Raw genomic sequence first — 57671 nt, 5'->3', positions numbered from 1 at the left:
GAATTTCCGTAATAACTGATATGGGCAATGAAGAAAGTATTGGAACAATCTCGCATGACGAAGTTTTAGAAGCTGCTAAAGAAGCGGAACCAAAGGTGAGAAGCCTTATAAAGGAACTGATTCTGAATTATTAAATCTAAATATATTCAGCAATAACGGTGTAAAATTCTTCTGGTATGAACGGTTTAGTAATTACATCGTTCATGCCAAATGATAAAAGCATCTCGCGATTTTCATGTAGTGATATTGCGGTAAGTGCAATTATTGGTGTGCTTGTATCAAATGTTCGAATCAGTTCTGTAGCGATAGTTCCGTTGATGCCTGGTAAATGCACGTCCATAAGAACCAAATCGAATTTGTTTTTGCGAACTAAATCTATCGCATCTTCACCATTATCAATTACTTCGCAGATTATACGTTTGTTGTGAAGCATTTTTTTGGTAACCATTTGATTGATTTTGTTATCCTCAACCAATAATATTTTTTTGTTCAATAACTTAGAATCGTAGTTTATTTTTGGAGTTGGTTCTATCGCTAGTTGTTCTTCGCTAATTTTAAACGCCAATGCAAATGAAAAGGTAGAACCTTGGCCCACGACACTTGAAAGTTCGATTTGTCCGCCAAGAATTTGAGTTAATTTTTTTACAATCGTTAATCCCAGACCCGTACCGCCGTATTTTCTATTGACTTCAATTGAACCTTGAGAAAAACTGTCAAAAACGCTGACCAACTTATCTTCGGGAATTCCGATTCCGGTATCTGTTATTTCAAAATATAAGGTCGCCGTTGGATGCTCTAAAGTTTCCAGTTTTGCAATGATACTAACGTCACCATTTTTAGTAAACTTCAACGCGTTGTTAATCAAATTTAGTATAATCTGTGATAATTTGGTTGGATCTCCAATCAAGTAATCAGGGATCGCAGGATCAATTTCCAGTGTAAAGTTATTGTTGTTGACAAAAGCCAGTTCTTTTAGTGAATTTTGAATGTCAGTCAAAAGCTGTTTTACGTTAAAACTGGTATATTCTATTTCAATATTATGGGACTCAATCTTATTTATTTCTAAAATTTCGTTGATAAATTTCGTCAAATAATCTCCGGAAAATTTTAACGAAGACAAATAATCCATTTGGGTTTTCTTAGGTTTTTCTTCTAATAGTAAATGGGTAATTCCGTTGATGGCATTCAGTGGAGTTCGAAGTTCATGGCTAACTGTCGAAAGAAATTCGGATCTTGCTCTGGATGCTTTTTCGGCTTTATCTTTTGCAATTTCTAATTCTTTATTTTTTTCTCTCAGTAATAAATTAGACTGATTTCGGATAATATTATTTTTGTACAAAGACAGGCTTAGTAACGATAAAATAGAAATTAAAGCAATGGCCAGAATACTGATTAGTTTAGAAAATTTGCTTGCTTTTTGTTGCTCTTTGTTTTGATTATCGGTTTGTATAATTTCTTTTAAGCGTTCGGATTCTTTGAATTTTGTGTAATCATCAATACCTAGTCTCTCGTTGTTTAAAATTGCAATTCGCTCTTTTAAATTGAGATGTTGTTTTAAATAGGAATAGGCATTATTTTTATCTAACATTTTTTCATAAACATTGCTTAAGGCAAGTAAAATATTAGATTTTTGTTCCAGATTATCGGCTTTACTGTTTAGGTCTAATGCTTTATTAAGATAGTTCAACGCTAAATTATTTCTGCTTTTTAGAGCTTCAATAGTTCCTGTTTGATACAAAGCTTCTGCTTTAGTATTTGACAAATTAGGGTTGTCAGGTTTTGCAATTATTGTTTTAAAAACAGCTAATGCTAAATCTAATTTATTTTTAGATTTATAAATTATTCCTCTTTGCAGGGTAAGTAATTCAGCAGTATCTGGAAATTTTAATAAAGTTTGAATGGTTTTGGCCTCTTGAAAGTACATTGCGGCTCTGTCAAAATTTTGCTTTGCCATGTAACTTAAACCCAAGTAATAGTATGTGTCCGCTTGATTGTGGCTTGGGTTTAAATCTGTATATAAATCGGAACTTTTTTGTAATGATTTAATGGCATCATCATATTTTTTTAAATCGTAATATAGTTTTCCAAGAGTAAAGTGCTGAGCTGCCTGATCTTGAATGTTTTTATTTTTTTCTGCGAAAAGTATCGCTTTTTGGGTATATAATAATGCGTCTTTATAATTGTTATTCTGGATATTAGAGTTGCTCAAACTGCTGTAATAAGCAGTACTGTCTGTTTTCTCATTTGGTTGAGAATACAAGATTACAGTAAAAAAAAGTACATAAACGAAAAAATATTTCATTTGTAACTGATTTTTTATTTGTTGTTTTTCATATTGGTCAAAAGAATTAAATCAATTATTCTTGAGGAATATCCTATTTCATTATCATACCAGCCCACCACTTTAACCATTTTATCGATAACTGAAGTAAGTTGTGCATCAAATATACATGAATTTTTATTGCCAATTACATCAACTGAAACAATAGGGTCCTCTGTATAATCTAAAATGCCTTTTAAAGTAGTTTCTGCTGCAATTTTAAAAGCCGTATTTATTTCATTTATAGTGACTGCATGTTTCACATTGAAAGTGATGTCAGTCAAAGAACCATCAGGAACTGGGACACGGATGCCGCAACCGCCAATTTTACCTTCAAACTCAGGAAATATTTTTGTCAATGCTTTGGCTGCGCCGGTTGTAGTAGGAACAATAGATTGACTTGCCCCGCGAGCTCTGCGCAAATCTTTATGTGGTTGATCATGCAAACTTTGGTCAGTGGTGTAGGAGTGAATAGTAGTAATATAGGCTTGTTCTATTCCACAAAGTTCATTGATTACTTTTATCATTGGAGCTGCATTATTAGTGGTGCAGCTTGCATTCGAAATAATGGTCTCCGAGCCATCCAATATAAAATCATTTACACCAAGCACTACCGTTTTTATTGAGTCGACTTCTGATGGTGCAGAAAGAATCACTTTTTTGGCGCCAGCAATAATATGGGAATTCAATTCTTCAAAAGTCTTGTATTTCCCTGTAGATTCTACCACATAATCAATGTCGAGACTTTTCCAATCTAGATTTGAAATGCTTTTTTCATGAAAAAACAAAAAATGTTTTCCATCTACTAAAATTCCTTTTTCATCATCGCTGACTGCAAATGGCAAAACACCATGAATACTATCGTATTTCACTAAATGTGCCATTGTTTTTTTATCAGCAATATCATTTATGGCAACCACTTGTATGGAGGGATGGTTTAAAAGTAATCGGAATAAATTTCGTCCGATTCTTCCAAAACCATTTATAGCAATTCTTGTTTTCAATATTTTTTTGTTTAAAGTTTCAGGTTTAAAGTTGCTTAACTTGAAACTTTAAACCTGAAACAATTTTTTAAAGAATATGTTTTTGTGCTTTGTAAGAAGAACGAACTAATGGTCCACTCTCTACGTGGCGGAAACCTAATTCCAAACCAAATTGCTCATATTTCGCAAATTGTTCCGGCGTTATAAATTCCTTTACTGGCAAATGTTTTTTGCTAGGTTGTAAGTATTGGCCTATCGTAACAATATCAACATTTGCTTCACGTAAATCACGCATCGTTTGATACACTTCCTCTTCTTGTTCGCCAAGGCCGAGCATAATTCCCGACTTAGTTCTATTGATTCCTTTTTCTTTCAAGTAGCGCAATACTTCCAGACTTCGGTCGTATTTTGCCTGAATTCGTACTTCGCGGGTCAATCTTCTAACGGTTTCTACATTATGCGAAACCACTTCCGGATTCGCTTCTACAATACGGTCGATGTTTCTTTCAATTCCTTGAAAATCTGGAATCAAAGTTTCAAGAGTCGTGTTTGGGTTCATTCTACGAATGGCTTTCACGGTTTCAATCCAAATAATAGAACCACCATCTTTCAAATCATCTCTGTCAACGCTTGTAATTACGGCATGTTTGATGTTCATGATTTTTATAGAACGCGCCACTTTTTCAGGCTCATCCCAATCTACCGTTTCTGGTCTACCGGTTTTTACACCACAAAAACCGCAAGAACGTGTACATACATTTCCTAAAATCATGAATGTAGCCGTTCCTTCGCCCCAGCATTCACCCATATTTGGGCAGCTTCCGGATGTACAAATCGTGTTCAAACTATATTTATCAACTAAGCCGCGTAGCTCGGTGTATTTTTGGCCTATTGGGAGTTTTACCTTCAGCCATTTCGGTTTTCCTACAGGTAAAGTATTTTCTAAAACAGTTTCCATATATCAATTTTTCGAAGTGCAAAGATAATGAAAGTTGCTTGAAGATTTCGCCTGTATTAGTTTTGTTTGATTATTTTATGATTTGGTTAAACCAAAAAAATAATTCGAACAAAAAATTACCTCCTTTCAAAAAGTATATGTTGAGAAATAAAGTCGGATTGCTGTTTTTTGGAAGACAAATATTTTCTTTTTTCAAATATTCATACAAACTAATCAATTGAAAATGAGTGGTTTAATTCAAAAATGTATTAAATTTGATAGGAATCTTAAATTATAAAATCATGGAAACAAATTTAGTAGATATCCTGAAAGGATATGTTACCCCGGATGTTATTTCGAAAGCCAGTACAATGTTAAACGAATCAGAAAGTGGTGTATATAAAGGTGTTTCAGCTGTTATACCAACATTGTTGAGTGGATTAGTCCATAAATCAAATGATTCCAGTATAATGCAAAGCGTTATGAATTTGATAAATGATACGAGTGTACATTCTGGCGATGTTTTGTCAAATCTTCCTTCTTTATTGACAGGGTATGGACATACGGATGCGTTAAATTCAGGTTCTAAATTAATGGCTTTGTTGTTCAAGAATAAGCAGTCAGATACAACGGAGGTCATTGCGCGGACTTCATCCATAAAAGAGTCTTCCGCAGCTTCTTTACTAGGGATGGCAGCCCCTTTAGTATTGAGTTATTTTGCAAAATCAGGAATGACATTATCCAGTTTGAAGAGTTTATTGTCTTCGCAAAAAGAGAATATTCTTTCTGCAGCTCCGTCAGGTTTAAATTTAGGTGTTGGAAGCACCAGTGACAATGATATCAGAGCAAAAATCCATGACGTGAGAAAAGCAGAAACTTCCTCTGCAAAATGGTTAATTCCACTGCTGCTGGTTGGAGCAGGGCTTTTTGCATTATTTTTTTTCAGTAAAGGTTGTAATAGGAAAGAAGTAACACCAGTTGTCCCTACAGAAACAGTAGACACAGGTACCACGAAAATGGATGCAGTAGTAGATGAAACTCAAAATGCGCTCGGGAATTTTTTTAAGTTTAAATTGCCAAACGGAATTGAATTAAATGCGCCTGAATTTGGAATCGAAAACAAATTAAATAATTGGTTATCGGACAAAACGAAAGTCGTGGACAAAACAACTTGGTTCAATTTTGACCGTTTGTTGTTTGATACCGGAAAAGCAACTTTGCGACCGGAATCACAAGAACAACTGAAAAATATGGCCGAAATTCTAAAAGCCTATCCAGCGGTTGAACTCAAAATAGGAGGTTATACCGATAATGTTGGAGATCCAACTTTCAATTTGAAGCTTTCTGGCGATCGAGCAAAATCAGTTAAAGATGAGATGATAAAAATGGGTATTGCCAAAGAGCGTTTGGAATCAGAAGGATATGGAGAACAATTTCCGGTTGCTTCAAATGATACCGAAGAAGGAAAAGCTAAGAATAGAAGAATTGCGGTGAGGGTTACCAAAAAATGAAGTACATGTTGTTCCGTATAATTTTGGAACGAATTATATCTAATCTAATGGAATAAAACAAAAGCAGAATCGTTTGATTCTGCTTTTGTTTTGAGATTAATTCATCTGTACATTAATGGGAAGGTTATATGCAGTTCGCACTGGTTTTCCGGCAATCATTCCCGGCGACCATTTTGTTTTCAAGGATTTCAATACGCGAACAGCTTCTTTCCCCAAACCATAACCAGGATCTTTTTTTACCTGAATGTCAGTCATGCTGCCGTCCCTTTCAATTACGAAAGAAACATACACTCGAATCGAACCGCTACCATCAATTTCTTGTTTTTCAAAATTGTTACCAACATAACTATAGAATTTATTAATTCCGCCAGGAAATTCAGGTAGTTTATCTAATGATAAGCTATTGACAATAGTATTTCCTGAATCCACAATTGGTATTGCAGTCTCCGTTCCAACTCCCGATGTAGAGGTTGGATTGATTCCTACGGTTCCTGTTCCCTCTGTAATTGTGTTTGTCACACTGGTATTATCGGTGTTTTTAGCAATGTCTTGATCAGCTTGTGACGCTTGTGTAATTATAGGGTTAATAAGTTGGGCACTTTCAACAGCTGTTTCTGGATTTTGTTTTTTGATTTCGGGCAAAACTTGTTTTTGGGTTTCCAAAATCTGGTTTGGTACAACATCCGATAATTGAACTACTGTATTAGAAAAATCAGGTATTATGGCTGTAACATCATTGTTCGGACTAAAATGACTAATTAATGTTGGTAGACTAAAAAGCGAGGCTAATAGAAGTATTCCCATAAACAGTGCTCTTAAAGAAGTTTTAGTGGCTTCTTGGCGCAACTGATACGCTCCATATTCTTTGTTTCTGTCTTGAAAAACTAGGTTGATCCAACCGGTTTCGTAAATGCTTAATTTTGACATAATTTATGGATTTAAAGGTTAAGTAGTAATTAAATCATAAGCAAAAGATGTTTTTATTTCACAACGTATAAAATAGGAATTGTAGTATATAAACTTACTGTTTATTTTTCATTAAATTGATTTTATGTTTATTTATTTAACTAAAAGAGTAAATAATTATTAGCTATGTTGATTTTAGGTAATATTATCAATAAAAAAAGCGCATCCAAGTTAATGAATGCGCTTTGCAATTGTGTAAATGTTTTATAAATTGGATTTAGAAAGCATATTTAAATCCAATTTGTATTTGAAATGGATTTCCTGAAAGCGAAGGAAGTCCTGCATTGTTTACTCTGTAATTAAATTGTTGTCTGGTGCTGTCAAATCCAGGAACTGCAGCTGTTGTTCCTGATGCGGGTGTTCCTAAAGCATATAAAGACTGACTTCCCAACGATTTATTTACACCCCATTCTTTGTTTAATAAATTGGCAACATTAAATACATCTGCTGTAAATTCCAAGAATTGTTTTTTGTCCAGCGCAATCTTTTTGCTGATTCTGACATCAACAAGACCATAAAAATCATTTATTCCGCCGTTTCTCTCGGCAATTTTACCAGAGTATTTAGTGATATAGTCTTTCAAACTTTGGCTGGCAGCCGGATTATCAAGTATGGTTTGTAATCCTGTTTTTATATTTTGGGGAACTGCAGGATTATTAATGTCAAATATATACGCTAAATCATTGGATGAAGTGACAAAATCGGCATTTGTATTTCCTCCTGACAATAAACTGTAGCGTGTACCGCCAATACCAGAATAACGAACACCAACACTGAAACCATAAAAAGTTGGCAACGTTCCATAAAACACGACTTTATGACGGAAATGATTATCAGAATAACTCATTTTGCTCAAGTCTCTTGGATCATCTTCTACCGGTAAAACTAAAGTTGCCGTGTTGGCTACGTTTCCGTTAAATGAAGTATTGTCTTTGGTATCATTCAAGGTATAACTGGCAGATATTTCACCATCTTTAAAATAGCGATAGGTAGCATCTACCACCATTGCAAATTGATTGACTTTACCTTCGCTGTTTAATTCTAAAACACGTCCTAATTTATTGCTGATACGCCCTTGCATCCAGTCTCCAGCACCATTTGTAGGCATTGAACTTGCTGGAACGTAAACGCCACGATTGCCCTCATTTGCCAAAGTAAAAAATGGATTTGCAACCATATTGCGGTCTACATAAACATAGTTATTGCGTCCTAAAGTGGCATAACCCGCAATTCCTGCTTTCAATCTATCAGTGAAAAAATGCGAGTAAGATGCATTTGCTTTATAGACAACCGGCACTTTTGCATCTGTTCCCGTGAAATTAATAGTAGGTAATTGGAACGCATCCAAAGTTGGAATACTAGCATAGTTATTTCGATAATCTATGAAATTTGGCAAAGGAACATTTGGAGATCTCACATCAACAGTCGCAGTGTGATTTCCATCAAAATATAAGTTGTTGATGACAGCATAATTATTTAAATCAGAAGCAAAAATTCCAGCTCCAAAACGAATATAATCTTTGTGGTTCTCATTTACATCCCAAGACAATTGCACTCTTGGTTGAAGAATTGCTGACTGAAGTTTATTATCCGTACGAATAGCCAATTCATCAAAAACTAATTGATTGAAGGTCGCTGTTGGATATTTAGCATAATCAAATCGCAAACCTAAAGTCAGGTCTAATCCCACGCCAATTTTAGTTTGCAACTGACCATAAATTCCAGCGTTTAATATATTAGAAATCACGGTAGGATCAGCTACCAAAGGTACTTCTCTGTAATATCGATAAGGCGTCAGGTTGTCAAAATTTGCAACACTGTTAAAATGAAAACGACCGTTTACTTCGCTTCCATACAAAGATTTTGAATTGGTTTGCATTAAATCAACACCAAAAGTATATTTTACTTTGTCCGTGTTATAGTAAATGTTATCTACAATTTGAAAAACATTATTGGTGAATTTTTCCTGCGCAAATCGATGGCCTCCAATTTGGATATTAGTAGTTCTTACTGCTCCATTAATTGTTGAAGCAACATTTTCTACAACAGCGCGTGGAATATTGTAAGAAGGCAATTGGTCTCCCGGATAACTGTCCTGAAACGTATATAAATGCTGTACTTTCAACTCATTCGTAACTCTTGCGTTTACTTTTGTTCGTAAAGAAGCTAAAATACTATTGTCAATATTTAAATCGTTACCAAATGACTCGTATAAATTGATGGTTGTATTGTCTTGTAATCCCAATTTATTATTATCATAGGTGAAATTATTTCGTACCGTCAATAAATTATTGCTGTTAATTTGCCAGTCAATACGAGCGAAAGCAGCATCAGAATTCCTTTTTTTATCAAATGTTCCGTATTGTGGAGAGTTTGAAACGCCATATTTATTGCGGGCAATAGTCACAAAATTATCTAATGTCGCTCTTGTAACATTGAAACGTAATTCATCCTCTGGAGATTGAACATCAGCGATGATCAAGGGACGCGAATCTTGTTGGTGGTCCCAAGCTAAGAAAAAATGTAATTTATCTTTAATGATTGGTCCGCCAAAAGTGAATCCATATTGCGACGTAGAAAAATCATTTTGGCGTCTGTTTCCTCTAATATCGTACGGACTTGACAACCAATCTGCACGATTATAAGCGAACATGCTTCCTGTAAATTCATTTGTTCCTGATTTAGTCACCGCACTTACTGTTCCGCCGCCACTTCGACCGTAACTTACGTCATATTGATTGGTAACCACTTTAAATTCTCTCACGGCTTCAATGGAAATCGAGTACGGTGCGCCGCTTCGACTGGTTGTAGATCCTGCCGAAGTTGGGTTTTTGGCATTCATTCCATCCAATGTGTAATTTGTAGAAGAAGCTAATTGTCCAGAAATATTCCCGCCTCTGGTTAAAGGTGATAAATCCATTAAGCTGGTGAAATTTCTTCCGTTGACCGGCAACGCATTAATCAGTTTTGCTGTGACAGCTGTTGCTGCTCCTAAATTTCCGGTTTTGTTTTTCAACCCTCGTCCTACAACTTCAACGACTTCCAGATTTTGAATGTTATCCTGCATCAGAATTTCGATATTTATTAAATCTCCTTGATTTAATGTGTAACCGGAACGCTGTTGTTCTCCAAAGCCTAAAGCTGTAACGCTAATAGTGTAAGGTCCGCCTAAAGGAAGTTCTTTGAATGTAAAAACACCTTTGAAATTAGACAATGAATTAGTTTTGAATCCTGTTGATTCATTCCGGATTTGGACTGTTGCATCTTTAAGAGGTTCTGAATTATTGCCTAAAACGACACCTGAAATAGAGGCTTGAGTAGTTTGAGCAAAATTTGTAGCGCCAACAAAAACGGTCAGCACCATCGTAAATAAAAATAATTGAAGTTGTTTCATGAATACTATTTTTTTGTTTTTTAGTGCCGACAAAGGAATTGACTAATTGAAAAAAGACTGTTATTTTAACAATAACTGTAAAATACTTTTGTGTTAATGAAACCTTAAAAATCGAATGTTTTAAGAGCTTTTTTTAAGATATTGTTAACCAAAGCAGACCAAGAAAGATCGAATTTGTTTATGTAAAATAGTCTTAATTTAATCCTTTCTTAATGTTTGGTTCCGACCGTTCATCTATTTTTACGTCAAAACTTAAATGAAAATTATGAAATTCACTACACTATTATTGGCTTCAACAGCGGCCTTATTATTATCGAATTGTACTTCTAATAAATTTGTGGTTTGTGGGCACAGAGGTGCGATGGGACACGAAACCGAAAACACTTTGGCATCCATAAAAAAGGGAATGGAATTAAAAGCTGATATGTTAGAAATAGATGTTTTCAAAATTAAAACGGGTGAAATGGTTGTTTTTCACGATGATGATTTGGATCGTATTACAAACGCAAAAGGAAAAATTGAAGAATATACTTTTGAAGATTTGCGAAAAGTTTTGGTTGCCGGAAAACATCAAATCCCAACTTTACAAGAAGTGATTGAGACTATCGATAAAAAAGCGGTGCTGAATATTGAATTAAAAGGAACGAATACCGCAACGGATACGTACAGAATTATAGAAGAATACAAGAAAAAAGGATGGAGAAATAAAGATTTTTTTATATCCAGTTTTCGAATAGGAGAATTGCAAAAAATGAGATCTTTGAGTTCTGAAATTGCGATTGGTTTACTAACTTATAAAGATCCTATCGAGACAATTATTAAGACAGGAAAAGAACTAAAAGCACAGGCAATAAATCCCTATTTTAAAACTTTAACGGCCGAGAATGTTGCGATAATGAAAGCCAATAATTTTAAAATTTATCCTTGGACAGTTAACGAACCTGCGGATATTAAGAATTTACAACAACTTAAGGTAAGCGGAATTATAACGGATTATCCAGAAAGAATTATAAGATAATTTTCAATAATCTATAATTGCTTTTGATTTAATGAAGTGGTCTAAAATTAATTTAGATCACTTTTTTGCTTTTAGATAATTAAGAATCGATGCTGATTTTTTAAAATAATATTACCTTTTATTCTGAATGATTTCTGCCAGAAGTTTTTTGGCGCGAAGCAATTTAATCTTAACATTACTCAAAGGTTCATCAATTTTATTGGCAATTTCCTGGTAACTCATTTCCTGAAAATAGCGCAACTGAATCACTTCCTGATAATGTGGTTTCAATTCTTTGATGAATTGCAGTAATTGAGATAGATTTTGTTCCGTAATCAATTCGTCTTCCGCGGATGGAGTGGTGTCGGCAATATTGTAGGCTTGTTGGTCCTGATCATCGGTAATTTCGATAAAAAGACTGGATTTCTTTTTTCGCAATAAATCGATGTGTACGTTTTTTGCAATAGCAATCAGCCAAGTGTTGAATTGAAATTCCGAGTTGTATGTGGCGATTTTATCAAATGCTTTCGAGAACGTTTCAATGGTAATATCCTCCGCATTGGTTTCGTTTTCGGTACGTTTCAGCATAAAACCGTACACTTCATTCCAGTAATGATTCAATAGAAAAGTAAAGGCAACCTGATCGCCTTGTTTCGCTTTTTCTATTTGTTTATTTATTTCCAATGTACCGGTTTTGAGAATGTATTTGTTATAAAGATATTGATTTGTGTAAATAGCACGACTAATTCAAGTATCGGATACCAATATACAACATCTTTTTCTTTTAATTTACCTGCCGAAAATCCAATGATGATCCAAGTTATAATATATCGGAGCGCTATCAAACAGAGCACTAAAATCCATTGGAATTGAAAAGAAAGCAATACAATAGGCAATAAAATAAAAAACAATTGTGAGCAATAGAATGCTCCTAACTGCAATTTGTCAAAAGGTTTGTAATAATTTGCCGTTGCAACATGTCTTCTTTTTTGAATCCACCAGTCTTTGAAAGTCGTTTTTGGTTTAGAAACCGTAAAACTTTCCGGGCTGTAAGCAATGGTTGTATTTTTAGCTTTTGCGGCTTGGTTTACAAATAAATCATCATCTCCGGAACGAATTTGCATGTGTTCGATAAATCCATTTACATTAAAAAACTCTTCTTTTTTGTACGCTAAATTCCTTCCTACACCCATGTAAGGATGCCCTATTTTTGCCCAAGAAAAATATTGAATTGCAGTCAATAAAGTTTCAAAACGAATTATTTTATTCAGGAACGAATTAGGGATTTTTTCATATTTACCATAACCCAAAACTATTGTTTTTTGCATTGTAAACTGAGAACTCATGGCCGTTATCCATTCAGTTGAAGTTGGGTAACAATCAGCATCCGTGAATAATAGATACTCTTTTTTGGCTGCTTTTATTCCTAAAGTTAAGGCATATTTTTTGTTTCCCCAAAAGGCTTCGTTGTTCTCCACTTTTACCAGACGAACATTTGGATATTGCTTTTCAAAACCTTCAAAAAGATCCAAAGTAGCATCACTTGAAGCATCATCAATCAAAACGATTTCAAAATCCGGGTAGTTTTGTTCCGCTAGTAACGGAATAAAATTGGTCACGTTTTCTTCCTCATTTTTGGCACAAACAATCACCGAAATGGGAATTCTTTTTGGTGTTACCTTTTGCGTTTTGGCGAAAGCGAATTTACCAAAAACACCTAGATAATACAAAATTTGAACCGCGACAATAAAAATAAAAAAGTAAAGAATTAGTATAAGCATTTGAGTTTAATGAGTGTTTAAATCCCCAATCCCGAAGCTTCGAGACGGCAGAGTGCAAAGGTATGAATAGAATTGTGAATTGTTAAATACAATCTGTGAATTTCAAAATAATTTATCGAGGGCATTTCCTCATTTCATTTGCAACAGCAATGGATTGAAAATCTTCTGTTTTTTCTAACTCAGAAATGATGTTTTTAAGGTTTTTTTCATCCCTATTTTGAGACATCTTTTTGGTAGCTTGAATTTCAGTAATTTCAATTTCAAATGCTACTATCCCACGTGCTTGTAACATTGTTTTTTTAGAGAGATCTTCTATTCGAACCGGATTTTCAGAATATTGTTCGTATTTGTCAACTAATTTTTTTAAGGATTCAATGACAGCTTCTCCTTCAATAATTTTGATTTTTCCATACACATGCACGGCAATGTAGTTCCATGTTGGTACATTTTCATGATCGTACCAGGAAGAAGAAATATAGGAATGTGATCCTGAAAATACAGCTAAAATTTCGTCATTGTCTATAAAACCATTCCATTGTGGGTTTTCTTTAGAAATATGTCCGTATAAAATTTCGTTACCTTCTTCATTGGTTTCCAGCTCCAACGGAATATGCGTGGCGCACAATTTTCCGTTGGTTTGATTGATTAAAATACCAAAACTATTTTCTTGCAGAAATTTTTTGATTTCTTCTTGATTCTCGTTTTTATAGATTTCTGGAGTGTACATGGTTTGATAACTTAGGTTTTTTGATATTAGAATTAAAATAAAATAAATCAATTTGTTATCTAATAATGTAAGGAGTTTAACAATCTGTTTTTTTGTTAAATCACATTTACTTCGGCTTCAATATGGATGCCAAATGTCTTAAAAATAGTTTCTTGGATCTCTTTTGAAATATTCAAAATTTCCTGACCAGTCGCATTGCCATAATTCACTAAAACGAGAGCTTGATTCTTGTGAATTCCCGCATCACCAAAACGTTTTCCTTTGAAACCGGCTTGTTCAATAAGCCAACCAGCTGGAACTTTTACTTCAGTTTCAGAAACATCATAGTATTTCATCTCGGGAAATTGCTGATGAATTTTTTCGAAATCCGATTTCAATAAAATTGGATTTTTAAAGAAGCTACCGCTGTTTCCTAATTCTTTCGGGTCTGGTAATTTGCTTTGTCGGATAGCAATTACAGCATTACTGATATCTTTTAAAGTAGGATTTGTGATGTTATTGTTTTCTAATTCAGCCGTAATATCTCCGTAAGAAGTGTTGATTTTATGATTCGTTTTTGTCAATTTAAAAACAACCGAAGTAATAATATATTGATCTTTTGCTTCATTTTTAAAAATGCTTTCTCGGTATCCAAAATGGCATTCTTCTTTTGTAAATGTTTTTATTTCCTGATTGTCTATCGTCATTGCTTGGCAGGAAACAAAAGTATCTTTGATTTCGGTTCCGTACGCTCCTATGTTTTGGACCGGCGTAGTTCCTACATTTCCCGGAATGAGCGACATATTTTCTAAACCACCAAAATTTTGATCGATGGTCCAAAGCACAAATTCATGCCAGCTTTCGCCAGCCTGACTTTCGACCCAGACAAAATCCTCATTTTCTTCAAGTATTTTTTTGCCTTTTAAATCAATATGAATCACAAGCGCATCAATGTCTTTTGTCAAAAGCATGTTGCTGCCTCCGCCCAAAATAAATTTTTGTTGCGTTTTATTTTCTTGTAAAATAGTTTTCAATTCTTGCGCAGAATGAACGGCGACAAACTGTTTTGCTTTGGCTTCAATGCCAAATGTATTGTATTTTTTTAAAGAGAAATCAGATACTATTTCCATAAAAGAAAGTGCGTTTTGTGTTGTTGAATGCTGCACCAAAAGTAAGAATTAAAATTTAGTTGCATACGTTTTCGTCCAGATATGCATCATAAACAACGGCATTATATACGGCGTCATTCTGGCATCTCCTTTTTGTAAATTCAGTATCAGTTTCTGTATGTTGATGTTCTCAAAATAAGGCATTTGAAAAATATCACTTTTTGAAAAAGACTCTAATTCCTCTTTAAAAGCATGACTTTTTGTAATGTAATCGCCCCAAGGCGCACTCAAACCCACTTTTCTGAAATTTAGAATTTCGTCTGGCAAACGTTCTTCCATTGCTTTTTTTAGAATAAATTTCCATTTTTTACCGCTAAAAAGCCATTTGTCATCCAATGATCCTAATCCTACCACTAATCTTGGGTCAAGAAAAGGTTCCCTACATTCAATGGAAGCGCCCATAGTACAACGGTCGTTCCTGTCCAAAAGCGAACATAAATAGGTGTGTTGATCAAAATAAAGGGCTTGCCGGCGTAGGTTTTGAGGATATAATGATTTCGCTTCTTTGTAGATTTTTTTCCTGTATTCATTTGTTGGAGCGTTATTAATTCCAAAAGTTTCCGCAATATCATTTGGATAAATATTGGAACCATTGTAAATAACCAATTCCGATTTTTTACTGATTTGCGCATAGCGGCTAAGCTTTTCATAGCGCGGTTTTTTAGCGAATAAATCAATATTGCCAAAAGTGGCAATAGAATTCAACAAGGAAGGATATTTCAAGGCTTTGTAGCGCACATAACCGCCCATTAATTCGTCAGCACCTTCACCAGAAAGTAATACTTTTACTGACGGTTTTGCCATTTGAGATACTGCAAAAAGATGCGGTTCACTCAAGTGCATGATAGGTTCATCCTGAAAATAAGTCGAGCTGATTAGCTTATCATAAAGATTTTCGTCCTCCAATTGCATCGTGTGAAATCCATAATTGAACTTCTCAGCCATCATTTTTGCCAAATGCGATTCGTTGTGTTCCTTTTCCTTGAAACCCATATTGAAGGTCTGAATGTCCTTATATTTTTGTTGGTGCAATGAAGCTAAAACCGAGGAAGAATCCAGTCCGCCGCTTAATAAAACTCCAACAGGAACGTCGCTTATCATCCTCATTTTTACCGAATCATCAAACGTTTCCCGAAACCATTCGACCGGATTTTTTATTTCAGGCTGGTTTTGTATTTCCTTTTTTAGATTCCACCATTTCTCGGTAGTGGTTTTTCCGCTTTCCTGAATGGTCATTATATGCCCGGGCAATACTTTTTTTATGTTTTGGTACAGCGTATTTTCTCCTGCTACAAATCGGTTAAAAATGTATTCTTCCAGTCCGTCTTGTGCCATTTTTAGTGGAACTCCAGCGGTAAAAAGTGCTTTTTGTTCCGATGCAAAATAAAAACTCTCGTTGTAAAAAGAGTAATACAATGGTTTAACGCCCATTCTGTCGCGAACAAGAGTTAGTTTTTTTTCTAATTTATCCCAAATAGCAAAAGCAAACATTCCGTTGAGGCGGTTGAGCATTTTTAAGCCGTGTATTTGAAATAATTTCATCAAAACTTCCGTGTCAGAGGTTGTTCTGATATCAAATCCATTGCTTTTTAGCTCCGGATAAAATTCTTTATAATTATAGATTTCGCCATTGTAAACCATACTATATCTTCCGTTTTCGGAAAGAAAAGGTTGGTGTCCGGCTGCAGAAACATCCAGAATTGAAAGTCTTCGGTGTCCAAAACCTATGTTGTTGTCAAGGAATACCCCTTGATAATCAGGTCCGCGATGTTCCAGTGAATCCCGCATTTTTACAAGAATGCGTTCATCTACTTTTCTCTGGGATTGTAAATGCAAAATTCCATTAATTCCACACATAATTAATTGGAGTGATTTGTGTTAATTAATTCGTGGTATTTATGGGCAATAATTTTCATATTAGTAGTGTAATCTGCATTTTTTACAACAAATTTTCTGTTTTCAGAAACTGCTTTTTCTCTATGTTCTTTATTCTCAAATGCCCAGATTAATTCCTCGGCAAGTGTTTTATAATTATCAACAGGAATTAATAGACCGTTTTTGCGGTGCTCAATCCAGCTTTTATTTCCAGCGATATCACTAACAATCGGATAACAATTTGTAGCCATTGCTTCAAACAATGAGGCCGAAACGCCTTCTGTTATTGGCATACTGATATATATGTTAGATTCTTGTAATAGCTTTGGTAAAGCAGTGTTTAGAATTCGTCCGGTAAAATTGACTTTATTTTCGATTTTTAATTTTTTTGCTAATTCTTTTAATGCAGCAAGTTGTGTTCCGTCACCAATAATTGTAAGTACGAAATCTATCCCTTTTTGGTTTAAAATGGCAAATGATTTTAGAATAATATCATGTCTGTATTCCGGTAGTAAAGAACGCGTCACGATGGCGGAAATTTTTTTAGGATTTGAAATGTTTTGATTGCCAAATTTCACCAAATCAATTCCCTTTGGTAATACCAAAACTTTACTCATGTCAACTTTGGCTTCCATCATAGAAATAGTCATCACGGGTCCCCAAGCATGAATTAAATCTGCTTTTTTGAAAGCATAATGCTGAATTATTTTTTTTAACGGGAGTGAAATAGATTTTTCAGGCCACAAATCCGTTCTACCTTGTTGTGCTATTGCAACTGGTTTTACGCCGGATAATGCAGCGAGAAAGCCGTAACTGGTGGTTCGTTCTGCAATAACCATATTAGGTTTTTGCAATTGGATTAGTTTTCTGATTTTAAAAATGGCTAATTCAAATTCAAAAACCCTTAAAATTCGGTTTTTAAAACTAGTATTCGGTGTTTTTAATTCCCAAGTAATGATTTCGAAATCACCAAATTCCTTCAGTCCGTTCATCCAAGTGATGGCATCAGCTCTGTAGGATTCGCCAAGAAAAAGTATTTTCTTTTTTTTCATTAGAATTACTCCGAAGTTAATGCACGATTGATGAAATCGTTCAGCGGTTTTAGCGCAATTAGTTTTTGGCTCATAACGGCAACAAAATCTTTTTTGGATGCTGCGCTGAAATCAATTTTTTGAGAGGCTTCAAAGCTTTTTAATTTTAATAATTCAATCGCTGGATGTTTTTTGTCATAGCCTCGTGGTGGATTTTTTAAAGTGTCTTTTTCATTGCGGTCAAAATCGCCAAATTCACTTTTGAAATCATTTTCCGCAAGGATCGCTTCTAAATCATCATAAAAAAACGCTATTTCTTTACGCATTTTTTTTAAATCTTCAGACTCCGGACAATACAATCCGCCAGCAATAAAACTAGCTCCTTTTTCTAAGTGAATATAATAACCGGAACGATTCAGCCCTTTGGCGCCAGACGAAAGCCAGATTCCCAAGTGTGATTTGTAAGGCGTTTTATCTTTAGAAAACCTAATGTCACGATTGATTCTGAAGGTGCAATTTTTAACTTCAAGCATTTCCAGCGATGGATCCATCGGTTTCATGGCGTCCAGTAAATCAGCAACTAATTGTTGGTAATCTTTCTTGAAAGCTTCGTGTCTTTTTTTGTTTTCCAGAAACCAATCCCGATTATTATTGGCTTTTAAATCATCCAGAAATTGCAATGTGTCTTTTGAAAGCATCTTGAGTTATTGTATTTGTTTTCTTAATTCCTCTTCGCTTATAAAACCGGAATGTTTCCATTGTACTGCTGCATTTTCATAAAGCAATAAAGTAGGAAGTTCGCTGATTTTCATTTCGGTCATCAAGGTTTTATTTTTGTCAGCATCAAGGCGAATAATAGTTACTTTATCTGCTAATTCTTTCTCCATTTTCAAAAGATACGGTTTCATTTTTTTGCAGGGCGCACACCATTCCGCATAAAAATCAATCAATACTTTTTTATCTGAGTTGACTAATTTGTTGTATTCCTGCATGGTCATTCCTGTGATTTTGTTATCGGGTTTAGACAAACCTGCAGCATCCCATTTTAATATTCCGCCTTGCAATTGATAAATATTTGTAAACCCAAGTTCTTCCAGTTTTTCAACGGCACTCTGGCTTCGTCCGCCGCTTTTACAATACACGAAAACAGGTTTTGTTTTGTCCATTTTTTCGGCACCGGCAACAAAATTGTCTCCTAACCAATTTACATTTACAGCCCTGTCAAGATGATTGGCGGAAAATTCTTCCGATGTTCGGACATCCAGGATTTGTGGATTTGGAGTTGCAGCGATCTTTTCGCTAAAAGCTTTTGCATCGATTGTTTGGCTTTCTTTTGAAGTTTGTCCGTTACAGGAAAAGATCACAAATGATATGATTATGAGGAATATTGGATGTAATTTCATTGTTCTTTGATTTAAATTTGAATACGCTAAATTAGGTAAATTTTCAATTTTCATACCTTATAAAGTACTAAATTAAAGTTATAAGTTGAAAATTTTATAGCTTTGATGCGTCGATTTTACAATCACTTCGGTACGCTCCGGATGGGTATCTGAAATGAAAAGCTGTCCAAAAGTATCGCTGTTGACCATTTCAATTATTTTTGACACACGACTTTCGTCCAATTTGTCAAAAATATCATCAAATAACAGAATTGGTTTGACACCACTTTGCTTTTTTAGAAACTCAAACTGCGCAAGTTTTAAAGCTATCAAATACGATTTTTGTTGGCCTTGCGAGCCAAATTTCTTTATTGGATGTTGGTCAATTTCAAAGGCCAAATCGTCTTTGTGAATTCCCACGCTAGTATAGTGCAAAGCACGATCTTTGTTGATGTTTTCCTGCAAAAGGATCAATAAATCTTTTTCGAATAAATGACTTTGATATACGAGTTGAACCGTTTCTTGTGAACCCGTTATGGCTTGATGATGAATATTGAAAATAGGAATGAATTGTTCTATAAACTCTTTCCTTTTTTCGAAAATATATTGCCCAAAACCGGTCAGTTGCTCATTATATATAGACAGCGTGTCAGTATCAAAAACATGATTTAATGCAAAATATTTTAGTAAAGCATTGCGCTGGCTCATTACTTTTTGGTATTGAATGAGTTGCTGCAAATAATGGGAATCCAGTTGTGAGATTACGCTGTCCATGAATTTTCGTCTGGTTTCGCTTCCTTCCACAATCAAATCTCTGTCGGCGGGAGAAATAATCACCAGTGGAATAAACCCAATATGATCTGAAAATTTATCGTACGCTTTGCCGTTGCGTTTCAATATTTTTTTCTGGCCTTTTTTAAGACTGCAAACAATTTGTTCTGTTCTTTCGTTCTTTTCAAATTCAGCATCAATTACAAAAAACTCTTCGCCATGTTTGATATTTTGAACTGCTAATGGATTGAAATAGCTTTTTCCGTATGATAAATGATAAATAGCATCCAGCACATTTGTTTTACCAATTCCGTTTTTGCCTACAAAACAATTTATTTTAGTGTCAAAATCGAAGTTGGCTTCGGAGAAATTCTTATAATTGAACAGTGAAATTTTTTTTAAATACATGTGTAAGGCTTGCTGGTATTGAGAACTTTGCTGTTTTTGAACAGGTTTTTCAAAGTGGGTGCAAATTATTGAAAAATATCGATAAAACCCTCTTTTCTGTTTTTTCTATCAGAATAATTTTCTCTTTGGAAACCAAGAATCTGGTAGGATATTTTTTTTAAATATAAAAGCATATTTTTTGTGTGGGTTTGAATAAAAATTTTATTTTTGCGACTCACTAAATTAAATTTAAATGGCTACTTACAATAAAAGAGGATATAAAGCACCAAAAGAAAAAGAAGTAAAAGAAGAAGGAGTTGAAGCAGTAATCATTGATGAAAAAGACAGCACAACAGCTGAGGTTTTTTCAAAATTAGACGAAACGGCTACAATAACTGAGGATTTTGTTGCTAAAAATCAAAAAGTTATTATTGGATTAGTTGCCGTTGCCGCTTTAGTTACTATTGGTTATTTAGCGTATCAGCGATTTATTGCTGCTCCAAAAGAAGATGAAGCTGCTAATGAAATGTTCGTTGCACAACAAAATTTTCAAAAAGCTACTGATGGAGTTGCGAGTGACTCATTATATAAGTTATCTTTGAATGGTTCAGAAGGAAAATTTGGATTCTTGAAAATTGCTGATGAATATTCGGGTACTGATGCTGGAAATTTAGCAAACTATTATGCTGGAATTGCGTATTTGAACACAGGGAAATATACAGAAGCGATTGATTATTTAAACAAGTTCAAATCAGATGATATTGTTTTAAGTGCTTTGGCAAAAGGAGCAATAGGCGATGCTTATTCTCAAAAAAACCAACCAAAAGAGGCTTTAGAGAATTATGTAAAAGCTGCTGGTAGTAATAAAAATGATTTCACTACGCCACGTTTCTTATTGAAAGCAGGAAAAACGGCTCTAGCTTTAGGTAATAAAGCGGATGCATTGAAATACTTCACAGATATTAAGGAAAATTATGAAGCTACTCCAGAAGCTGCTTCAGTTGACGTTTTGATAGGATTAGCACAATAGTAAAAAATGATATAAGATTGCTGATTTAAGATTATAGAATTTTGATTTCAAAATACTATCTTTAATATCTGAAATCAAAATTTTAAAATCAAAATTCTAAAATCAAATGGCTACCGAAAATAAAAATTTATCCGAATACGACAAAAACACGGTTCCTAATGCGAAGAAATTTCGTTTCGGAATTGTAGTTGCAGAGTGGAACGAAACCATTACCGAAGGTCTTTTTGATGGTGCGTTCAAAACACTGTTAGAAAACGAAGTTCCGGCTGGGCAAATTATTCGTTGGAATGTTCCAGGAAGTTTTGAGCTTGTTTATGGTGCTAAAAAGATGTTGCAAACTCAAAATGTTGATGCCGTAATCGTTATAGGTTGTGTCATTCAGGGTCAAACGAAACATTTTGATTTTGTATGCGAGGGAGTAACACAAGGAATAAAAGATTTGAATGTTCAAACGGATGTTCCGGTTATTTTTTGTGTTCTTACAGACAACACAATGCAGCAATCAATAGATAGAAGTGGAGGAATTCATGGAAACAAAGGAACAGAAGCTGCTATTGCGGCGATAAAAATGGCTTATATTCGTCAACAATCCTCATTGTCACATCAAATAGATAATCAACATTTATTGTCTGCAGGTGCAATTCAACTTGAAGAGGGTACGCCTTTAGAATTGAAAGAATAAATATATAGTTAATTGTTATTTTTTTAAATTATAAACGAAAACCTATTCCATTTGAGTAGGTTTTTTTTTATGCAGTTTCGTTCTTTACTCGAAAGAGGTACTATTTTAAATATACACATAAAAAAACCTGAATAAACAGGTTTTTATAAACTACAAATCAGTTATTGATAAGACTATTTTTCATCTGCATGTGCAGCTTCAACATTAATGTCAGCCATAGCAATTTCTGTTAAAGTAACATCTGCCTTCTTTTCTTCTTCAAGGGTTTTAGCAAGCAGTGTAGCCGCTTTGCTTTCGCCTAAAGTTGTTGCATAAGTTCTTAAAGTACCGTAAGTTGCTATTTCGTAATGTTCAACTTTTTGCGCAGCTGCAATCATAGCTGCATCTCGCACAACTCCTAATTCAGTTTCTGCCATAATTCCATCGGCTTCCTTTAATAAACCATCCATTGCATCACATTTTTTTCCTACTGCTTTTAATCCTAAAGAGTCAAACACTTTTTCTAAACGAGTAATATGTTCTTCAGTTTCTTTAAGATGATGTTCAAAAGCATGTATTAGTTTTGAAGAAGTTGCATTTTTTGCCATTTTAGGTAAGGCTTTTATCAGCGCATGTTCTGCCCAAAAGATATCTTTCAATCCGTCCTCAAAAAAATCTCTTAAGCCTTGTGCCGCATCTGGTTTTGCTTTTACAGCTCCTTTTTTAGAGGCTCCTTCTTCTTTTACTTTTTTTTCGTTGGTCGCTTTCATAATAAATTTTTTTAATTGTTAACTTGTTTGTTTTAACAAATTTAAGTTTTAAACAAGCACAGCGATTATAGAATTTTGTTAAAACATTTCATAATTAACACTTTATAGTGCTGTATTTCAGTGATTTAGATTTTTTATTACTTAAGTTTATTTTTTTAATCTAGAACTGAGTACAATTTATTAATGAGGAGTTAATAGTTTGAATTACAGTGTGCACGAGATAACGCTGGCTGAAAACGGTTTTTAAAAAGTCCCCATTCACAGGTTTTTTAGGCAGGGATTTTTTGTTTTTTATCAGCACATTAACAATAAAACCCAATAGAAATTCCTTAAATTTGTACCTCTTGGTTTAAAAAAAACTGTAAACCTTAAACTTTAAATCTGAATTTTTTAATGTCGAGTATAATTCAATTACTTCCTGATCATGTTGCCAATCAAATTGCTGCTGGAGAAGTCGTTCAAAGACCGGCTTCGGTAGTCAAAGAGTTGCTTGAAAACGCTGTAGATGCAAGGGCAACAGATATCAAATTAATTATTAAAGATGCCGGAAAAGCCTTGGTACAAGTAATTGACAATGGGTTAGGAATGAGCGTTACGGATGCACGTTTGTGTTTTGAACGTCACGCTACTTCTAAAATCCGTCAAGCTGAAGATTTATTTTCGTTGCACACGAAAGGCTTTCGTGGTGAGGCATTAGCTTCTATAGCTGCGATTGCGCATGTAGAAATGAAAACCAAGCAAGACCAAGAAGAGTTAGGGACACATATCATTGTTGAAGGGAGTAAATTTGTGTCGCAAGAGGTGGCTGTTTTACCAAAAGGTACTTCATTTGCAGTCAAAAATTTATTTTTCAATATTCCGGCGCGACGCAATTTCTTGAAGTCGGATACCGTGGAATACCGTCATGTGATTGATGAGTTTCATCGTGTGGCTTTGGCTCACTCCAATATTCATTTTACGTTTTACCACAATGGTAGTGAAATGTTCAATTTGCCTCCATCAACTTTACGCCAGCGAATTGTAAATATTTTTTCGGGTAAAACCAATGAAAAATTAGTACCAGTTCAGGAAGAAACAGAAATAGTGAGCATTCAAGGATTTGTTAGCAAACCTGAATTTGCCAAAAAGAATCGTGGTGAACAATTTTTCTTTGTAAATGATCGATTTATAAAAAGTGGTTACTTACATCATGCTGTTATGGCTGCCTATGATGGAATCTTAAAAGATGGCGCTCAGCCGAGTTATTTTTTATATTTAACGGTGCCGCCAAATACCATTGATATCAACATTCATCCCACTAAAACGGAAATTAAGTTTGATGACGAGCATGCATTGTATGCTATTTTAAGAGCTTCTATAAAACATAGTTTGGGTCAGTTTAATGTAGCGCCAGTTTTGGATTTTGATCGCGATTCTAATTTAGATACGCCGTATCATTACAAAGATTTAACTGGAGAAACGCCTACAATTCAAGTTGATGGAAACTTCAATCCATTTTCTGAAGAAAAACCCAGCAAGCAATTTTCCAGTTACAGAAAACCGGAACCAACTGCTAATTGGGAAAGTCTCTATGTTGGTTTAAAACAAGATACGGATGAAATAGGACAGATGACTTTTGAGAATGAAGAAGTAACTTCGTCTTTGTTTAATGATGAAGAAGTAGAGCATTCTGTTCATAAAACGTATCAAATTCATAAGAAATACATTGTTTCTTCGATAAAATCAGGAATGGTAATTGTGGATCAGCAGCGGGCGCATCAACGTGTTTTGTACGAACAGTTTTTGGTTAATATGACTGTTCATCAAGCCTCAAGTCAGCAATTGTTATTTCCTTTGAACTTGTTTTATTCGTCAAGCGAAATGGAACTTATTGCTGAATTGCAATTGTCATTACGAAATACCGGATTTATTTTTGAAGAAAATAATACGGATCATATTGTTATTTCCGGAATACCGGTTAACGTAACTGAGAGCGAAGTTTCACTGGTTTTAGAACAATTATTAAGCGATTTGCAGGACGGAATTCCAGAAAGTAGTTTCAGTCAGAACGATACGATTGCCAAATCAATGGCCAAAAGTTTAGCCGTGAAAACTGGAACACACCTCACAGAAAAAGAACAGGAGAACTTGGTCAACGGGCTTTTTGCCTGTAAAGATCCCAATGTATCTCCATTTCATAAACCCACTTTCATCACCATGCGTGTAGAAGATTTAGATAAAAAATTTGCAATATGAGAAACGTAACTGAAACCGTAAAACAATTAATTATAATCAACGTATTGTTTTTTGTAGGAACTTTAATAATTGGTGATGCTGCCTATAAAATATTGGCGTTATATTTTCCTGAAAATCCTAGTTTTCAATTGTGGCAACCGGTGACGCACATGTTCATGCACGGAGGTTTTATGCATATTTTTTTCAATATGTTTGCGTTATATTCTTTTGGATCTGCTTTGGAGCAAATTTGGGGAAGCAAAAAGTTTTTGTTTTTCTATATTTCCTGTGGATTAGGTGCTGCGTTGTTGCACACAGGTGTTAATTATTTCTACTTTCAAGAAAGTTTAAATACACTTATTGCAAACGGGTTTTCTAAACAAGAGGTTTTACAGTTATTGAATGAAGGGAAAATCAATACAGGATGGCAGGAAATCTTGTCCGTTTCTGATTTTCAAAATTTCACTAGTGCTTATATGGGAACAGCTGTCGGTGCATCTGGAGCTATTTACGGAACAATCGTGGCGTTTGCTTTTATGTTTCCTAATGCTGAATTGGCTTTGATGTTTATTCCCGTGCCTATAAAAGCAAAATATTTTGTACCAGGTTTAGTGTTGGTCGATTTGTATTTAGGTATTTCCGGAAAATCAATCTTTGGTGGCGGTGGAATTGCTCATTTTGCTCACGTTGGTGGAGCATTGTTCGGTTTTATTATTATGTGGTATTGGAAGAAAAATCAGTTTAATAAAAACCGTTGGAATTAAAATTGTAATTTCATTTAAACAATACGAATTCACTATCAGTTTTTAAATCCCAATTACCTTATGAATATTATTGACGACTTGAAATTACAATATAAGATAGGAGGAATAGTGACTCAGCTAATCTTTTGGAATGCTGCTTTGTTTATTTTTCCGTGGTTATTTTTTGCGCTTTTATCTTTTTTAGGCGTCAATATTGATTATCTTCATTATGTGAGTTTATCTTCTAATCCGGCGCTTTTGCTTTGGAAACCGTGGTCATTGCTTTCGTATGCTTTTTTTCACAGCGGTATCATGCACATCGTTTTTAATATGATTGTTTTAAATTTTTCAGGCAGATTATTTATGACCTTTTTTACATCGAAGCAATTATTAGGGCTATATGTGTTGAGTGCTATTTTTGCTGGACTATGTTATATTTTGGTTTTTTATATTTTAAATATTAATGCGCCTATTGTTGGAGCCTCTGCGGCAATTATGGCTATTTTAGTCGCTACTACAACATATTATCCTTTGATGGAGCTTCGTTTATTAATTATCGGGAATGTCAAGTTATGGCATGTAACTGCTGTGATAATTATTATTGATTTGATGCAGCTGCGTTCCGAAAACATGGGTGGACATATTTCTCATCTTTCAGGTGCTTTATTTGGTTTTATTTTTATTAAATTGCTACAAAATGGAACTGATCTAAGTGGTAGTGTTTCTCGTGTAATCACTTTTTTTTCCAATTTGTTCAAGAAAAATACTTCGACACCGTTCAAAAAAGTACACAAAAATTACAGCAAGCCAGTAGAGAAAACCGTTTCGAAAATAGTCACAAAAGATAAATCACAACAACAAATTGATCAAATTTTAGATAAAATTAGTCAGTCTGGTTACGATAGTTTGACAAAAGAAGAAAAGGAATTTTTGTTTAAAGTGGGAAAATAATTTTCAAATCGGTTGTCAGCTATTTGTAATAATAAAAAATTGAGAAAATGAAAAATTTGTCATGGTTTAATAAAGGGATGTTTTTTTTGAATATTATTTTAACCCTTGTCACTTTCATTGCTTATGTTTTGCCTTTTTTGGCGCCAAAATCATTTCCGCTTTTGTCTGTTTTGACACTTTTTATGCCACTTTTTTTTGTTTTCAATGCGTTGTTTTTTATTTACTGGGCATTTCAATTCAAAAAGCAATTGATTGTATCAGGTTTGGTTTTATTGATAGGAATCACTTTTATAAATAAATTTTACAAGTTTTCGTCTCCTAAATTTTCTAAAGAAGAAAAAGATTTTACCGTCATGAGTTATAATGTTCGGTTATTGAATGTATTCAGGTGGATCGACAGAGATGATGTTCCTTCGGATATTCTAGCTTTCATCAATGACAAAAACCCCGATATTTTGTGCATGCAAGAGTATTCTCCTTCTGCTGATATTGATTTGAAAGTGTATCCACACCGTTATATTTTTACCGATGGAAACCAAATTAAAACCGGTCAGGCCATTTTTTCTAAATTTCCAATTATCAATCAGGGAAATATAATTTTTCCTAATTCTAGCAATAACGTCGTATTTGCAGACATCAAAAAAGGGAAAGATATCATCAGAGTTTACAATATGCATTTGCAGTCTATCAAGATTTCTCCTGATGTGAACGAGATTGATGAGAATATTGATGCTATCAATCAGCAAAAATCACAGATGCTTTTCATCAGAATAAGCAAGGCGTTCAAGCAGCAACAGCAACAAGCAGAATTGTTCAAAGAGCACAAAATGAAATGTATTTACCCAACTATTATTTGCGGGGACATGAATAACAGTGCTTTTTCTTATGTATATCGAAGTATAAAAGGTAAGATGAAAGATAGTTTCGAGGAAGCGGGAACTGGTTTTGGAGAAACTTATAAGTTCAGGTATTATCCAGCGCGTATTGATTACATTTTTGCCGATGAAAAAATGAAGGTTAAGAGTTTTGAGCATTTTCCAAGTTTTGTAAACTCAGATCATTTCCCTATTATGGCAAGATTGTCGTTAGAGTAATAACCGACTTTAAAAAGCTATTTGATAATCAGTTTTTGGGTTTTTAAATATTTAGCAGCATATTTCCCCTCATTGAAAAGTAAATCCAATACACTAAGGTTGTTGATAAATCCATATTTGTCATCAAAAACCTGTGTGTAGTTTTCAAATAACGAAAGGTCTTTTTTTCCGTTTACCAAAGCTCGGAAATCTGTAAATATAGCTGTGTCTACATCATGAAAATACTCAGTTGTTGTTTCATAGGCAATTTTCATTCGAAGACATTTGGACAGAATAGCCAAAGTTTCAAAATTTAGATCCAACAAAAAGTCATATTTTTTTTCAAAAAGAGGTCGGATATCATCTTCGAAAAATTCGAAAAAAGGAGAATTTCTATAAGCTGCTTCAAGAGATTTGAAATGTTGTTTCTGCCAGTCAAAATCACTTTCTATTCTAATATCTTTCGTTTTTTGATGGCTTTCTTTCGAATGCTTTACCGGAATATTTAATAACTGAATGCCGTTTGGACTGTATATATAAGTGCGATTGCGGTTCGTCTGTTTCTGGAAATTATCTTCTATTTCAAACGTAATATTTTCTGATTGAGCCATAGCCACAAAATGGCTGATTGAGGGGAAATAGGTGGGATGGAGGAGAATTTCCATTTGATGATTTGTTATATTAAAGTTTAAAGTTTAAGGCAGTCGTCTGACTTTAAACCTTAAACTTTAAACTTTTTTTATTTAAACTTTACTCGCTTTTCTTTTTTTCCAAAAATATTCTCCTACGAAGAAAATTACCAATCCAAGCAGAAATAATTTGAAATAAGATTGTGGTTGACCTTCACCACTAACGGTTGTGAAAACTCTGTCCCAACGAATTTTATTTATTCCTTTACCGTTTGGATCGATACTCAACCAGATAAAAATAGGTTTTCCTACGATATGATTTTCAGGAACAAATCCCCAATAGCGGCTGTCTTCTGAGTTGTGACGGTTGTCACCCATCATAAAGTAATAGTTTTGCTTGAACGTATAATTAGTAGCAATTTCGCCGTTTATCCTAATTTCGGAACCGTTTACTTTTAAATCATTATTCTCATAATCGGTAATAATGGCTTTATAAAATGGCAATGTTTCGGCGGTTAATGCTACTGTTTTTCCTTCTTCCGGAATGTAAACGGGACCATAATTATCACGATTCCATTTGTTGATATGTGGGAAAACTCCATTGTCATCTTCTCGAGAAATTTGTCTTATTACAGCCGTAATTCCGGGTGTGTTTTTTAATCGTTCCGCTCCGGATTCAGTTAGTGCGCTCATAATAACAGTATCTCTTTTTGTCTGGTCTATAAAACCAGCAGGATCTGTTACGTCTAAGTCTTTAAATAAAGATTCAAAATCGATTGGTGTTTTACCGTCTAATGCTATTTTATAAGAGAATTGTGGTTTAGCTCGTTCAGGTAATTGCAATATTTTACCATCAATGTAAACCATACCGTCTTTTATCGATAAATTATCGCCCGGAATTCCGACGCATCTTTTTACATAATTTGATTTTTTGTCTACGGGTTTATAAGCACGTCTTTTTGAAGTGTCAAAAAATCTAAAAACGGTGTCTACCGGCCAGTTAAAAACGACGATATCTGTGCGATCAATATTTTGAATTCCCGGCAATCTCATATAAGGCAATTGAGGCCAAGTTAGGTATGATTTGCTTTTTGTCAAAGGAATAGAATCGTGAACCATTGGTAAAGCTACTGTTGTCATGGGAACTCTTGCGCCATAATTCATTTTGCTTACAAATAAAAAGTCACCTACTAATAATGATTTTTCCAATGATGAAGTTGGAATCGTGTACGGTTGAATAAAATAAGTGTGCACGATTGTAGCTACAACAATGGCAAAAAGTAAAGAACTAACAGTGTCAGCAGCTTTATTTTGCGGGCTTAAACTTCTATCCGAAATGTAATTTAATTTTTGTGTGTAATTGATATAATATAGGTAGAATCCCAATGTTATCAATACTAAAAAAGTATCTAATCCGGATCGTTTTCCAAAGCTTCTTAGTGTTTCTACCCAAACGACCGGAAAAATAATCAAATTGATAATTGGTATAAATAATAAGATAGTCCACCAACTAGGACGACCTATAATCTTCATTAAAACAATTGCATTGTAAACGGGTACTGCAGCTTCCCATTTTTTTCTTCCGGCAGCTTCATATAATTTCCAGGTTCCTAAAAAGTGAACTATTTGTACAAGCAGAAAAAATACAAACCATTGATATACTGACATAGTTTTTTTGTTTAAAGTTTAAAGTTTAAGGCTGTTTCGTTGGAAATTTTCTTAAACAGGCGAATAATTTTATTTTAATTCTAAAACATCTTTCATGGTAAAAATACCTTGTTTTCCAACAATCCATTCTGCAGCAATTACAGCGCCAAGTGCAAATCCTTCGCGATTGTGTGCGGTATGTTTAATTTCTATTGCGTCTACTGAGGAATTATACGTTACGGTGTGCGTTCCCGGCACAGTACCAATTCGCTTTGCTTCAATATGAATTTGCTTCGCTAGTTCGCTATCGCTCGGGTCGTCAGCTACAGGTTTTTCTAAGGTCCAATTGTTATACGAGCTATTTTCAATTACACCTTTTGCCAGAGAAATTGCTGTACCGCTTGGTGCATCCAATTTCTGTGTGTGATGGATTTCTTCCATTGAAACTTTATAGCTATCGAATTTTGACATGATTTTAGCCAAATATTCGTTGACTTCAAAAAATATATTTACTCCTAAACTAAAGTTAGAACTCGAGATAAATGCTCCGTTTTTTTCATTACAAAGTGCCGCTACTTCATCATAGTTTTCCAGCCATCCTGTTGTTCCGGAAATTACGGGAACATTTGCTTGAAAACAATTTGAAATATTACTGACAGCTGCTGTTGGAACACTAAAATCAATTGCCACATCAGCATTTGAAAGGCCATCAAAAGTGTTGTTTTCATCTTTTTTCAAAACGATTTCATGGCCTCTTTCCAGTGCAATTCTTTCAATTACCTGGCCCATTTTTCCGTATCCTAAAAGCGCAATTTTCATTTGTTTATTTTTTAAATTTTGAATATTTTAATCGACCTGCAGCTAATAATGCTAGTAAAACCCCAGCAATAAATCCTGAAAAGAAGGTATTCATTCGGATGGGATCGAATGTTTTATTTTCGGAATAGTTTATTAAAGTGATTAGTAATAAAATTGTAGTTCCAATAAAAAAATATTTCTTCCCGATTTTATTAAGTAATGACATGACGAGCTGTTCTTTTTATTTAATTCCGTTTTTAAACTATTATTTGGGTTCTAAAAACTGTAATTAAATGTTAGTCCCACATTTGTCTTTAATGTTACATCATTAGGATAAAGAACCGGTCGTACGGACAAGTTTTCATCTACATTAAATTGGATTAAAGCGGCATCCACATTAGCATCAAGAATATTCAATGCGTAAAATGCAATCGTAACCAAAGCAGATAAATCGCGGTTGCGTTGATAAAATTTCTGTCCGGCAATTAATCGATTGTTGTCCAGAAAAGCTAAATCGTCTGTAACATAACCTTCTAGTCTGCTTTTGTAAGCATCTCTGTATTGATGGTATTTTTTATTATTGTCAACATAAAAATAAATACTAGTTCCTAAAGCCCCGTATACGAGCGGTATTTTCCAGTATTTTTTATTGTAAGCCTGCCCCAAACCCGGTAAAACAGCTGAAAAAAAAGCAGCTTTTGCAGGAGTCAACGGATCAATGTCATTTGATTTCAAAGTATCTTTGGCGACCAACATCGCTTCTGTTTCCGTTTGTGCAAAAACAGCGGTGTTTCCTACTATAAAAAGGAATAGAGCGATGATAATGATTTTATTCACTATTCGTTTATTAGTTTGATGATTCTGTTGAAGTCTTCTTCAGAGTGAAATGGAATTGTGATTTTCCCTTTACCGTTTCCGGCTACTTTCACATCTACTTTGGTACCAAAATAATTCGTAAAAGTGCTTTTTTGAGCGTCAGCGATTTCAAACGAAGCCGCTTTTGGTTTTCCGGCAGGTTTAGGTTTTAAACTTTCCTGGTAGTTTTTTACCAAAGCTTCTGTGTCACGAACAGACAGATTTTGGCTGACAATTTTTTGGTAAATATCAGTTTGAATGTCTTGATCTTCGATATTGATTATTGCACGACCATGACCCATACTGATGAAACCATCGCGAATTCCAGTTTGGATTATCGGATCCAATTTCAAAAGTCTTAAATAATTAGCAATAGTAGAGCGTTTTTTTCCTACGCGCTCACTCATTTGTTCCTGAGTCAGTTGAATTTCGTCAATCAAACGCTGATAGGAAAGCGCAATTTCAATTGGATCTAAATCATGGCGCTGGATGTTTTCCACCAAAGCCATAACTAGTGATTCATTGTCATTTGCAATCCTAATGTAAGCAGGAACCGTTTTCAATCCTACAAGAGTGGATGCGCGAAGACGACGTTCCCCTGAAATCAATTGGTATTTATTGAAGTCTAGTTTACGTACGGTTATGGGCTGAATAACGCCTAATTCTTTGATAGAAGTCGCTAATTCTCGCAATGATTCCTCATTAAAATTGCTTCTTGGCTGAAACGGATTTATTTCAATCGCCTCAATTTCAAGCTCAATAATATTTCCTACAACCTTATCGGCATTTTTATCGTCAACAGATTTTATATCGTTTTCCGGATCTTTCAATAATGCGGATAATCCTCTTCCTAAGGCTTGTTTTTTAAGTGCTTTTGCCATAAACCTATTTACTGTTTTTCTTTATAACTTCTTGAGCCAGGTGCAGGTAATTAGTTGCGCCTTTGCTTGTTGCGTCGTAGTTTATAATGCTTTCGCCAAAACTAGGTGCTTCACTCAATTTTACATTTCTCTGAATAATAGTCTCAAAAACCATGTCGTTAAAATGTTTCTGAACTTCTTCAACCACTTGATTTGACAAACGTAAACGGGAGTCAAACATGGTCAATAATAATCCTTCGATATCTAAATCCGGATTATGAATTTTTTGTATACTTTTTATGGTGTTCAGTAATTTCCCTAAACCTTCTAATGCAAAATACTCACACTGAATAGGAATAATAACTGAGTCAGCAGCGGTCAAAGCATTCAAGGTAAGTAATCCCAGCGATGGCGCACAATCAATAATGATGAAATCGTAATCATCTTTGACACTTTCTAATGCTTTTTTAAGCATATATTCCCTGTTTTCTTTGTCGACTAATTCGATTTCAATGGCAACAAGATCAATATGCGATGGAATCACATCCACATTTATAGCAGAACATTTTATGATGGCCTCTTTTGGGGTATGACTATGTTCTAGAATTTGGTACGTTCCTATTTCAACAGATTCAACGTCAATTCCTAATCCTGATGACGCATTTGCCTGTGGATCAGCATCTATAAGTAATACTTTCTTTTCTAAAACTCCTAATGAAGCAGCAAGATTAACTGATGTTGTAGTCTTTCCAACTCCTCCTTTTTGATTAGCAATCGCGATGATTTTGCCCATTTATTTTTCTAAATTTTGAACCGTAAAAATACAATTATTTATGGTTTCTAAAAATCTATTTTGTTAACATTCGTTAAAGCTTGATTCCTTGCCTTTTGACAGATTCCTATTTTTTAAAATGGATTTTATTTAATAGGAGCTATTCCAGCTGTACGCTTCAAGTTCTTGAGCTGCTCCCGGTTTTTTCTAATGCCATAAAAGGAGCTTCCTTTGGTCGCTATTTTCTGTCAAGAAAAAATGGGAGCAGCTTGGCGAAGCTTTTCGCTGCCATCCGGGCTATGAGAGTTGTGACTGAATAATGCTTTGGAAATTAAATTTATTTATATTTCCTAACTAATTTTCGCAATAAATAAATTTATTTCTTATTTCTGAAATAGTTTTGCAGAAGCCAAAAATAGTGCTATATTTGCACCCGCTTTCGGGGTGTAGCGTAGCTCGGTTATCGCGCCTGCTTTGGGAGCAGGAGGCCGCAGGTTCGAATCCTGCCACCCCGACAAATTGATCCTTTCTGTTCTCACAGAAGGGATTTTTTATTCCAGAATAATTAAAACTGATACTTCTAGTTCAGTATTACGGCAATAATATCCTATTTTTGCACTGTTAAATTCAAAAGAAACATCAATATGTCAGATACAATCGAAAAAATTAAATGTCTTATTATAGGTTCTGGTCCAGCAGGATATACTGCCGCAATTTATGCCGCCAGAGCAAACATGAATCCTGTTTTGTACCAAGGAATGCAGCCTGGTGGACAGCTAACAACAACTAATGAAGTAGAAAATTGGCCTGGAAACCCTGAAGGAATTACGGGTCCGGAAATGATGGTTGGGTTACAGGAACAAGCACAACGTTTTGGTACTGATGTGCGTGATGGTTGGGCTACTAGAGTTGATTTCTCGGGCGATATTCATAAAGTTTGGATCAATGATACAATAGAATTGCATTGTGAAACAGTGATTATTTCTACCGGAGCATCGGCTAAATATTTAGGGATGCCATCTGAACAACACTATTTGAAAATGGGTGGCGGAGTTTCGGCATGTGCTGTCTGCGACGGTTTTTTCTATAGAAATCAAGAAGTTGTAATCGTGGGAGCTGGTGATTCAGCTTGTGAAGAAGCTCATTATTTGTCTAAACTTTGTAAAAAAGTTACTATGTTAGTGCGCAGCGAAAAATTCAGAGCTTCTAAAATCATGGAAGAGCGCGTTCGCAAAACGGAGAACATTACTATTTTAATGAATCACGATACTGTTGAAGTGTTAGGCGATGAACAAGTAGTTACTGGTGTTAAGGCTTTAAATAAAACAACTAACGAAGTTTTTGACATTCCTGCCACTGGTTTCTTCGTAGCTATCGGTCACAAACCAAATACAGATATTTTCAAGGATTTTATAACATTAGATGAAACAGGATATATTGTAAATACTCCAGGAACTTCAAAAACAAATGTTGAAGGCGTTTTTGTAGCAGGTGATGCTGCGGATCATGTATATCGTCAAGCGATTACTGCGGCCGGAACTGGTTGTATGGCTGCTCTTGATGCCGAAAGATATCTGGCTGCTAAAGAATAATCTTAGTCAGAAAAGTTAAAATTTAAAAAGTCCCATTTGCATAGCAAGTGGGACTTTTTATTGTTATGATATTTTAATTCATCAGTTGGGTATATTTTAGGTTGTTTATTTTTGCAACCACATAGAAACATAGATTTTAAAAATTTGGAAGGCGTCTTACTTTTTTACAGGAAGACATCACTTTGTTAACCGAATAATTGGGCTATTTAGCTCTTTTTTTTTGTGTTTTTCTGTGTTTCAATTTTTTATTTAAGATTCATTGAAATGTTTATTAATTACCCTTAAGAAGTTTAATCTCTTTAAGTTTAATTCCTCGAAGCTCTGTTTCGATTTTTTTTAGCCACAGATTCACAGATTAAAAAAAATAATTAAAAATCTGTGGATCTGTGGATGTTTTTTTGCTAATCCCCTTGGGGCTCTGCCCCGAGGGGATTTATTTAATCCAGTTTTCTCCCTCTCCTTTTGAGAGGGTCGGTTAGAGGATTATTTCAACTTTTTAATCAATTTTGCTTCATCAGCAAATTTTCGTATTTCAATTTTTGGGGAACCCACCAATTGGATTTCTGATTTATTAGCAGCATCAATAATCACGGATGTTTCCGTAAATAAACTGCAGCTAGAATAACTTTCGGTGGTGATATCCGCATTTTTTGTGGTGAATTTGTTTCCGGTAAATGAGGCGTTATTGTCCAATCGTATCAGCGTATTTATAGCAGTTCCTTCAAGAGTTGCATCTGATTTTTGGTACATATCCACTTTCAAATCATTAGTGTTAACTAAGGCTTTCAAAGATGCATTTTTGCTTAATTCGATAGTCGTATTTTCGGATTTTAAATTGAGTTCTGTTTTTGATTTATCATCTGCCTGAAGTAAGAAATCTTTGATGTTAACGTTCAAAAATAATTTGGAGGCATCATGCGCTTTTAGGGTAACGGTATTCAATAAAAGTTCCTGTAACGCATTAACGGTCGATTCATCTTTTGAGGTAATGAGATTCAAATCTTTGGTATATGTAACTCTCACGATGATTTTTTTATAATTTGTGGCTTGCTTGGTAGTATAAACGCGCAATATATTGTCACTTAAATCCAATGAAATAATATCGTGCAGGTTGTCATCGGCCTCGATTTTTAGTTCGGTTCTTTCGCCTCTTTCTAAATGTACTTCGAGGTTATCTTCGACTACCAACGCTTCAAAATTCCCTACTTCCCGTTGCTCAACCGTGACCGTTTTTGATCCTTTTATTTTTTCCTTTTTCTGTGCCAAAGTCAATGCGGTTGATAAAAGGAGCAGGAGTATAAGTGTATATTTTTTCATGATTAGTTGGTTTGAGTCTACACAAATATAAAAAAATCATCCACTTGTGATGGATGATTTCTATTATATTTACTTGAAGTATTTGCTATTGTCGGCTTATGCTGCCTCCAGAACTGGTTTCTTTTTGAATCGATTTTGGTTGTACGGCGTAGGAGATATTTCCTCCGCTGGATGCTTGTGCAACTAATTTTACAATGGGATGAACACTTATGGAAGCTCCACTGGAAACATCGGCAGTTACCTGATTAGCTAATAATTCATCGGCACTAATTTCGCTCCCACTTGATGCAGTTGTTTTCATCTGAAGTGCTTTTCCATTTATTGTGATAGTACTTCCGCTACTGGTATCGCAAGTAATATTATCCGATTCGATGCTTAAATCAATACTTGCCCCACTCGAAGTGTTCAAACGGATATTTTCGCCTTTCAGTGTATTCTTGCTCGTAATCGTGGCACTGCTTGTTGCTTCTAATTCATCTATTATCGGCATTTTAACCGTTACTTTTTTAGAACCAGCATTCGAAAAAGAATTTTTATCAAATGAAATAACAAGTGTTCCATTTTCTACTTTGGTAGTAATGTGTTTTTGTAAATTATCATCAGCTTCAACCACTATTTCCGTTTTGTCTGATTGTTCTATGACAAGGTCAATGGAATTGTTGACTTCTATGCTTTTGAAATCATCTTCAATATTTCTTTTCTCGGTGGTGACATTTCCGCTTCCTTCTATTGAATTCAAGTTAATGGAGTGGTTGCAGGATGCGAATAACAAAGCAGTTAAGACAACCAGAATGAATTTTGTAATTAATGTGATGACTTTTAACATGATTAGTTTGTTTTAATGATGATACCGTCTTTATTTATTTTTAATTCTTTAAGATTCTTTTTTGAATTAATCAAAGTGTCATTCGTCACAGAAACTCCATCTTCATTGATGGTAACTGACGTTTCGATGCTGTCATTTTCAGTATCAGTATCCACGTCATTATATTCGTTTTCATCTGCGGGACAATTTAAACATTTTATTTGAGAATTTTCTACTTTGTAAATGTAATTGTCTGAACTGTAGTGTAAATTGAAATATTCGTCGTCTGATCTGTCGTAATTTTGAACACTAGAATCAACTTTTAACAGTAGTCCTTCTGGTACAAATAATGTTATTTCAATCTCTTGGTCTCTGTATTTGTTTTTTAATTCAGTTAGTAAATAATTGTCTAAAATTAATTGGTTGCCAATTATCTTGTAACTGTATTTAATTTGTTCGGCTCTGTTTTTTGCTTCTGATAACGATTTTCCTCTTGCTTCTTTTTCAATTTGAAGGTAAGGTAGTTTTTCATCTGTTTTTTCAATTTCAAAACTAACTTCATTTGAATAAATGATATCAGTTCCAGTAGAATCTTGCGTTACCATGAAATCGTTGCGGTCTTCCACATTTTTAGCAAAATAATCATTGTGTTTGAATTTGATGAAAAGCGTATCATTTGGATTCAAATTGATTGTTTCTTTTTTAACTACTCGTCCATCAACTGCAAATGCGCTGGCTTGTTTTATTCCAATTGATATCGCTAATGAAACGGCAATTAACCAAAGTGCAAGCAAAGTGTATTTTGCAATATTCCCAATAGATTTCATGTTTGGTGCTAGTAATTTGAAACCTAGTAAGGTCAGGAAGAAAAAAGGGATTCCAACAGCAAAGAACATCAAAAGTCCAAAAGCCCACACCGGATAATCCGTAAAATTGCCTGCTTCGATAAAACCTTGCCAAGGGAAATCAATGAATGCCCCGGAACCTAAGGTAAAAATACCAATTAACAGAAAAAACAATACTGTTACTCCGGTGATGATTAGAATTACGCCTAAGAATTTAGCAAAAATCTTGAAAATGCTCATGATAAAATCACCAAAAGAATTTCCTATTTTACCGGCACCTGATTTTATTTGGTTACCGTATTTATCGTAATCGGCATTTTTTATCTTGTCAGAAACATTTTCAAACTCTTCTCTTACTTTTTTTTCAATGTTTGAAATCGTAACCGGTTCTCCAGTCATTTCCAGTTTTTCTGTAGTTGTGATTGCTTCCGGAGTCACAATCCAAAGAATGATATAGGCTAATATTCCAGTTCCAAATCCAGCAAAAACTAATAGGATAAGCACGATTCTGATCCACACGGCATCTACACCGAAGTAATGTCCTAATCCAGCCGAAACTCCACCTATCATCCCTTTTTCTCGGTCACGGTATAATTTTTTTGTTCTTCTGGTTGTATTGCTGTTGTAAGTATTTGCTCCTTTCAATTCATCTTCAATGATGTAATCTTCTGGTTGTCCCATTACTGCAATCACTTCATCTACATCTTTCAAGCCAATAACATATTTGTCTGATTTTTGTTTTTCGTTCAATAATTCCGAAACACGCATTTCAATATCTTTGATAATCTCATCGTGTCCTGATGAATTAGATAAAGAACGTTTTATAGCGTCAAAATAGCGTGTCATTTTTTGGTATGCATCTTCATCTATGTGAAAGAACATTCCGCCTAGGTTTATATTTACAGTTTTGTTCATGACTATTGTTTTTGGTTGGTTATTAGGTTTACGGCATCGGATAATTCAGTCCAGGTACCATTCAATTCGTTTAAAAAAGTTTGTCCAATTTCGGTCAGACCGTAATATTTTCTTGGCGGTCCTGAGGTCGATTCTTCCCAGCGGTAGTTGAGTAATCCGTCGTTTTTAAGTCGTGTTAACAGCGGATAAATAGTTCCCTCTACGACTAATAATTTTGCGTTTTTCAAAGTGTCCAGTATTTCCGATGTGTAGGCATCTTTTTCCTTTAAAACGGATAAGATGCAAAACTCGAGAACACCTTTACGCATCTGGGCTTTTGTGTTTTCAATGTTCATAATTTCTTTTTTTTGATTTTGTGTTGATTAAATAGTTCATTTTTTGATTGATGATTGATTTATTTTTTGGAGCTTATTCCTGCTTTCCACTTTATCTTTACTTGCTTAAAGAAGCAAGTAAAGGATGCCGTTTTAATAAGGGCTAGTTCGTTCGCTTTATGTATTACGTCTATTCTCTTTTAACCTGAATGCTTCCTTATTTTATGAACGGAATCGTTATTGGATATTTATATTTTTCTCCGTTTGATGTTTTGATTGAAGCGTAAATAATCAAAAAGAATTCAGCCACTTTCAAAAGTCCAAAAATCAAAACACAAATTAATCCAACTGTTAGTGCTCCAATATTATTTTCAAAGTTGAAATTTGAAAGCGTAATGTCATGATGATTTACTAATGTCTCAAATGAAGTGTCCTTAAACACTGAAATAAGAAACGAAGGAACGGCAATCATAATCAGCAGTAAAGAGTATAAAAGTAAACTCAATTGAAAATTCAGGACTTGTTTTCCGTGGTGATCCACAAATTCAGATTCCTCTTTTTTAGTACTCCAAAGCACTATTGGAAAAATATAATTTCCAAAAGGAATGAAGTATTGAGTTAATGAACTCAAATGTGTAAATGTTGCGATGTTTTTTTCAGTAGTTGTTTCCATTTTTTTGATTTTGATGATTGAAACTGGTTAACTGTAATAGCAAATAGGCTACATAGTAATTTCTTATGCAAATATATGTCTAAAAGACAGTATCTTGTTTCGCATAGTACCAAATATTAACATAAAATTAACAAATTAATTTTATATGTACGCATACTATTTTTTTGTATTTTAGCAAAAAACCTAGTAAAAATGAACTCGCCGTGATTCAATCCCGAAGCTTCGGGACATAAAAAAATAATGAAGAATGGCGATACCATATTCCGATAAAAAAACAAATATTAGCTACATATGAAACTTACAGCATCAAAACTTAATAAATTTTTATTGTTCAAATTACCGTCGGCATTTATATGTGGAGTACGCGTAAAAACAATAGATGAGAACCAATGTGTAGTTTCTGTTAAACACAGTTGGATCAACCAAAATCCATTTAATTCCATGTATTTTGCGGTACAAGCCATGGCGGCTGAGCTTTCTACAGGAGCTTTGGTGATGTTTCAAATTCAAAAAAGCGGCAGGAAAATCTCGATGTTGGTAGCCAATAACAAAGGAAATTTCACCAAAAAAGCTACAGGAAGAATCACTTTCACCTGCAAGGACGGGCATTTAATAGAAAAAGCAATTCAAGAAACTATTGCCACCGGTGAAGGGCAAACCTTTTGGATGAAATCCATAGGAACAGATGAAAAGGGAATACAAGTCTCCGAAATGGATTTTGAATGGAGTGTACGAATCAAATAAAAAACAGTTAACTGACAGGTTTAAATAAACAGAAAACGCCTCTAAATTTTAGAGGCGTTATCTGTTAAATATAATAAGAATCTTTTTAGATTAGCATTTTTTACCACTTGTTTTAGCCATAGAGGCATCACATTTTTTTCCATCAGCTTTGCATTTTGTTTTGCATTTTTCAACTTCAGCTGCAGTCATTCCTTTTGACTTAGAGTCTTTTTTTGCACAACAGGATTCTTTTTTTGCTTGGTCTTTAGCGACAGCTTTTATTTCTTGTGCATTAACGCTGATGGTAAGGAATGCAATTGCTACAATTGTTACTATTTTTTTCATTTTATATTGTTTAATTGGTTTTCTATCTTTGGATGTTAATCTCAAATTTCCATCCAAATATAAATAATAATTCAAATTAATCAGTACAAATTATCTTAATAATTACTTAATTGAATTTGCTTTTTTCACAGTAAAAAGCGAATTATTTAATAATTATCTTTTTGCTTAGAATTCCTGTCGAGGTTTTAATTTTTGCAATATAAACTCCTGAATTCACTTTCTTAATAGGAAGCTGGATGTTTTCCTGACCTTGATTTTCTACCTCCCACATAGCAACAGCCTGTCCCAGAATATTGAATAAAGTAACTTCTTGAACTGTCGTATCTAGTAATTTATTATTGATTACAAGTGCATTTCTATTTTGTGAATGCAGAATTATAATATCATTTTCATTCTTAATTTGTTCATTTGTACCAAGTGTTTTGTCTTTAAAACGCAATGAAAAACGGTTGTGAAATTCCCCTATTGGAAGTGAAGTTTCAAAATTTTCATTCCTAATGTTATGATATAATTTAGTCTCATCATCATAAACAAAAATGGGTTGGTTGGTCTCAAAATTCTCTATATCATCTAATATAAATGATACTTTCCCTTCAGCAGCAGCTTTTACACCAATAGGGTAGGAAGCATTGGCATCAAAATAACCTTCACCTTCAATTACTAACTGGTTTTCCCCGTTCAATAAATACATGTCATCTGGGAAAACATCAAAAATATAACTGTCATAACCATAGTCCATTCTGCTAGTTGCTTTATCATCTATAAATCCTATTAACACCTGACGATGGTAATTGCTTTGCGTATTATAGCCCAAACGAATTTTTTTATAGGTATCTAGTTCTATTTGATCATCGTCATTATTGTTTGGTTGTTTTGTTTTGTTTTGGGTTGTTATTTTAAAAACATTATTAGATTCGGCATCATCTTCTTTATGAAAACTTCTTTGTGCATTATTGAATATAACTTCGCTATTAGTCGCAGCGGTAGATTTACCATAAACAAAGAAGCCTTGTCCAACTGGAATATATCGTCCTGGAAGTCTTGTGCTGGATCCAAGACCACTTATTAAGGCAGGGGTAACAGGTGCTATTCCTCCTATTAAATTTCTTACAGCGTAACCACCTTGATAATCACGTAAAATGTGAGTATTGTTTGTAGAATAATGCTCCCAAAAATACAAAGTTCCATCTATACCTTCTGTACTTCCTTTTATAGAATTTAGATTGTCGTTTATAAAAGCTGTAGCGTCTAATGCTGATGGATAGGGGTTTCCCGCGAGTAATAATTGACCTGGACTAACTCTATTTGTTATGATTTTTCCATTATTTGGTTTTCCTGTAAAAGTATAATTTTGAGTCCCAGATGCAGCTCCGCTTCCTTTTAAAGTAAAACCCTGACCTACGCGAACTGCACCGGTTTCTCCTATTGGAACCCAATTAGCGTAAATACTAGCGTAATTGTCAAATTTGTAAATCCAGTAGCGAGCCAAGCTAATTGGGGAGCTGGCTAATCCATCATAACCATCAATCCAATTAATGTTTTGTGGAGAGGATTTTGTGCCATCTCTCATTACGCCGGCAACAGTATAATCAAGGTTGTTATCAGTTCCATTAATAACGCTAACAGGAGAACTCCAGTAATTATAATTGTGTTTATTCGCTTGACCCTGTTGATCTTTTTCTATACTTCCTGAACTTGTAGGGTCTAAATCACTCTCCGAAGTTTGGACTAATTGTGACATTCCTGTTAAATCAATTTTACCGTCTAATTTTAGATACCAGTCATTTTGTATTTTGGTATCGTTATTCATCACGATTTTCTTTCCGGAATCGACCAGCATTCCTAAATCGATGTTGTTTGCCGTTTCTGTAATGTCATGTTGTACTTTGACAATTGACCAATCGTTTTCCATAATGTCATTTCCTCGGATTTCTTTAGTAGGACTGTTTACCGCTGTAGCAAAAGTTCCTGTTCTTTCTGTAACGAAAGGCAAAGGTGCTTGTTGAAGATAAATGTTTTTATGATTGTAAATTTTTGTTCCTGTTACATCAATCGCCGGTGTTGTCAAGTCATCAATAATGTCATCTTTATACTTGTCCATTCTGTAATAACGCAGTAGGTTTGAAAAAGGAAGTGAAGCAGGAGTAGAGGCAATATTTTTAGGGATGATTGTTCCTCTGATTTGTGAACCAAAGTCCTCAATTTCCTGATAAACCATTCTCTGTAAATGTGAATCCGTCAGCGCAACATTGAAAACGCGGACTTCATCTATTTTTCCTTTAAAATATTTGGTGTTTGCAATTGGATTTTTCCCTAAGGTTAGTAATGATGCATCAGCAACGATACTTCCGGATGCTGCTTGGGTTGCCACTAAAGCTCCGTTTAGATATAATTTCAAATTATTTCCGTCATAAACCGTGGCAACATTATACCATTGAGAAACATTCAGTGCAGTATCAAAAGTAGCTGAAGAACCATTAACCACTGCTTCCAGTTTTCTGGCTGCTGTAATGCGAATTTGAAATTTATCCTGACCCACAATAACCCCTTCTGTTGAAAAAGCAGGATTCATGTTAATCCACGCCATTAAGGAAGCATTGGCTAAACCACCAAGAATAGAAGTGCTTTGTCCGTAATCATTTCGACCATCGAAGTCAAGAAATAATTTGGTACGCAAATCTCTTGGAGAACCAAAAACAGCAGTATTGGTATCAAACGTATCCATAATTCCGTCCTTGTCGGCATCAGTTGTTCCGTCAATGATTCCATCATTATTGGTGTCGAGCGTTTTGTAATCATATATTAACAACGTGTTTGCAATGTCAAAAGTAATTCCATTGGATTTTATATCAATATAATTCGGAATTCCATCACCATCAGTATCCAAAAGATAGTTTAGAAAAGGAGCAACTGTACTTCCTTGTCCAAAATTTCCGTATTGATTGTCTCCGGTACCGTAATCGTAAATGTCTAATATTCCATCGCCAAAAAGTTCCGAAGTTCCGTTGCCGTCAGTGTCTTTGCTTCTGAAAACTTCCGTATCTAGTCCATCTCCTGTTCCGTCTCCGTTGATATCACCATCACCATTGATAAACCCAGCAACTGCATTAGAGTTTCCGGCATTGGATTCATCCACATCAAAAAGACTGTCATTATCACTGTCTAAATCCAAGTAATTTGGAATTCTGTCTCCATCCGAATCCAATGCAGGTAATGCTGCGCTTGATTCTGCACTGTCATGCAATCCATTACCGTTAGCATCGGCCCAAGCCATATCAATTTTGCCTTTACCATTGCTTAAATTTCCTAAACCAACTTCAATTACGTCTTCAATTCCATCATTATCGGCATCCAAATCAAACATATCAGCAACGCCATCGTTGTCTAAATCGCATAAGGTTTGTGTAATTGAAATGTCATCTAAAGCTAAATCGTTACCCAATCCTCCAGTTTCATTATTGATGAATATAACTTTAAAAGCACTTACATTGAGCGTTAAATTAGCTGTAAATTGCTTCCAAGTTCCATCTGCATTTATAGAATTTGTAGTTACTGTTTGTAGTAATACATCATTAAGATCTCTAAATTCGACTTTGATGTTAGGTCGTAAACGCGTTGCAACTCCAGGAGCGTCAGTTCTGTCAAGATTCAACACCCAAAAGTTATACGTAATAGGAATGTTGGGTAAAGCACCGGTAATTAGTGCAGTATAAAATATACCTGGAGTATAGGATGCATTGAAGAGTGCCATTCTTCCATTTGGATCAGCTGGTGTAGTATGATCTTTACCGGTGTACCAAAACTGTGCAGCCCATGAGGCAATTTGTGCGCTGGATCCTACAGTGTATTTACCATCATTTAAATCTGTAGTACTTAAGTCCGGACAATCTGTAGTGTTAGCGCCTGCTGAACCATCTTCAAAACAATAACTGGAATACGCATCGTACGTCGTATTTATAGTAGTTCTAGGTCCTGATCCAAAAGTTTCATTTAAAAATTTATAGTTCACTCTGTTTGCACTTGCAGATTCACAGTTTAATTCTTCAGTATCATCCTTGATCCCATCATTGTCATCATCAATATCTACATTGTCTAGCACGCCATCTTCGTCACTATCAAAGAATGTTTGTGTTCCTATTCCTTGTAAAGCAAAGGTATAGGGATTCTCATTTGTATCGGTATTAGAAATTGATACTGTGGCTGTTTTTGTGCCAATGGTAGAAGGATTAAAAGTAACTGATAAAGAAAAACTACTTACTCCAGATACGGCAGCAGGAAAACTTGGTGCGGAACTAACTGTAAAGTCACTTCCTGAAATACTGATTGAATTTACAGTTAAAGTACTAGAACCAATATTTTGAATGGTAAAGGTTCTAATGATTGTACCTGAATTTGTATCTACGGACCCAAAATCGGTATTGTCAGATGTTACTGGAGTTATATCGCCGCTGGGAATTGTTATTGCATTTCCTAATACATTAATTTCTTGTGCTCCCCAAGTTATTTTTAGTTGTCCGGTGGCTCCATTTCCTCCATTTGAAGTTCCTGTGGTTGTTCGATAAGCACCACCGCCGCCGCCGCCAGGGACAAGTCCCACATTTCCTGCACCATCAGTAATTGATCGTGCATCTCCGCCTTTTCCTCCGCCGTATGGAGCAATTGCACCTGATGCATTTGAAGCGTCAGTGCCAGCAAGAGTTATACCTGCTGAAGAGCCGCCGCCGCCGCCATATTTACCTGTAGTACCATCAGCACCTTTTCCTCCTGATAAAAGTGTTCCTATTGATCCTGTTCCGCCTCCATTGGCTCCAGTAGCACTATTGTTGGCAACACTATTACCTCCTTTGGCCAAGACCGTTGTTGCGTTTGAAAACCAAGTATCGCTTGCTGTTGTCGTTGTTGCTGTATTACTTCCTGCCCCAACTTGTAAATTGTAAGTATTACCAGCTATCACAGTCACTGATTTTTTTACATAAGCGCCACCACCACCACCACCGCTTGTACCAGCAGTTGTTCTGCTTCCTCCTTTCCCGCCACCTCCCCAAGCTTCAATCTGTAATGTTGTTATTCCAGAGGGTACAATGAAAGTATTAGTACCAGCAGTTGAAAAAGTTTGTGATTGTGAAAATCCAACGGATGAGATGAGTATGAAAATTAGAGTTGAAAAGAGCTTTTTATTCGTAAGAGTAGTTTTCTTCATAATTTAATTTTTGTTTAATTAATTTATGGTTTTGATGTAGGTAATGGTGAGTAAAAAATGTTTTTAAAAATTTAAATCTAGTTTTTTTTAATAAAAACACTGTTTTAAAAGCATATAAAATCGACTAAAAGCACTTTTTTAAAACAAATATAAGTTTTTATTTATAAAAAAAATATAGCCTATATATGAATAAAATAAATTATTTATGTTTAAATATTTGTATCCTTTTAAGCAATGTTAATTGCTAGAGTTTTTACTTGATTTTGAATTAAAACTGCTTGAAATCTTTAATTTTTTTTAACTTATTTTAATGTTTAGATTTCTGTATTAACTACTATTAGATTAGAAATTTCTAATGAAAAAGAGTGAATTGAGTTTAATGAAAAGAAAAGAAAATTACTTTTAATTAAGAAATCACAAAGTATTTTAAATAAAAATTAGTTGATATTGAAACCTGTTTTATCATTAATAGTGTGATGCTTTTGATTTGTAAAATGTTTAGCCTATGAATGGTATAAATATATAAATATTACTTTCGTACTGAAACTAGACAAGGTTTTTTGTTTCAAAATATACATGTTTTATATTTTCGAGCTTCACGGATTTTTTCAATATTTCAATAGTTCTTTATCATTAAATATTATGAAAGCAAGTGTTTGTAATTTACCTTTTTTTAAAAATAAAAAAATCAATTGTTTGATTTTTTGCTATTAGGATATCATGATTATTTATCTCTAATGTTACATTAAGAAGTATTTAAAATTTTAAATATCAAATTGGACAGACCAATTAAAATTACTAAAAAGAAATAAAAAGAAATGTTTTTAAAAAAACAAGATAATAGCTTCAAGTTTTATTCTCTTAATTTTGCATCCAAATATTATGATTAAAAGAAATTAAGCAAAAGTTTTGAAGGTTTTATAAAAAAAATCAGCTAAAATTCATTGTTAACTTTGTTATAATTTATTAAGAAATTTATTCTTGATGGATGAATTAATAATATTTTAACAAAAATAATTTAATTAATCTCAACGTTTTAAAATACTATAATTGTTAATTAGTTTATTCTTTTTAAAAAATGTTAATATAATTTATGTTATGTTCGGACTATTTTTATCGAAAAATATTTTAAGAATAATTTTTCCGTACATTTAATAAATTTAAAAAAAAAGCGTTATGAAGATTTCTAAATCGTTAGTTTTTATTATGTTACTCATTGGAGCTTTTAGTTATGCGCAAAATAAGTTAACAGGAAAAGTTATGAATTACAGCAATAAACCCGTTCCAAATGCTAAAGTATTCGTGGATTCTATTTATACCAATGTTACTACAAATAAAAACGGAGAATTTGAAGTGTTACTCCCTGAAAAAGTGGCTGTGATTAATATTTATTCCGATAAATATGGTTTGCTCTCTTCTAAATTTAGCAATGAAAATAGTATGAGTTTCATTTTTCTAGAATCTGAAAAAGAAATAAAAAACAGAATAAAAAAAGGAGGTAAAATTACCATTGGATATTCAGAAGAAGACCAGGGATATAGAGTAAAAACAGCTCAAACGATGGATGTTCAAAACGATAAAAGCACTAGAAGTTTTGTTACTATTTATGATTTAATACGTGGGCGTTTAGCAGGAGTTACGGTTTCAAGAGACAACAAAATAACAATCCGAGGATTGACTTCGATTAGAAATACTTCAGAGCCATTATTTGTTGTGGATGGTGTGATTGTATCGAGTATTGATTATCTTTTTCCAAATAATGTCAAAAATGTGAGCGTTTTAAAAGATGGTGCGGCATCAATTTATGGTGCTCAAGCTTCCAGTGGCGTAATTATAATTACAACTAAATAGTTTAGTAATTGTGAAATTGTCATATATAATAACAAAGAAATGGAACGGTTTTTCAAATTCAATTTCTTTATTCTAAATATAAAAAGTCAAGTTTCTTAAACCCGTTTCTACTAGAGCGGGTTTTTTAATTTGGAAAATAATCCATTTCGAAACTGATGAATTTTTTTAAAAAACACTTTAAATTTTAGGTAGAAATTAATTCAGACTATGAGATTCAGGGATTTTGATGCTTATTTTGTTTTTCTTGGACAGTAGCAAGTATAACGTGATGCCACCCAAAATAACGAGTAAAGCAATCTGAAGTTGACCTATACTATTGTTGTCGTTATGCAGCGTATTGGAGTGATTCAATTTTGACCTGCCTTCCTCACTTTGTATTTTGGATAGTTGCTCCAGCATTTGTATAGCTTGATTGCTGTTGTAACGTACTTGATTCCAATTTTCGTTTTGCGTTGCTAAATTAACAGCAGAACAAGAAGAGATAAAGGTCATGAAATATGTTTTCTCTTTTGGAGTCAAAACAGTTTCAAGGTATAATTTATCTATGTTTTGAATCTTTTTTAAGGCTGTTAGAATTTTATCTCTTTTTTGAATATCCGTTGTGTTCGTTGCTGCTGCATTTTTTTCTATGGAATAAAGCGTGTTCGCATACTGAAAGATATATCGCGCTACGACTAATCTATCCTTATAAATGGTGTTGATGTCTTCATTTGTTTTTTTAGAATTTTGAAGGGTATTAAAATTGCTGAGCAGGATTATAAACATAATAACCAGTAAAACAAAAGCGGCTTTTGTTTTATTACTGTATTTTTTTATATCTTTCATTTTGATAGCGTTTAGGAGCACTACAATATAGGCGATTGTCTTGGATTTTTACTACTACAGTAAATTGTATTAAAAAAAGATACTATTTTTTTAATAATATAACCCGTTGGGTGCAATTATTTAAAATTATGAACTCCAAAAACAGTTTAAAAATAAACACATAGATTTATCGAATAAAAGAGCGGAAAAGCTCAATTGTTGGGTAACAAAGCTATGTTTATAACATTAGCGTGAAACTTGAATTACACTCAGCGGGTATAATACAATCTAAAATCGAGTAATTTGCATAGGGCATACTGCTTTTGATGTAATTCTTCTACGATTTCAATGATGTCATCTTCTTCTTCAAATAAGCCAAAAAAAGCTTTATCTAATGCACTGCTGGTTAATTTGTTGAAAGTTGTTCCGTAACCGGAAATCGCGCGTGCTCCCGTAATGTCTAAAAAATATTGTGCTTCTTCGGCGTTCAAGTCTAAAACTTTTGCATTTGCAAAATGCACTATTTTCCCTTTCATTTTCCCTTCAAAGAGTTCCGCTATTTCTTCTAAACTATAATAATATTCATTAAGACATATTGAGTTTCCTTCGCCTTGCATGACTAAGTAGATTATTTCATAATTTTTAAAGTTATGGTCGTCGTAAAGTAGCGCATTTAAACTTTCTTCTAAACCTTCGATAGTGTCACAGGTTTTATAAATACTGGTTATGCCTCGCTCAAAGGCTAGTTGCTCTAAGTTTTTGACTACTTCGGTTGTGGTATTTAGGTCGATATCCTGAACTGCTTCGAGGCAGAAAATAAAAGTATCAGAATCCATGAAATTTGGTTTATGTAGATGAATTAGTAAAATAAATTTTTGTTGAAATAAAGTAATTGACTTTTTTTATTTCCAAGAATATAAAATGCAATCTAGAATTTTAATAGTTGCTGTGGTTTTTTAAATTTTTTCAGTACCTGCTTCATGATTTCATTTTTACAAAATTACTCAAGAATAAAATTCATTGTTAGCATTTAACAATAAATAGTTGTTAACGGATTGCTATTGTAGTTGTTTTAAAAATAAGATAATAACTTAGGTGCTATGATAATTTTAATGTGTTGACGCTACTATTAAAATAATAGTCCATAATTTAATTTCGGAATATTACTTATAAAGTACTAATTTCGGAAAAAAGTTACAATTATGTATCGTTCCTCGATTTTTGTTTTTTTACTGCTTTTTACTCTTTATTCCTGCACAGAAACTTCAAAGTCTAAAGACTCACTACCCAATGAAGATACGGCAACAGCGAATAGCGTTGAGGCGAGAAAGTTTTTAGACTTAGGAATGGCAAATTATGCAAATAAAAAATTTGATAGTGCTTTTTATTTTTATAACCGCTCCAAAATTTTATATGAGTTAGAAAACGATAGTCTGATGATTGCCTATAATTTAGTTCAAATGGCTGTTATTCAAGAAATTTTTGGTGATTATTTAGGGAGCGAAAAAAATCTGATCGAAGCCTTGCCATACTCAAAAGGGGATTTACTCTATCAAGCATCCGCGTATAATCAGTTGGGGATTTCATCTAAACAGCTTTCTAATTATGAGGATGCCTTATATTATTATGACAAAGCTAAAAGTGTAACGAAAGATACTTTGCCTAGAATTACCATTGAAAATAATAAAGCCTCTGTTTATATTCAAAAAAAAGAATTCAACACTTCAATAAAAGTTTTAGAAGCAGTTATAAAGTCGGATGTTTTAGACTCCGTTAATGTAACTAAAGCAATAGTTTTGGACAATCTGGGATATTCATATTATAAAGTGAATCGCAACCAGGAAGGTTCATACTTGATGAATCAGGCATTAACTCTCAGAAAAAAAAATAATGACACCTATGGAGTTCTTGGAAGCTATTTGCATCTTTCGGAATATTTTTTAAACAGAGATTCTAAAAAGTCGAATGAATATGCACTGGCAGCGTACAAAACTACAATGGCTATTGGTAGTGTTAAAGAGAGACTGGAATCGTTATCTTTTTTAGTTAAAAATAATTTTGAGCGGGGTAATAATAAGTATGCTTTAATATATATAAAGCTTAATGACAGTATTATTAAAGTCCGAAACAATGCTAAAAATCAATTTGCAAAAATCAAATATGACAGCGACCAAAACAGAGCGGATAATCTAAAATTATCTGCCCAAAAAGCACAAACTACATTACAATTAGAAAAGCAAAAAAATAGTACACTGCTTTTGTATTTTGTAGTATTGCTGTTGGTTTTTCTTTCTGTTTTTATCATTAATTTTTTGAAAACTAAAAGCAAAAGAGAAAAAATCAGAATATCGTACAATACTGAAACACGCATTTCCAAAAAACTTCACGACGAATTGGCAAATGATCTATACCAAATAATGACGTTTGCGGAAACGCAGGATTTATCTACTGAGAACAATAAAGAAATTCTACTCAATGATTTGGATAGCATTTATTCCAGAACCCGAAATATTTCCAGAGAAAATAGTTCTATTGATATTGGTCCTAATTTTGTTCCCAATTTGAAAGAAATGATGTCAAATTACAGTAACGATGCTGTCAACATATTGGTGAATGGTCTGGATGTGGTACAAAATACAGCTTTGGAAACCAATAAAAAAATTACAATATATCGCACTCTTCAGGAATTGCTAGTCAATATGAAAAAGCATAGTCAATGTAGTTTGGTCGTTATTACTTTTAAAAATATCGATAAAAAAATTCAGATAGAATACACGGATAATGGCATTGGGGTTTCAAAGGAAGAGATAAACTTAAAAAACGGACTCCTGAATGTAGAAACGCGTGTCAAGGCTGTAGATGGAACTCTTACTTTTGATAATGCGCTTCAGAAAGGATTTAAAGTGAATATAACATTCCCAGTATAATATTTGTTCCGGTCTAAAATAACTGTTCACATAAAAAAACAGGGGTAATGAAGCAAACCCATATTTTTAAATCGAAGTCTCAGAGACTGCATGTGTCTAAAATTTTCAAAATCAGTATGTAATCCTGGGAAGCTCCTTTTCAGTTACCCGAGCTATTAATTCAAAGTGCGGTTGAAAAAATGAATGAATAGTAACAGGAACTTAGTTAGCTTTTGATTCTAAATTATATTGCGCACCGAAGCCATATCTGAGTGTTTGAATTTATTTTTTAACGTTGCTCAAATCAAAACGATATATAGCTTCCAATTTCAAAAGTAGCGTATTTGATTTGTTATCTAAAATAGGAGTTCGGTTATCCCCAAATTTTAAAGCTAGAATTTGTAAATCAAGTTTTTGATCTATTGGATACACTCTAAACTGGTTTAAAGAGTAACCCATTTTTAGACGTAAAAGAATTTTTTTGTCCAAAACGCTTCGTTGTACATAAGTAGAAAAATCTATCGAATTATTTTCGACATAGTTAGCACGAACGTTATCAGTGGTTAGTTTGTAACTGTTCCCATGACCCAGAAAATCTAAGCCAACTCTTGTTTTATCAGTTAAATTATAATTGATATCTGCATCATTTGGCATAAAGGCATTTATTTCAAAACGTTTATTTGGACTATGATAATAAAAAGTAACAATGGGAACTACGGACATACCGTAAGCTTCACTACTGCCGTAAAGTCCTAAGCCATAACCAAAACTTTCGTTTCTTTTATATTTCAACAAAGCTAATCCGCCTAGGTAAATGTCTTCACTGCTTAGATTGATATAATCAGATGCGACTTTTGGCAGAAAAAGATATATTCCACTCCAATGTTCGGAATGTTTTACACTCAAACCAGCTCTTAAATTTGTAGAGTATAAATGATTGTTTTCAGAATTAGGTAACAATTGTAAATTATAGCTACTGAAATTTACACCGGTAACAGCAATATATTTTTCATTTAAAACAATTGGTAAAATAATATTCGTTTGAAATGTAGTTATGTCGGTGTTAATCGATGAATCTTCGAAAGTTGTTTTTTGCGATTTCCCATAATTGATGGAAAACAGATCTATGTATTCTTGTGCATTACCTAAAAAAGGCAGTACTAAAAATAACAACAGTATTAATTTTTTTTTCATTTTAGAAAGTTGATAATATTTAAAATATTTAGAAATGTTTTATTTTTTTTTTTTTTTTTGAAATCATTTGAAATGCTCTTCTTTAAATAAAATCTCAGCACAAATCTAATAGATAAAGTAGTATAGTTTTTACATAAGTGAAAGATTAGCTACTATTTTATTTAGATTTCAAGTTGCTTTTGCGACCATTTGAGAATCATCTATTTGTTTCAGGAACGTGGCACTAAATCAATCGCTACATTATGTTCTTCTATTTGTGGTTGCAAATTGGCTATTGTTTTTTAAATATGTATATGTTAACAGTCATAAGAAATACGAATTGTAATGATTAAAAGGGAAGCTTAATTGTAGTCAAAGACACTTAAAAAAAGAAGTTTTCTCCAAATATTTTGACCACAGTGAAGAAAATAATAATCCAAAAAAAAACACAAGAGACAAAATCTTTGATTCGTGCACATTTATGTCATTATAAAATTCTGGATCGAAAATCTTTATTTATTTACCACCTTCATGCGCAGCATCAACGTTGATATAGGATACAGCGATTTCTGTTAATTTTACGTCAGCGTTTTTCTCTTCTGCAAGTGTTTTTGCAAGAAGTAAGGCTGCTTTTGTTTTGCCAAGAGTAACTGCATAAACGCGCAAAGTTCCATAAGTAGCTATTTCATAATGCTCCACTTTCTGTGCTGCGGCAATCATTCCTGCATCGCGGACAGGCCCAACTTCCGTTTCCATCATTATTCTATTGGCTTCAGCTAATAGTCCTGTCATTGCATCGCATTTCTTGGCTACTGCTTGAATACCCAATGATTCAAAAATTTGTTCCAAACGGGTTACATGTTCTTCTGTATCTTTCAAATGTTCTTCAAATGCCTGAATTAACTGAGTGGATGTAGCATTTTTAGCCATTTTGGTCAGTGCTTTTGTCAACGCTTTTTCCGCCCAATAAATATCTTTTAATCCATCTTCCAAAAAATCTCTCAAGTCTTTCGCTGCATCAGGTTGTGCCTTTACCATTACGTCTTTTGGGGTAGCAACTGATTCCTTAGCTTTTTTCCCTGTCGATTTGTTCGCTGGCCTAACCGCTTTTGCAGGTTCGTCTTTTATCGTTTTCATAACTTCTGATCTTTGAAATTGATTATGTTAATAATTCATAAACAAATTTAAAAATTAGTAAAATCTATTCCGTACACAATTAATTTTATTAGTTGCAAAATTCACAGTCTTGTAAATTTCATTAAAAGGGCTTGACGGCTATTGATAACTTTTTGAAGAAAATGAAAATGATTTAGTTTTAAAATTGCAATGCTATTGAGGATGAAACATGCCGCAAATCTATGAGAGAAAGTTTATTTATGATTTTATCAGCTCTTTCAATTAATGTGGTTTTGAAGAAGTATTATTTAAATCCAATACTTTCATTCTTGATTATAGATGGCGCTTTGGAAATCAAAATATTCGGCTAAAACAGAAATGGTATACATGAAAAAAAACTTTTTATTTATACTGTTTCCATTTGATGTTAGATAAAAAATATAACTCAATTTATGAAATTCCTCACTCCCTTTCCTCACTGGAACAATCTGAGGTTTAGATTTTCGAAACGTAATTTTAATAAAAAACCCTTAAACAATTAATGCTTAAGGGTTTGCTTTGGTGGCGAGACCGAGATTTGAACTCGGGACCTCAGGGTTATGAATCTTATATTCAAGACTCTTATTTTGCGTATTCATTTGTTTTACAGGTGTTTTGATTTTAACGAATATCGTTATATCTCGTTTTACAAGGTTTTCGTCACTCCTTTTCGTCACTCCTTGTGCAAATAAAAACTACAAGAAAATCTGATTAGAATTTATTTATCTTTTAAAATTTTCGGACTGGATTTACATACAGATCTGCATTTTTATTAAGTTCGAACATCCAATTATTATATGGTGTTGTATCCCTATCGGTCATAAAATCTATATTCCAAGCTGAACCCTTTGTACTCCCTTGTGAAGAACTCCAAATGTTATTAAGTGGTGAAATACAACCACCGCAACCAACATCATGTAATAATTCATACATTGCCTTTAATTCCATTTTACTTGGTAAAAACCAATCATCAAAACCTCCTTGAATATAATCATCACAAAGTTTCGCAGCATACTTACCGCTTCCAATAGCACTAACAATTAAAGCTGTATTAGTTTTTCCTGTACCAATTTCTGTCCCAAGACCTATTATATTGGTAAATGTATAATTTGGTGAATCTTCCCATTTAGCCACTCCTAGGGTTGTTCCCGCTTCAAGTCCACCTCCTTTTCCATCAAGATAAAAAACTACACCACCACCTGGACCTTTATCACCAATAGCATATACTAAATCAGGTTTTGGGTTATTATCTGATGATGATTCATCATCATTATTACTACAAGACATTAAAAAAAGAGCTAATAAAAGTATAAATGTTTTTTTCATTTTGTAAGCTTAGTTAAATGATATAAAAATTAAATGATATTTCTTATTTTAACACATATATAAACGTCTTATAATTTCCTTTAACTGGTATTAAAGAGTTATCAGATTTTTTAAACGTAACTTCATAATTACCCTTAACGGCATAGGTAATTTCTTCTGTGGTCTCGCGAAAAACAGATATCTCCACTATTTTATTGTAATTATTACTAGTGGCGTTTAATTCTAAGGATTTGTTATTGGCGCTGTCATCATAAGAGACAAGAAGATCAAAATTATTATTACACTCATTATTGTAAACATCTAAATAAGGTTTTACGGCGGTAGTATTAATGTTGTATCCTTTAAATTGTTGCTGATTTACATTATGAACAAAACCTATGTTTAAAAAATAATTTGACTTTTCAAATTGCCCTACACCTTGGTTTCTTAATTCAATTTTGCATCACAGTTAATTGCCCCATAACTAAAGGTTAGTCCTTCTTCAAATTCGCGACGATGTGTATCCCCTAATAATGTTACTTCGGCGTATCCTTTTTTGCTTGTTATATTGTTGTAATCACTGCTTGAGCAAGATGTAATTACCGAAAATAGTGTTAAAAGTACTATTGGGAATATTTTTTTTATCATAATAAATATTTTTTTTTGTTAAATTATCAAAGTGCAATTATTTTTTATAAAAATATAATTAAAAGATTTAGCTTCTTTACGGGAAAACGTAAACCAAGGGATTTTTTTACTTTATTGTATTTTTAAAAAAGGTTAAATACTTGTTTGTACAATATCCACTTTTATTGATTTTACTACACGAGTTTTGAGGAGGTGGTAAATTCTAAAATGATTTAGTAGATATTTTCTTGAAATTCTAAAATTGGTTTTCTTCTTTCCTTTAAAATGAAAATTAAATTATATAATGACGGTAAAAAAAATCCATGAAATAGTAAAAAACAAAAAGATGTGGAAAGTACAATTTTTTGATAAAGAAAACTTATTCTTATTTTTTTAATTAAAACTTAATATTATGTTTATAAATATGACTAATAAAATAAGAATAATGTAAAATAAATAGGTTTTTAAATAAAACTGTCCTACATTTGCATATCTCCTTTTAGAAAAAAAATAGTTGTTAATTATTTTAATCCGAAAAGAATAAAAACTACATAGGGTAAACACGTTTTACTTTCACAAAAAACACATCAGTAAATTCGGTGTGTTTTTTTTAGTTTAAGAGGGTATGTAAAAGATAAGAATAAGTTTTGTGCTAATAGAAATTGAACTATAAAAATAAAGAAAATTATGGAACAAATTAAAATGGAAATATTACGAGGGTATTTAAACTTTAGTGAAGAAGTTTGTAATAATACTTACAAGGTTATAAAAAATGGTTTTGGAAAAAACATAAGTTGGGCAGCAACAATAAATGATTACAAAACTTTAAAAGATTTTAAAAGGAATTATTTTGATTTCACGGAATATGAAGTTGAAGTAAATAATTTTAATATTGGCGAGGTTATAAATCTTCGTGATGAAAATATAATAAGTAATAAATATAGCTGGCAATATGATGAATATTTTTTAATTGTCAATATAGATGAAAACACGATTATTTTAGAAAATTACCCAACTGTGGCAACAGCCATAAAAGCACAAAAGAAAAGATTTGATTATAAATAATTTAACATTATTTTATTTATAAAATTAATTAATATTTATACATCTACTTTTTAAAAAAAATAGTTGTTAATTATTTTATTCCTAAAAAGGAAAAAACTACATAGGGTAAACACGTTTTATTTTCACAAAAAGACACATCAGTAAATTCGGTGTGTTTTTTTAGTTTATGGGGGTTTGTAAAAGATAAGAATAAGTTTTGTGCTAATTAAAACTGTAATAGAAATTAAATAAAAATATGAAAACAAAAATTAAAAAACATGATCCAATTATTTGGACAAAAGAGAAAACTCCACTGAAAGATTTTTTTATGGTAGCTAGAGGGCTCGAATTGAACTATATAATATATGTAAAAGACTCCGAAGGAAATAATAACAGTGTCTGGGCAACAAGTAAACAAGACCTAATTAGATGCTTTACTTTTTTTTCAAAAAATAATTATTTTGGAAAAATCGAAATATTAGAAATTGCAATACAATCTGGATTCGCAGATTTAGTAGATAATAATTTAAACAAAAAGAACCTATGTTAATTAACGAAAAAAAAATCGCCTCAATTCATGAGGCTGGACACGCAATTATCTATCACATATACGGATATAATATTGATTCAATTACACTAACAGATGATGGAAGCGGAATGGTAAATGCACTTAGCTATAAGCCGACTACCGACATGATTAATTCAGGCCTTAATATTTTATTCAATAAGATGGACATATACGGAATGATATGTTTAAGTGGCTATTGGAAAAACCAGTCAAATTGACCATCCTATTCCAGTGCAAATTGACCACCAGTTTCGGAGCAAACTGACCACCACTTTCCAGTTCAAATTGACCACCTA

The 57671-nt window shown here is 33.6% G+C and carries 50 protein-coding genes and 1 tRNA gene (1 of these 51 running past the window's edge); 16 read left to right on the top strand and 35 right to left on the bottom strand.

Going from position 1 to position 57671, the window contains the following annotated elements:
* Positions 1-134, top strand: the end of a protein-coding gene (locus DR980_RS08855) for a purine-nucleoside phosphorylase (RefSeq protein WP_113635182.1). 679 nt of this gene lie to the left of the window's left edge; only the last 134 of its 813 coding nucleotides appear in the window; the start codon falls outside the window, past its left edge; it ends in the stop codon at positions 132-134.
* A gap of 2 nt (positions 135-136) precedes the next feature.
* Here the strand turns inward: DR980_RS08855 and DR980_RS08850 are convergent, their stop codons facing one another.
* The 3 genes from DR980_RS08850 to lipA form a co-directional block, all read right to left on the bottom strand.
* On the bottom strand, positions 137-2302 hold the full coding sequence (locus tag DR980_RS08850; protein ID WP_113635179.1) for a tetratricopeptide repeat-containing hybrid sensor histidine kinase/response regulator: 2166 nt from the start codon (positions 2300-2302) through the stop codon (positions 137-139).
* 14 nt (positions 2303-2316) lie between these two features.
* Positions 2317-3324, bottom strand: coding sequence for a type I glyceraldehyde-3-phosphate dehydrogenase (gene gap / locus DR980_RS08845; protein ID WP_113635177.1), 1008 nt, complete (start codon positions 3322-3324; stop codon positions 2317-2319).
* A 67-nt stretch (positions 3325-3391) separates the two neighbouring features.
* Positions 3392-4261, bottom strand: a complete 870-nt coding sequence (gene lipA, locus DR980_RS08840; protein WP_091171698.1) for a lipoyl synthase — start codon at positions 4259-4261, stop codon at positions 3392-3394.
* Between the two features lie 281 nt (positions 4262-4542).
* Here lipA and DR980_RS08830 point away from each other — a divergent pair, with 281 nt between their 5' ends.
* The gene (locus DR980_RS08830; RefSeq protein WP_167400552.1) at positions 4543-5751 is read left to right on the top strand and encodes a DUF937 domain-containing protein; all 1209 of its coding nucleotides are present in this window, start codon (positions 4543-4545) and stop codon (positions 5749-5751) included.
* A 96-nt stretch (positions 5752-5847) separates the two neighbouring features.
* On the opposite strand, the gene DR980_RS08825 is transcribed toward DR980_RS08830, so the two are convergent.
* Both DR980_RS08825 and DR980_RS08820 read right to left on the bottom strand, forming a co-directional pair.
* Positions 5848-6678 carry an energy transducer TonB gene (locus tag DR980_RS08825; RefSeq protein ID WP_113635173.1) on the bottom strand — a complete coding sequence of 277 codons (831 nt, stop codon included), beginning with the start codon at positions 6676-6678 and terminating at the stop codon, positions 5848-5850.
* Positions 6679-6934: 256 nt separating this feature from the next.
* Positions 6935-10111, bottom strand: a complete 3177-nt coding sequence (locus DR980_RS08820; protein WP_113635171.1) for a TonB-dependent receptor — start codon at positions 10109-10111, stop codon at positions 6935-6937.
* 265 nt (positions 10112-10376) lie between these two features.
* On the opposite strand from DR980_RS08820, the gene DR980_RS08815 reads away from it, so the two are divergent.
* Positions 10377-11129 carry a glycerophosphodiester phosphodiesterase gene (locus DR980_RS08815; RefSeq protein ID WP_113635443.1) on the top strand — a complete coding sequence of 251 codons (753 nt, stop codon included), beginning with the start codon at positions 10377-10379 and terminating at the stop codon, positions 11127-11129.
* A 111-nt stretch (positions 11130-11240) separates the two neighbouring features.
* Here DR980_RS08815 and DR980_RS08810 read toward each other — a convergent pair whose 3' ends face one another.
* The 9 genes from DR980_RS08810 to recF all read right to left on the bottom strand — a co-directional run bounded on the left by DR980_RS08810 (position 11241) and on the right by recF (position 20231).
* Complete coding sequence (locus tag DR980_RS08810; protein ID WP_113635168.1) at positions 11241-11792, bottom strand: RNA polymerase sigma factor; 552 nt, start codon at positions 11790-11792, stop codon at positions 11241-11243.
* Positions 11783-12889 (bottom strand): glycosyltransferase, encoded by a 1107-nt coding sequence (locus tag DR980_RS08805; RefSeq protein ID WP_113635166.1) that lies wholly within the window; start codon positions 12887-12889, stop codon positions 11783-11785. Before DR980_RS08805 ends, DR980_RS08810 begins: the two co-directional genes overlap by 10 nt.
* Before the next feature lie 112 nt (positions 12890-13001).
* Positions 13002-13616, bottom strand: coding sequence for an FMN-binding negative transcriptional regulator (locus tag DR980_RS08800; protein WP_113635163.1), 615 nt, complete (start codon positions 13614-13616; stop codon positions 13002-13004).
* Positions 13617-13711: 95 nt separating this feature from the next.
* A complete protein-coding gene (gene murB, locus DR980_RS08795) occupies positions 13712-14761 on the bottom strand; it encodes a UDP-N-acetylmuramate dehydrogenase (protein ID WP_262510250.1) in 1050 nt (349 codons plus the stop codon).
* A gap of 12 nt (positions 14762-14773) precedes the next feature.
* Positions 14774-16621, bottom strand: a complete 1848-nt coding sequence (asnB, locus tag DR980_RS08790; RefSeq protein ID WP_113635157.1) for an asparagine synthase (glutamine-hydrolyzing) — start codon at positions 16619-16621, stop codon at positions 14774-14776.
* Positions 16622-16623: 2 nt separating this feature from the next.
* The gene (locus DR980_RS08785; protein WP_113635155.1) at positions 16624-17691 is read right to left on the bottom strand and encodes a glycosyltransferase; all 1068 of its coding nucleotides are present in this window, start codon (positions 17689-17691) and stop codon (positions 16624-16626) included.
* Between the two features lie 5 nt (positions 17692-17696).
* Positions 17697-18368, bottom strand: a complete 672-nt coding sequence (locus tag DR980_RS08780; RefSeq protein ID WP_113635152.1) for a DUF2461 domain-containing protein — start codon at positions 18366-18368, stop codon at positions 17697-17699.
* Between the two features lie 6 nt (positions 18369-18374).
* Entirely contained in the window at positions 18375-19073 is a 699-nt protein-coding gene (locus DR980_RS08775) for a thioredoxin domain-containing protein (RefSeq protein ID WP_113635441.1), read from the bottom strand.
* Between the two features lie 78 nt (positions 19074-19151).
* Positions 19152-20231 carry a DNA replication/repair protein RecF gene (gene recF, locus DR980_RS08770; RefSeq protein WP_113635150.1) on the bottom strand — a complete coding sequence of 360 codons (1080 nt, stop codon included), beginning with the start codon at positions 20229-20231 and terminating at the stop codon, positions 19152-19154.
* A gap of 232 nt (positions 20232-20463) precedes the next feature.
* On the opposite strand from recF, the gene DR980_RS08765 reads away from it, so the two are divergent.
* Positions 20464-21240 (top strand): tetratricopeptide repeat protein, encoded by a 777-nt coding sequence (locus DR980_RS08765; protein ID WP_113635148.1) that lies wholly within the window; start codon positions 20464-20466, stop codon positions 21238-21240.
* Between the two features lie 106 nt (positions 21241-21346).
* Positions 21347-21922, top strand: coding sequence for a 6,7-dimethyl-8-ribityllumazine synthase (ribH, locus tag DR980_RS08760; protein ID WP_113635146.1), 576 nt, complete (start codon positions 21347-21349; stop codon positions 21920-21922).
* A 173-nt stretch (positions 21923-22095) separates the two neighbouring features.
* Here ribH and DR980_RS08755 read toward each other — a convergent pair whose 3' ends face one another.
* Complete coding sequence (locus tag DR980_RS08755) at positions 22096-22671, bottom strand: YciE/YciF ferroxidase family protein (protein WP_113635144.1); 576 nt, start codon at positions 22669-22671, stop codon at positions 22096-22098.
* A gap of 393 nt (positions 22672-23064) precedes the next feature.
* On the opposite strand from DR980_RS08755, the gene mutL reads away from it, so the two are divergent.
* Genes mutL through DR980_RS08735 form a run of 4 tightly spaced genes read left to right on the top strand, consistent with a single transcriptional unit; the run spans position 23065 to position 27673 of the window.
* Positions 23065-24906: a DNA mismatch repair endonuclease MutL gene (gene mutL, locus DR980_RS08750; protein ID WP_113635142.1), complete on the top strand. Its 1842-nt coding sequence runs from the start codon at positions 23065-23067 to the stop codon at positions 24904-24906.
* Positions 24903-25649 carry a rhomboid family intramembrane serine protease gene (locus DR980_RS08745; RefSeq protein ID WP_113635139.1) on the top strand — a complete coding sequence of 249 codons (747 nt, stop codon included), beginning with the start codon at positions 24903-24905 and terminating at the stop codon, positions 25647-25649. The genes mutL and DR980_RS08745 overlap by 4 nt, the downstream gene beginning before the upstream one ends.
* 60 nt (positions 25650-25709) lie before the next feature.
* Positions 25710-26579, top strand: coding sequence for a rhomboid family intramembrane serine protease (locus tag DR980_RS08740; protein ID WP_113635136.1), 870 nt, complete (start codon positions 25710-25712; stop codon positions 26577-26579).
* Between the two features lie 47 nt (positions 26580-26626).
* Positions 26627-27673 (top strand): endonuclease/exonuclease/phosphatase family protein, encoded by a 1047-nt coding sequence (locus DR980_RS08735; protein WP_113635133.1) that lies wholly within the window; start codon positions 26627-26629, stop codon positions 27671-27673.
* 17 nt (positions 27674-27690) lie between these two features.
* Here DR980_RS08735 and DR980_RS08730 read toward each other — a convergent pair whose 3' ends face one another.
* From DR980_RS08730 to DR980_RS08700, 7 genes are all read right to left on the bottom strand, one after another.
* Positions 27691-28317: a WbqC family protein gene (locus DR980_RS08730; RefSeq protein WP_113635131.1), complete on the bottom strand. Its 627-nt coding sequence runs from the start codon at positions 28315-28317 to the stop codon at positions 27691-27693.
* Between the two features lie 78 nt (positions 28318-28395).
* Positions 28396-29949, bottom strand: coding sequence for a signal peptidase I (gene lepB / locus DR980_RS08725; RefSeq protein WP_113635129.1), 1554 nt, complete (start codon positions 29947-29949; stop codon positions 28396-28398).
* A gap of 69 nt (positions 29950-30018) precedes the next feature.
* Positions 30019-30747, bottom strand: a complete 729-nt coding sequence (gene dapB / locus DR980_RS08720) for a 4-hydroxy-tetrahydrodipicolinate reductase (RefSeq protein WP_113635126.1) — start codon at positions 30745-30747, stop codon at positions 30019-30021.
* A gap of 4 nt (positions 30748-30751) precedes the next feature.
* A complete protein-coding gene (locus DR980_RS08715; protein WP_113635124.1) occupies positions 30752-30952 on the bottom strand; it encodes a hypothetical protein in 201 nt (66 codons plus the stop codon).
* 50 nt (positions 30953-31002) lie between these two features.
* Positions 31003-31563 (bottom strand): DUF5683 domain-containing protein, encoded by a 561-nt coding sequence (locus DR980_RS08710; RefSeq protein WP_113635122.1) that lies wholly within the window; start codon positions 31561-31563, stop codon positions 31003-31005.
* Positions 31563-32462, bottom strand: a complete 900-nt coding sequence (locus tag DR980_RS08705; RefSeq protein ID WP_113635120.1) for a ParB/RepB/Spo0J family partition protein — start codon at positions 32460-32462, stop codon at positions 31563-31565. The genes DR980_RS08710 and DR980_RS08705 overlap by 1 nt, the downstream gene beginning before the upstream one ends.
* A gap of 4 nt (positions 32463-32466) precedes the next feature.
* On the bottom strand, positions 32467-33234 hold the full coding sequence (locus DR980_RS08700) for a ParA family protein (RefSeq protein WP_066082046.1): 768 nt from the start codon (positions 33232-33234) through the stop codon (positions 32467-32469).
* Positions 33235-33653: 419 nt separating this feature from the next.
* Here DR980_RS08700 and DR980_RS08695 point away from each other — a divergent pair.
* Both DR980_RS08695 and trxB read left to right on the top strand, forming a co-directional pair.
* A tRNA-Pro gene (locus DR980_RS08695) sits at positions 33654-33728 on the top strand.
* Between the two features lie 129 nt (positions 33729-33857).
* A complete protein-coding gene (gene trxB, locus DR980_RS08690) occupies positions 33858-34805 on the top strand; it encodes a thioredoxin-disulfide reductase (RefSeq protein ID WP_113635117.1) in 948 nt (315 codons plus the stop codon).
* A 483-nt stretch (positions 34806-35288) separates the two neighbouring features.
* Here the strand turns inward: trxB and DR980_RS08685 are convergent, their stop codons facing one another.
* The 5 genes from DR980_RS08685 to DR980_RS08665 form a co-directional block, all read right to left on the bottom strand.
* A complete protein-coding gene (locus DR980_RS08685) occupies positions 35289-36122 on the bottom strand; it encodes a GIN domain-containing protein (protein WP_113635115.1) in 834 nt (277 codons plus the stop codon).
* Between the two features lie 85 nt (positions 36123-36207).
* Positions 36208-36948, bottom strand: coding sequence for a head GIN domain-containing protein (locus DR980_RS08680; RefSeq protein WP_113635113.1), 741 nt, complete (start codon positions 36946-36948; stop codon positions 36208-36210).
* A 2-nt stretch (positions 36949-36950) separates the two neighbouring features.
* Positions 36951-38687, bottom strand: coding sequence for a PspC domain-containing protein (locus DR980_RS08675; RefSeq protein ID WP_113635111.1), 1737 nt, complete (start codon positions 38685-38687; stop codon positions 36951-36953).
* Between the two features lie 2 nt (positions 38688-38689).
* A complete protein-coding gene (locus tag DR980_RS08670) occupies positions 38690-39022 on the bottom strand; it encodes a PadR family transcriptional regulator (RefSeq protein WP_091205948.1) in 333 nt (110 codons plus the stop codon).
* A 196-nt stretch (positions 39023-39218) separates the two neighbouring features.
* Complete coding sequence (locus tag DR980_RS08665) at positions 39219-39674, bottom strand: DUF4870 domain-containing protein (RefSeq protein WP_113635109.1); 456 nt, start codon at positions 39672-39674, stop codon at positions 39219-39221.
* Between the two features lie 291 nt (positions 39675-39965).
* Between DR980_RS08665 and DR980_RS08660 the strand changes: the two genes are divergently transcribed.
* The gene (locus DR980_RS08660; RefSeq protein WP_113635107.1) at positions 39966-40418 is read left to right on the top strand and encodes a DUF4442 domain-containing protein; all 453 of its coding nucleotides are present in this window, start codon (positions 39966-39968) and stop codon (positions 40416-40418) included.
* Positions 40419-40508: 90 nt separating this feature from the next.
* Here DR980_RS08660 and DR980_RS08655 read toward each other — a convergent pair whose 3' ends face one another.
* Entirely contained in the window at positions 40509-40742 is a 234-nt protein-coding gene (locus DR980_RS08655; protein WP_113635439.1) for a hypothetical protein, read from the bottom strand.
* A 142-nt stretch (positions 40743-40884) separates the two neighbouring features.
* Positions 40885-45942 carry a LamG-like jellyroll fold domain-containing protein gene (locus tag DR980_RS08650; RefSeq protein ID WP_113635105.1) on the bottom strand — a complete coding sequence of 1686 codons (5058 nt, stop codon included), beginning with the start codon at positions 45940-45942 and terminating at the stop codon, positions 40885-40887.
* Positions 45943-47118: 1176 nt separating this feature from the next.
* On the opposite strand from DR980_RS08650, the gene DR980_RS08645 reads away from it, so the two are divergent.
* Positions 47119-47793 (top strand): TonB-dependent receptor plug domain-containing protein, encoded by a 675-nt coding sequence (locus tag DR980_RS08645; protein ID WP_113635103.1) that lies wholly within the window; start codon positions 47119-47121, stop codon positions 47791-47793.
* Positions 47794-47988: 195 nt separating this feature from the next.
* Here the strand turns inward: DR980_RS08645 and DR980_RS08640 are convergent, their stop codons facing one another.
* A complete protein-coding gene (locus DR980_RS08640; RefSeq protein ID WP_113635101.1) occupies positions 47989-48618 on the bottom strand; it encodes an MCP four helix bundle domain-containing protein in 630 nt (209 codons plus the stop codon).
* Positions 48619-48866: 248 nt separating this feature from the next.
* Complete coding sequence (locus DR980_RS08635; protein WP_113635099.1) at positions 48867-49433, bottom strand: DUF6642 family protein; 567 nt, start codon at positions 49431-49433, stop codon at positions 48867-48869.
* A gap of 366 nt (positions 49434-49799) precedes the next feature.
* Between DR980_RS08635 and DR980_RS08630 the strand changes: the two genes are divergently transcribed.
* A complete protein-coding gene (locus DR980_RS08630) occupies positions 49800-51524 on the top strand; it encodes a tetratricopeptide repeat-containing sensor histidine kinase (RefSeq protein ID WP_113635097.1) in 1725 nt (574 codons plus the stop codon).
* A 261-nt stretch (positions 51525-51785) separates the two neighbouring features.
* Here DR980_RS08630 and DR980_RS08625 read toward each other — a convergent pair whose 3' ends face one another.
* The 4 genes from DR980_RS08625 to DR980_RS08610 form a co-directional block, all read right to left on the bottom strand.
* A complete protein-coding gene (locus DR980_RS08625) occupies positions 51786-52697 on the bottom strand; it encodes a DUF6268 family outer membrane beta-barrel protein (protein ID WP_113635095.1) in 912 nt (303 codons plus the stop codon).
* 495 nt (positions 52698-53192) lie between these two features.
* The gene (locus tag DR980_RS08620; RefSeq protein WP_113635093.1) at positions 53193-53813 is read right to left on the bottom strand and encodes a YciE/YciF ferroxidase family protein; all 621 of its coding nucleotides are present in this window, start codon (positions 53811-53813) and stop codon (positions 53193-53195) included.
* Positions 53814-54560: 747 nt separating this feature from the next.
* Positions 54561-55118: a DUF1566 domain-containing protein gene (locus tag DR980_RS08615; protein ID WP_146779231.1), complete on the bottom strand. Its 558-nt coding sequence runs from the start codon at positions 55116-55118 to the stop codon at positions 54561-54563.
* Between the two features lie 465 nt (positions 55119-55583).
* Complete coding sequence (locus DR980_RS08610) at positions 55584-55784, bottom strand: hypothetical protein (RefSeq protein ID WP_113635089.1); 201 nt, start codon at positions 55782-55784, stop codon at positions 55584-55586.
* Positions 55785-56450: 666 nt separating this feature from the next.
* Between DR980_RS08610 and DR980_RS08605 the strand changes: the two genes are divergently transcribed.
* Entirely contained in the window at positions 56451-56828 is a 378-nt protein-coding gene (locus tag DR980_RS08605) for a hypothetical protein (RefSeq protein WP_113635087.1), read from the top strand.
* 235 nt (positions 56829-57063) lie between these two features.
* Positions 57064-57357 (top strand): hypothetical protein, encoded by a 294-nt coding sequence (locus DR980_RS08600; RefSeq protein WP_113635085.1) that lies wholly within the window; start codon positions 57064-57066, stop codon positions 57355-57357.
* The last annotated feature ends 314 nt before the right edge of the window (positions 57358-57671 follow it).

Source organism: Flavobacterium psychrolimnae, from assembly GCF_003312425.1.
Classification (GTDB): domain Bacteria; phylum Bacteroidota; class Bacteroidia; order Flavobacteriales; family Flavobacteriaceae; genus Flavobacterium; species Flavobacterium psychrolimnae.
This window is presented reverse-complemented; position numbering and strand designations above follow the sequence as displayed.

Bases quoted from the DNA above. Each gene is read 5' to 3' on its own strand.
- DR980_RS08850 (WP_113635179.1), bottom strand. From the start codon at position 2,302: ATGAAATATTTTTTCGTTTATGTACTTTTTTTTACTGTAATCTTGTAT.
- lipA (WP_091171698.1), bottom strand. From the start codon at position 4,261: ATGGAAACTGTTTTAGAAAATACTTTACCTGTAGGAAAACCGAAATGG.
- DR980_RS08830 (WP_167400552.1), top strand. From the start codon at position 4,543: ATGGAAACAAATTTAGTAGATATCCTGAAAGGATATGTTACCCCGGAT.
- DR980_RS08825 (WP_113635173.1), bottom strand. From the start codon at position 6,678: ATGTCAAAATTAAGCATTTACGAAACCGGTTGGATCAACCTAGTTTTT.
- DR980_RS08820 (WP_113635171.1), bottom strand. From the start codon at position 10,111: ATGAAACAACTTCAATTATTTTTATTTACGATGGTGCTGACCGTTTTT.
- DR980_RS08815 (WP_113635443.1), top strand. From the start codon at position 10,377: ATGAAATTCACTACACTATTATTGGCTTCAACAGCGGCCTTATTATTA.
- DR980_RS08805 (WP_113635166.1), bottom strand. From the start codon at position 12,889: ATGCTTATACTAATTCTTTACTTTTTTATTTTTATTGTCGCGGTTCAA.
- DR980_RS08800 (WP_113635163.1), bottom strand. From the start codon at position 13,616: ATGTACACTCCAGAAATCTATAAAAACGAGAATCAAGAAGAAATCAAA.
- asnB (WP_113635157.1), bottom strand. From the start codon at position 16,621: ATGTGTGGAATTAATGGAATTTTGCATTTACAATCCCAGAGAAAAGTA.
- DR980_RS08785 (WP_113635155.1), bottom strand. From the start codon at position 17,691: ATGAAAAAAAAGAAAATACTTTTTCTTGGCGAATCCTACAGAGCTGAT.
- DR980_RS08780 (WP_113635152.1), bottom strand. From the start codon at position 18,368: ATGCTTTCAAAAGACACATTGCAATTTCTGGATGATTTAAAAGCCAAT.
- DR980_RS08775 (WP_113635441.1), bottom strand. From the start codon at position 19,073: ATGAAATTACATCCAATATTCCTCATAATCATATCATTTGTGATCTTT.
- recF (WP_113635150.1), bottom strand. From the start codon at position 20,231: ATGTATTTAAAAAAAATTTCACTGTTCAATTATAAGAATTTCTCCGAA.
- DR980_RS08765 (WP_113635148.1), top strand. From the start codon at position 20,464: ATGGCTACTTACAATAAAAGAGGATATAAAGCACCAAAAGAAAAAGAA.
- ribH (WP_113635146.1), top strand. From the start codon at position 21,347: ATGGCTACCGAAAATAAAAATTTATCCGAATACGACAAAAACACGGTT.
- DR980_RS08755 (WP_113635144.1), bottom strand. From the start codon at position 22,671: ATGAAAGCGACCAACGAAAAAAAAGTAAAAGAAGAAGGAGCCTCTAAA.
- mutL (WP_113635142.1), top strand. From the start codon at position 23,065: ATGTCGAGTATAATTCAATTACTTCCTGATCATGTTGCCAATCAAATT.
- DR980_RS08745 (WP_113635139.1), top strand. From the start codon at position 24,903: ATGAGAAACGTAACTGAAACCGTAAAACAATTAATTATAATCAACGTA.
- DR980_RS08740 (WP_113635136.1), top strand. From the start codon at position 25,710: ATGAATATTATTGACGACTTGAAATTACAATATAAGATAGGAGGAATA.
- DR980_RS08735 (WP_113635133.1), top strand. From the start codon at position 26,627: ATGAAAAATTTGTCATGGTTTAATAAAGGGATGTTTTTTTTGAATATT.
- DR980_RS08730 (WP_113635131.1), bottom strand. From the start codon at position 28,317: ATGGAAATTCTCCTCCATCCCACCTATTTCCCCTCAATCAGCCATTTT.
- lepB (WP_113635129.1), bottom strand. From the start codon at position 29,949: ATGTCAGTATATCAATGGTTTGTATTTTTTCTGCTTGTACAAATAGTT.
- dapB (WP_113635126.1), bottom strand. From the start codon at position 30,747: ATGAAAATTGCGCTTTTAGGATACGGAAAAATGGGCCAGGTAATTGAA.
- DR980_RS08715 (WP_113635124.1), bottom strand. From the start codon at position 30,952: ATGTCATTACTTAATAAAATCGGGAAGAAATATTTTTTTATTGGAACT.
- DR980_RS08705 (WP_113635120.1), bottom strand. From the start codon at position 32,462: ATGGCAAAAGCACTTAAAAAACAAGCCTTAGGAAGAGGATTATCCGCA.
- DR980_RS08700 (WP_066082046.1), bottom strand. From the start codon at position 33,234: ATGGGCAAAATCATCGCGATTGCTAATCAAAAAGGAGGAGTTGGAAAG.
- trxB (WP_113635117.1), top strand. From the start codon at position 33,858: ATGTCAGATACAATCGAAAAAATTAAATGTCTTATTATAGGTTCTGGT.
- DR980_RS08685 (WP_113635115.1), bottom strand. From the start codon at position 36,122: ATGAAAAAATATACACTTATACTCCTGCTCCTTTTATCAACCGCATTG.
- DR980_RS08680 (WP_113635113.1), bottom strand. From the start codon at position 36,948: ATGTTAAAAGTCATCACATTAATTACAAAATTCATTCTGGTTGTCTTA.
- DR980_RS08675 (WP_113635111.1), bottom strand. From the start codon at position 38,687: ATGAACAAAACTGTAAATATAAACCTAGGCGGAATGTTCTTTCACATA.
- DR980_RS08670 (WP_091205948.1), bottom strand. From the start codon at position 39,022: ATGAACATTGAAAACACAAAAGCCCAGATGCGTAAAGGTGTTCTCGAG.
- DR980_RS08665 (WP_113635109.1), bottom strand. From the start codon at position 39,674: ATGGAAACAACTACTGAAAAAAACATCGCAACATTTACACATTTGAGT.
- DR980_RS08660 (WP_113635107.1), top strand. From the start codon at position 39,966: ATGAAACTTACAGCATCAAAACTTAATAAATTTTTATTGTTCAAATTA.
- DR980_RS08655 (WP_113635439.1), bottom strand. From the start codon at position 40,742: ATGAAAAAAATAGTAACAATTGTAGCAATTGCATTCCTTACCATCAGC.
- DR980_RS08650 (WP_113635105.1), bottom strand. From the start codon at position 45,942: ATGAAGAAAACTACTCTTACGAATAAAAAGCTCTTTTCAACTCTAATT.
- DR980_RS08645 (WP_113635103.1), top strand. From the start codon at position 47,119: ATGAAGATTTCTAAATCGTTAGTTTTTATTATGTTACTCATTGGAGCT.
- DR980_RS08640 (WP_113635101.1), bottom strand. From the start codon at position 48,618: ATGAAAGATATAAAAAAATACAGTAATAAAACAAAAGCCGCTTTTGTT.
- DR980_RS08635 (WP_113635099.1), bottom strand. From the start codon at position 49,433: ATGGATTCTGATACTTTTATTTTCTGCCTCGAAGCAGTTCAGGATATC.
- DR980_RS08630 (WP_113635097.1), top strand. From the start codon at position 49,800: ATGTATCGTTCCTCGATTTTTGTTTTTTTACTGCTTTTTACTCTTTAT.
- DR980_RS08625 (WP_113635095.1), bottom strand. From the start codon at position 52,697: ATGAAAAAAAAATTAATACTGTTGTTATTTTTAGTACTGCCTTTTTTA.
- DR980_RS08620 (WP_113635093.1), bottom strand. From the start codon at position 53,813: ATGAAAACGATAAAAGACGAACCTGCAAAAGCGGTTAGGCCAGCGAAC.
- DR980_RS08615 (WP_146779231.1), bottom strand. From the start codon at position 55,118: ATGTCTTGTAGTAATAATGATGATGAATCATCATCAGATAATAACCCA.
- DR980_RS08610 (WP_113635089.1), bottom strand. From the start codon at position 55,784: ATGATAAAAAAAATATTCCCAATAGTACTTTTAACACTATTTTCGGTA.
- DR980_RS08605 (WP_113635087.1), top strand. From the start codon at position 56,451: ATGGAACAAATTAAAATGGAAATATTACGAGGGTATTTAAACTTTAGT.
- DR980_RS08600 (WP_113635085.1), top strand. From the start codon at position 57,064: ATGAAAACAAAAATTAAAAAACATGATCCAATTATTTGGACAAAAGAG.